Annotated in this window: 57 protein-coding genes and 2 pseudogenes (1 of these 59 only partly in view); 40 read left to right on the top strand and 19 right to left on the bottom strand. The window is 59.8% G+C overall.

The features are described 5' to 3' along the window. Positions 1-2,276, bottom strand: the 5' portion of a protein-coding gene (locus MO767_RS27650) for an aminotransferase (RefSeq protein WP_282483120.1). It extends 637 nt beyond the left edge of the window; only the first 2,276 of its 2,913 coding nucleotides appear in the window; its start codon is at positions 2,274-2,276; the stop codon falls past the left edge of the window. Positions 2,277-2,473: 197 nt separating this feature from the next. On the opposite strand from MO767_RS27650, the gene rfbC reads away from it, so the two are divergent. From rfbC to MO767_RS27630, 4 genes are all read left to right on the top strand, one after another. Next, a complete protein-coding gene (gene rfbC / locus MO767_RS27645) occupies positions 2,474-3,019 on the top strand; it encodes a dTDP-4-dehydrorhamnose 3,5-epimerase (RefSeq protein ID WP_282483119.1) in 546 nt (181 codons plus the stop codon). 106 nt (positions 3,020-3,125) lie between these two features. Continuing rightward, on the top strand, positions 3,126-4,934 hold the full coding sequence (locus tag MO767_RS27640; RefSeq protein WP_282483118.1) for an ATP-binding protein: 1,809 nt from the start codon (positions 3,126-3,128) through the stop codon (positions 4,932-4,934). Further along, the gene (locus MO767_RS27635) at positions 4,931-6,322 is read left to right on the top strand and encodes a sigma-54 dependent transcriptional regulator (RefSeq protein WP_282483117.1); all 1,392 of its coding nucleotides are present in this window, start codon (positions 4,931-4,933) and stop codon (positions 6,320-6,322) included. The genes MO767_RS27640 and MO767_RS27635 overlap by 4 nt, the downstream gene beginning before the upstream one ends. Before the next feature lie 40 nt (positions 6,323-6,362). Beyond that, positions 6,363-6,818 carry a thioesterase domain-containing protein gene (locus tag MO767_RS27630; protein ID WP_282483116.1) on the top strand — a complete coding sequence of 152 codons (456 nt, stop codon included), beginning with the start codon at positions 6,363-6,365 and terminating at the stop codon, positions 6,816-6,818. Between the two features lie 12 nt (positions 6,819-6,830). Here the strand turns inward: MO767_RS27630 and cysQ are convergent, their stop codons facing one another. Then, positions 6,831-7,658: a 3'(2'),5'-bisphosphate nucleotidase CysQ gene (gene cysQ, locus MO767_RS27625; RefSeq protein ID WP_282483115.1), complete on the bottom strand. Its 828-nt coding sequence runs from the start codon at positions 7,656-7,658 to the stop codon at positions 6,831-6,833. Then, positions 7,655-8,221: an ADP compounds hydrolase NudE gene (gene nudE / locus MO767_RS27620; RefSeq protein ID WP_033058385.1), complete on the bottom strand. Its 567-nt coding sequence runs from the start codon at positions 8,219-8,221 to the stop codon at positions 7,655-7,657. The genes cysQ and nudE overlap by 4 nt, the downstream gene beginning before the upstream one ends. Before the next feature lie 89 nt (positions 8,222-8,310). Here nudE and yrfG point away from each other — a divergent pair, with 89 nt between their 5' ends. Beyond that, entirely contained in the window at positions 8,311-8,973 is a 663-nt protein-coding gene (yrfG, locus tag MO767_RS27615) for a GMP/IMP nucleotidase (RefSeq protein ID WP_282483114.1), read from the top strand. A gap of 120 nt (positions 8,974-9,093) precedes the next feature. Here yrfG and lysM read toward each other — a convergent pair whose 3' ends face one another. Continuing rightward, entirely contained in the window at positions 9,094-9,543 is a 450-nt protein-coding gene (gene lysM / locus MO767_RS27610; RefSeq protein ID WP_282483113.1) for a peptidoglycan-binding protein LysM, read from the bottom strand. A gap of 136 nt (positions 9,544-9,679) precedes the next feature. Here lysM and MO767_RS27605 point away from each other — a divergent pair, with 136 nt between their 5' ends. The 4 genes from MO767_RS27605 (at position 9,680) to MO767_RS27590 (ending at position 14,559) form a co-directional block, all read left to right on the top strand. Next, positions 9,680-10,567, top strand: a complete 888-nt coding sequence (locus MO767_RS27605; protein WP_282483112.1) for a LysR family transcriptional regulator — start codon at positions 9,680-9,682, stop codon at positions 10,565-10,567. 94 nt (positions 10,568-10,661) lie between these two features. Further along, on the top strand, positions 10,662-11,501 hold the full coding sequence (fdhD, locus tag MO767_RS27600; RefSeq protein WP_282483111.1) for a formate dehydrogenase accessory sulfurtransferase FdhD: 840 nt from the start codon (positions 10,662-10,664) through the stop codon (positions 11,499-11,501). Next, positions 11,498-13,846 (top strand): FdhF/YdeP family oxidoreductase, encoded by a 2,349-nt coding sequence (locus MO767_RS27595; protein ID WP_282483110.1) that lies wholly within the window; start codon positions 11,498-11,500, stop codon positions 13,844-13,846. The genes fdhD and MO767_RS27595 overlap by 4 nt, the downstream gene beginning before the upstream one ends. 221 nt (positions 13,847-14,067) lie before the next feature. Beyond that, positions 14,068-14,559: a glycine zipper domain-containing protein gene (locus MO767_RS27590; RefSeq protein WP_282483109.1), complete on the top strand. Its 492-nt coding sequence runs from the start codon at positions 14,068-14,070 to the stop codon at positions 14,557-14,559. A 71-nt stretch (positions 14,560-14,630) separates the two neighbouring features. Here the strand turns inward: MO767_RS27590 and MO767_RS27585 are convergent, their stop codons facing one another. The 4 genes from MO767_RS27585 to MO767_RS27570 form a co-directional block, all read right to left on the bottom strand. Then, a complete protein-coding gene (locus MO767_RS27585) occupies positions 14,631-15,050 on the bottom strand; it encodes a thioesterase family protein (RefSeq protein ID WP_282483108.1) in 420 nt (139 codons plus the stop codon). 30 nt (positions 15,051-15,080) lie between these two features. Beyond that, positions 15,081-16,307 carry a 3-hydroxyacyl-CoA dehydrogenase gene (locus tag MO767_RS27580; protein WP_282483107.1) on the bottom strand — a complete coding sequence of 409 codons (1,227 nt, stop codon included), beginning with the start codon at positions 16,305-16,307 and terminating at the stop codon, positions 15,081-15,083. 102 nt (positions 16,308-16,409) lie between these two features. Continuing rightward, complete coding sequence (locus MO767_RS27575) at positions 16,410-18,344, bottom strand: ATP-dependent DNA helicase RecQ (protein WP_282483106.1); 1,935 nt, start codon at positions 18,342-18,344, stop codon at positions 16,410-16,412. A 129-nt stretch (positions 18,345-18,473) separates the two neighbouring features. Next, positions 18,474-18,977 carry a polysaccharide deacetylase gene (locus MO767_RS27570; RefSeq protein ID WP_282483105.1) on the bottom strand — a complete coding sequence of 168 codons (504 nt, stop codon included), beginning with the start codon at positions 18,975-18,977 and terminating at the stop codon, positions 18,474-18,476. A gap of 308 nt (positions 18,978-19,285) precedes the next feature. Here MO767_RS27570 and MO767_RS27565 point away from each other — a divergent pair, with 308 nt between their 5' ends. From MO767_RS27565 to MO767_RS27545, 5 genes and pseudogenes are all read left to right on the top strand, one after another. Continuing rightward, positions 19,286-19,549, top strand: a complete 264-nt coding sequence (locus tag MO767_RS27565; protein ID WP_282483104.1) for a hypothetical protein — start codon at positions 19,286-19,288, stop codon at positions 19,547-19,549. A gap of 101 nt (positions 19,550-19,650) precedes the next feature. Next, the gene (locus MO767_RS27560; RefSeq protein WP_282483103.1) at positions 19,651-20,778 is read left to right on the top strand and encodes a hypothetical protein; all 1,128 of its coding nucleotides are present in this window, start codon (positions 19,651-19,653) and stop codon (positions 20,776-20,778) included. Between the two features lie 383 nt (positions 20,779-21,161). Then, positions 21,162-21,458 (top strand): hypothetical protein, encoded by a 297-nt coding sequence (locus tag MO767_RS27555; protein ID WP_123367054.1) that lies wholly within the window; start codon positions 21,162-21,164, stop codon positions 21,456-21,458. Between the two features lie 111 nt (positions 21,459-21,569). Beyond that, positions 21,570-21,725: pseudogene (locus MO767_RS27550) on the top strand (YhfG family protein); the annotation flags it as partial. An 88-nt stretch (positions 21,726-21,813) separates the two neighbouring features. Continuing rightward, positions 21,814-22,290 carry a hypothetical protein gene (locus MO767_RS27545; RefSeq protein WP_282483128.1) on the top strand — a complete coding sequence of 159 codons (477 nt, stop codon included), beginning with the start codon at positions 21,814-21,816 and terminating at the stop codon, positions 22,288-22,290. Positions 22,291-22,417: 127 nt separating this feature from the next. On the opposite strand, the gene MO767_RS27540 is transcribed toward MO767_RS27545, so the two are convergent. Further along, positions 22,418-23,959 (bottom strand): phosphoenolpyruvate carboxykinase, encoded by a 1,542-nt coding sequence (locus MO767_RS27540; protein ID WP_201184215.1) that lies wholly within the window; start codon positions 23,957-23,959, stop codon positions 22,418-22,420. Between the two features lie 182 nt (positions 23,960-24,141). Then, complete coding sequence (hslO, locus tag MO767_RS27535; protein WP_282483102.1) at positions 24,142-25,044, bottom strand: Hsp33 family molecular chaperone HslO; 903 nt, start codon at positions 25,042-25,044, stop codon at positions 24,142-24,144. 104 nt (positions 25,045-25,148) lie between these two features. Between hslO and MO767_RS27530 the strand changes: the two are divergent. After that, positions 25,149-25,358: pseudogene (locus MO767_RS27530) on the top strand (phosphoesterase); the annotation flags it as partial. A gap of 68 nt (positions 25,359-25,426) precedes the next feature. On the opposite strand, the gene MO767_RS27525 reads toward MO767_RS27530, so the two are convergent. Next, positions 25,427-25,834 (bottom strand): S4 domain-containing protein, encoded by a 408-nt coding sequence (locus MO767_RS27525; RefSeq protein WP_282483101.1) that lies wholly within the window; start codon positions 25,832-25,834, stop codon positions 25,427-25,429. Between the two features lie 116 nt (positions 25,835-25,950). Here MO767_RS27525 and MO767_RS27520 point away from each other — a divergent pair, with 116 nt between their 5' ends. Genes MO767_RS27520 through rimK form a run of 3 tightly spaced genes read left to right on the top strand, consistent with a single transcriptional unit; the run spans position 25,951 to position 28,129 of the window. Beyond that, on the top strand, positions 25,951-26,730 hold the full coding sequence (locus MO767_RS27520; RefSeq protein ID WP_282483100.1) for an EAL domain-containing protein: 780 nt from the start codon (positions 25,951-25,953) through the stop codon (positions 26,728-26,730). A gap of 35 nt (positions 26,731-26,765) precedes the next feature. Next, positions 26,766-27,227 carry an ATP-dependent zinc protease gene (locus MO767_RS27515; protein ID WP_176471525.1) on the top strand — a complete coding sequence of 154 codons (462 nt, stop codon included), beginning with the start codon at positions 26,766-26,768 and terminating at the stop codon, positions 27,225-27,227. Next, positions 27,224-28,129 carry a 30S ribosomal protein S6--L-glutamate ligase gene (gene rimK / locus MO767_RS27510; RefSeq protein ID WP_129439418.1) on the top strand — a complete coding sequence of 302 codons (906 nt, stop codon included), beginning with the start codon at positions 27,224-27,226 and terminating at the stop codon, positions 28,127-28,129. The genes MO767_RS27515 and rimK overlap by 4 nt, the downstream gene beginning before the upstream one ends. 95 nt (positions 28,130-28,224) lie before the next feature. Here the strand turns inward: rimK and MO767_RS27505 are convergent, their stop codons facing one another. Continuing rightward, positions 28,225-29,538: an ATP-binding protein gene (locus MO767_RS27505; RefSeq protein WP_008149285.1), complete on the bottom strand. Its 1,314-nt coding sequence runs from the start codon at positions 29,536-29,538 to the stop codon at positions 28,225-28,227. A gap of 115 nt (positions 29,539-29,653) precedes the next feature. Further along, positions 29,654-30,394 carry a two-component system response regulator OmpR gene (gene ompR / locus MO767_RS27500; protein WP_129439422.1) on the bottom strand — a complete coding sequence of 247 codons (741 nt, stop codon included), beginning with the start codon at positions 30,392-30,394 and terminating at the stop codon, positions 29,654-29,656. 361 nt (positions 30,395-30,755) lie between these two features. On the opposite strand from ompR, the gene MO767_RS27495 reads away from it, so the two are divergent. From MO767_RS27495 to tauD, 7 genes are all read left to right on the top strand, one after another. After that, complete coding sequence (locus MO767_RS27495; protein WP_282483099.1) at positions 30,756-33,080, top strand: Tex family protein; 2,325 nt, start codon at positions 30,756-30,758, stop codon at positions 33,078-33,080. Next, on the top strand, positions 33,080-33,463 hold the full coding sequence (locus MO767_RS27490; protein ID WP_282483098.1) for a PaaI family thioesterase: 384 nt from the start codon (positions 33,080-33,082) through the stop codon (positions 33,461-33,463). Before MO767_RS27495 ends, MO767_RS27490 begins: the two co-directional genes overlap by 1 nt. A gap of 169 nt (positions 33,464-33,632) precedes the next feature. Continuing rightward, positions 33,633-35,216 carry a glutamate--cysteine ligase gene (gene gshA, locus MO767_RS27485; RefSeq protein ID WP_282483097.1) on the top strand — a complete coding sequence of 528 codons (1,584 nt, stop codon included), beginning with the start codon at positions 33,633-33,635 and terminating at the stop codon, positions 35,214-35,216. A 255-nt stretch (positions 35,217-35,471) separates the two neighbouring features. Next, the gene (gene tauA / locus MO767_RS27480; RefSeq protein ID WP_282483096.1) at positions 35,472-36,449 is read left to right on the top strand and encodes a taurine ABC transporter substrate-binding protein; all 978 of its coding nucleotides are present in this window, start codon (positions 35,472-35,474) and stop codon (positions 36,447-36,449) included. Between the two features lie 15 nt (positions 36,450-36,464). Further along, positions 36,465-37,259, top strand: a complete 795-nt coding sequence (gene tauB / locus MO767_RS27475) for a taurine ABC transporter ATP-binding subunit (RefSeq protein ID WP_282483095.1) — start codon at positions 36,465-36,467, stop codon at positions 37,257-37,259. Further along, positions 37,256-38,089 (top strand): taurine ABC transporter permease TauC, encoded by an 834-nt coding sequence (gene tauC, locus MO767_RS27470; protein WP_282483094.1) that lies wholly within the window; start codon positions 37,256-37,258, stop codon positions 38,087-38,089. Before tauB ends, tauC begins: the two co-directional genes overlap by 4 nt. A gap of 50 nt (positions 38,090-38,139) precedes the next feature. Beyond that, positions 38,140-38,982 carry a taurine dioxygenase gene (tauD, locus tag MO767_RS27465; RefSeq protein WP_282483093.1) on the top strand — a complete coding sequence of 281 codons (843 nt, stop codon included), beginning with the start codon at positions 38,140-38,142 and terminating at the stop codon, positions 38,980-38,982. A gap of 137 nt (positions 38,983-39,119) precedes the next feature. On the opposite strand, the gene mgrA is transcribed toward tauD, so the two are convergent. Next, the gene (mgrA, locus tag MO767_RS27460) at positions 39,120-40,157 is read right to left on the bottom strand and encodes an L-glyceraldehyde 3-phosphate reductase (protein WP_282483092.1); all 1,038 of its coding nucleotides are present in this window, start codon (positions 40,155-40,157) and stop codon (positions 39,120-39,122) included. 117 nt (positions 40,158-40,274) lie between these two features. On the opposite strand from mgrA, the gene MO767_RS27455 reads away from it, so the two are divergent. Continuing rightward, the gene (locus MO767_RS27455) at positions 40,275-40,424 is read left to right on the top strand and encodes an SDR family oxidoreductase (RefSeq protein WP_282483127.1); all 150 of its coding nucleotides are present in this window, start codon (positions 40,275-40,277) and stop codon (positions 40,422-40,424) included. An 80-nt stretch (positions 40,425-40,504) separates the two neighbouring features. Further along, a complete protein-coding gene (locus MO767_RS27450) occupies positions 40,505-40,765 on the top strand; it encodes a hypothetical protein (protein WP_046045488.1) in 261 nt (86 codons plus the stop codon). 8 nt (positions 40,766-40,773) lie between these two features. On the opposite strand, the gene betT is transcribed toward MO767_RS27450, so the two are convergent. Together betT and epsC are read right to left on the bottom strand one after the other, a co-directional pair. Continuing rightward, entirely contained in the window at positions 40,774-42,729 is a 1,956-nt protein-coding gene (gene betT / locus MO767_RS27445; protein ID WP_282483126.1) for a choline transporter BetT, read from the bottom strand. A 441-nt stretch (positions 42,730-43,170) separates the two neighbouring features. Beyond that, entirely contained in the window at positions 43,171-44,097 is a 927-nt protein-coding gene (gene epsC / locus MO767_RS27440; RefSeq protein WP_282483091.1) for a serine O-acetyltransferase EpsC, read from the bottom strand. A 192-nt stretch (positions 44,098-44,289) separates the two neighbouring features. On the opposite strand from epsC, the gene MO767_RS27435 reads away from it, so the two are divergent. The 5 genes from MO767_RS27435 (at position 44,290) to MO767_RS27415 (ending at position 48,997) form a co-directional block, all read left to right on the top strand. Continuing rightward, positions 44,290-45,282 (top strand): D-cysteine desulfhydrase, encoded by a 993-nt coding sequence (locus tag MO767_RS27435; protein WP_282483090.1) that lies wholly within the window; start codon positions 44,290-44,292, stop codon positions 45,280-45,282. Between the two features lie 224 nt (positions 45,283-45,506). Next, positions 45,507-46,307 carry a cystine ABC transporter substrate-binding protein gene (gene tcyJ / locus MO767_RS27430; RefSeq protein WP_129439443.1) on the top strand — a complete coding sequence of 267 codons (801 nt, stop codon included), beginning with the start codon at positions 45,507-45,509 and terminating at the stop codon, positions 46,305-46,307. Then, positions 46,307-46,972, top strand: a complete 666-nt coding sequence (gene tcyL / locus MO767_RS27425; protein WP_033058489.1) for a cystine ABC transporter permease — start codon at positions 46,307-46,309, stop codon at positions 46,970-46,972. Before tcyJ ends, tcyL begins: the two co-directional genes overlap by 1 nt. Before the next feature lie 4 nt (positions 46,973-46,976). Then, complete coding sequence (gene tcyN / locus MO767_RS27420) at positions 46,977-47,732, top strand: L-cystine ABC transporter ATP-binding protein TcyN (protein ID WP_282483089.1); 756 nt, start codon at positions 46,977-46,979, stop codon at positions 47,730-47,732. Between the two features lie 500 nt (positions 47,733-48,232). After that, positions 48,233-48,997, top strand: coding sequence for a hypothetical protein (locus tag MO767_RS27415; protein ID WP_282483088.1), 765 nt, complete (start codon positions 48,233-48,235; stop codon positions 48,995-48,997). 148 nt (positions 48,998-49,145) lie between these two features. Here MO767_RS27415 and MO767_RS27410 read toward each other — a convergent pair whose 3' ends face one another. Genes MO767_RS27410 through MO767_RS27400 form a run of 3 tightly spaced genes read right to left on the bottom strand, consistent with a single transcriptional unit; the run spans position 49,146 to position 50,788 of the window. Continuing rightward, entirely contained in the window at positions 49,146-49,403 is a 258-nt protein-coding gene (locus tag MO767_RS27410; protein ID WP_282483087.1) for a cytochrome C oxidase subunit IV family protein, read from the bottom strand. 10 nt (positions 49,404-49,413) lie between these two features. Continuing rightward, on the bottom strand, positions 49,414-50,001 hold the full coding sequence (locus tag MO767_RS27405; protein ID WP_282483086.1) for a cytochrome c oxidase subunit 3 family protein: 588 nt from the start codon (positions 49,999-50,001) through the stop codon (positions 49,414-49,416). Next, positions 49,985-50,788 (bottom strand): CbbQ/NirQ/NorQ/GpvN family protein, encoded by an 804-nt coding sequence (locus tag MO767_RS27400; RefSeq protein ID WP_046046542.1) that lies wholly within the window; start codon positions 50,786-50,788, stop codon positions 49,985-49,987. The genes MO767_RS27405 and MO767_RS27400 overlap by 17 nt, the downstream gene beginning before the upstream one ends. A gap of 319 nt (positions 50,789-51,107) precedes the next feature. On the opposite strand from MO767_RS27400, the gene nirS reads away from it, so the two are divergent. The 8 genes from nirS to MO767_RS27360 are packed head-to-tail and all read left to right on the top strand — an operon-like array spanning position 51,108 to position 56,416. Beyond that, a complete protein-coding gene (gene nirS / locus MO767_RS27395) occupies positions 51,108-52,676 on the top strand; it encodes a nitrite reductase (protein WP_282483125.1) in 1,569 nt (522 codons plus the stop codon). Between the two features lie 24 nt (positions 52,677-52,700). Continuing rightward, complete coding sequence (locus MO767_RS27390) at positions 52,701-53,015, top strand: c-type cytochrome (RefSeq protein ID WP_056739447.1); 315 nt, start codon at positions 52,701-52,703, stop codon at positions 53,013-53,015. Positions 53,016-53,034: 19 nt separating this feature from the next. Beyond that, the gene (locus MO767_RS27385; RefSeq protein ID WP_282483085.1) at positions 53,035-53,358 is read left to right on the top strand and encodes a cytochrome c; all 324 of its coding nucleotides are present in this window, start codon (positions 53,035-53,037) and stop codon (positions 53,356-53,358) included. After that, positions 53,355-54,533, top strand: coding sequence for a cytochrome D1 domain-containing protein (locus MO767_RS27380; RefSeq protein WP_282483084.1), 1,179 nt, complete (start codon positions 53,355-53,357; stop codon positions 54,531-54,533). Before MO767_RS27385 ends, MO767_RS27380 begins: the two co-directional genes overlap by 4 nt. A 1-nt stretch (position 54,534) precedes the next feature. Continuing rightward, a complete protein-coding gene (locus MO767_RS27375; protein ID WP_222586750.1) occupies positions 54,535-54,993 on the top strand; it encodes an Lrp/AsnC family transcriptional regulator in 459 nt (152 codons plus the stop codon). Beyond that, positions 54,990-55,505, top strand: a complete 516-nt coding sequence (locus MO767_RS27370) for an AsnC family protein (protein ID WP_282483083.1) — start codon at positions 54,990-54,992, stop codon at positions 55,503-55,505. Before MO767_RS27375 ends, MO767_RS27370 begins: the two co-directional genes overlap by 4 nt. Then, a complete protein-coding gene (locus MO767_RS27365; RefSeq protein WP_282483082.1) occupies positions 55,498-55,941 on the top strand; it encodes an AsnC family transcriptional regulator in 444 nt (147 codons plus the stop codon). The genes MO767_RS27370 and MO767_RS27365 overlap by 8 nt, the downstream gene beginning before the upstream one ends. After that, positions 55,916-56,416: a nitrite reductase gene (locus MO767_RS27360; RefSeq protein WP_282483081.1), complete on the top strand. Its 501-nt coding sequence runs from the start codon at positions 55,916-55,918 to the stop codon at positions 56,414-56,416. Before MO767_RS27365 ends, MO767_RS27360 begins: the two co-directional genes overlap by 26 nt. The last annotated feature ends 122 nt before the right edge of the window (positions 56,417-56,538 follow it).

Genomic DNA, 56,538 nt, shown 5'->3' with positions numbered 1-56,538 from the left:
GAGATACCGCCGGCATTGCCGTACACCGGTTCGCAGATAAAACCGGCCAGCTGACGTTTCTGCTCGGCAATTTTCGCCAGGTTGTGTTCGACGCTGCGCACGTAGTCCGGCGCGCTATCCGGTCCACGGAATTCGCCGCGATAGGTGTTCGGCGCGGTGACCGGGTGCACCCAGTCCGGACGGCTGCTCAAAGCCTTCGGGTTGTCGGCAATCGAGGTCGACACCGCGTCCGCGCCCACTGTCCAGCCGTGATAGGCCTCTAGCACGCTGAGCATGTCGCGACCGCCGCTGTAGGCCCATGCCAGGCGGATTGCCAGGTCGTTGGCCTCGCTGCCGCTGTTGACCAGGAACACCCGATCCATGGAATCCGGCGACAACTTCAGCAAGCGCTCGGAAAACTCGGCAACCGCTGCGTAGTTAAAACGAGAGTTGGTGTTGAGCAGCGACCACTGCCGACTGGCGACCGCGGCCATGCGCGGGTGACCATGGCCGAGCACCGCAACGTTGTTGAGCATGTCGAGGTAGGAACGGCCCTGCATGTCGATCAGGTGATTGCGCCAGCCACGTTCGATGCGCGGTGGATCGACGTAATAATGCTTCTGGGTACGGGCGAAACTGGCGTCACGGCGTGCCAGCAACGTCTGCGAATCGAGTTCCTCTTCGGCGTCACAGGCCAGCCCCAGCAGCACCGCCGGTGACGGGCACAACGCTTGCCAGGCCGTGGCACGAGACGGCGTACAAAACAAGGGTGCATTGAACGAAGCGCCTCGGCACAACTGCACGATCAGTGGCCCGCTGACCGAACCCAGCACCTGGCCTTTGACCAGCGCTGCACCCGTGTGCAGCGACGGCGTCACGCCCCACAACCGCACACTCAGTTGCGGGCCGTCCAATTGCAGCACGCCTGCCGCCGGCTGATGCACCACCCCGGCAAACGGCGACTCGACCGCCGTGCCGTGGGGCACTCGCAACTCGACGTGCAATGGGCAAGTGTCCGGCTCAGCGGCGCTGTCCGGGCGGGTGCGGGACAAGCGATATTGCCCATAACGACTGGCCGCCAGACCGTGAGCCGCGGCAGCTTCGGTCAGCAAACGCTGATCGATCCCCTCCTGCTCCCAGTTGCCGGCCTCAAAATGCGGACTGAGCACGCCCAGATCGATCAACGCAAACTCACGCCCCACCAGGCTCGGCAACAGCGGCGCGAAGCCTTCGCTGCCGATGCTCGGCAGGTTCTGGCCGACCGAGGTCAGGATCGCCGCTTCCATCAGCGCCAACGGCACCGATGTAGCGACGCGGAAAATCTCCCACTCGTGGGTGAGGTTGTCGCGGCTGTATTCGTTGCCAGGATCAATGTTGACCTGTTGCTCGCCGCTGAGCACCAACACCGCCGCACGGGCGACGATCAGTGGCCAGAGCGCCAGTAGCTCTTCATGCGTGAGCGGATTGACAGCGTGATAGGCCTGGACCGCCGGCAAAATGTAGAACGGATCGCCATCGGCGTGGTGCAGCAGCGCCGCGCAGGTCACCGACAGATCAGTAATGCGCCAGGTACGAACCAGGTCGCCGAAATCGATCACACCTTGCAATTGCCACTGGCGTTGCGAATCTCGCTGCCACACCACATTGTCGTCAGTGATATCCATGTGAATCGCCTGCACTGGCAGCTTATCCACAAGCGGCTGCAAATGACGCTCGGCCCGTTCAGCCGCATCGGCGATCAGCCGGCGTTGCTGGTCGTCGTTGATGACCGGCAGCAAATGCGCGATCAACGCGTTGGCGTGGCGGGCGTCCCATTGAAGGGTGCGCTCGAGGCCTGGATGGTCGAAACCGGCCAGCGCCAGGTCCATTTCACCGCAGAGCCGACCGAAGCCGGCCACCACTGAACCGGGCAGATGATCCAGGTGTGTGAGCGACTGGCCTTCGATGTAATCGAGCAGGCGCACATGCACCGGTTGGCCGCCGACTTCCAGGGAGAGAATATCTGCACCGTTTTTGGCGGGAATCACTCGTGGCACATGCACATCAGGGTGTTCACCCAAATGCTTGAGCCCGGCGTGCTGGGCGTGCAGCTCCTGCGCCGAGTAGTCGCCACGGCAGATTTTCAGGACAAAACGCCCTTGGTCGCTGTCGACCCGATAGTTAAGATCCTGCTGGCTGCCGAGGGCCTGCAACCTTCCACTCAGCCCGTAATGTCCCTTCAGCAGCTCAAGCGCTTGCTCCGCAGACACTTGCGGGCTGGGCAAACTGGCGCGATGAATCAACGTGGCGAGTGGCATACAACGACCCCTGAAATTTTATTAGTCGCTTATATCGCCACTGCTTGGGGCGATACGCAACCCCCTTTGCTAGCCTGAGACCCACCTGAGGCTCGACAGAATCAGTGAACGGATCAGGAAATAACACACGCCACTCGCCCCGGCCGTCACTTTGCGCAAGAATGACGCCCATCAACGCCTATTGCTGGAGAAAGACCATGAATGTAGTCACCACCGACCTGCCCGGTGTACTGATCGTCGAACCCAAGGTATTTGGTGACGAGCGTGGCTTCTTCTACGAAAGCTTCAATGCCAAGGCTTTCAAAGAAGCGACTGGCCTGGAGACGAACTTCGTTCAAGACAACCACTCGCGCTCGCAAAAAGGCGTCTTGCGCGGCCTGCATTACCAGCTGGAAAACACTCAGGGCAAACTGGTTCGCGTCACAGCCGGTGAAGTACTCGACGTGGCTGTGGACATTCGCCGCAGCTCGCCACATTTCGGCAAATGGGTGGCCGTGCGTCTGTCTGCCGAGAACCATCGTCAAATGTGGGTCCCGGAGGGTTTCGCCCACGGTTTCGTGGTGCTGAGCGAGTTCGCCGAATTCCTCTACAAAACCACCGACTACTACACCCCGTCCGCCGAACGCAGCATTCGCTGGGACGACCCGGACCTGGCCATCGATTGGCAACTGGACGAAGCACCGCAACTGTCCGGCAAAGATCAGGCCGCCGCGTTCTTCAAGGACGCTGACGTCTTTTCCTGAAACACCGTCTGAATCTTCACCGCGCAAGCGTGCCTGACCCACGGCGCGCAGACTGCGCCCGCAAGCCTAGGCATAATGCGCCTGTACCCACAGGCGCTCGATGCTCATGACTCCGACCCTTCCCCGCAGACCCCGCTGGCGCAGCCTGGCCCTGCTCGCGCTGTGCCTGGCGCCGTTGCTGTGGCCGCTGCAGCATCTGGCCGAGCGTTACTACCGCAGCGAACTGGCCGGGCAGAACCGTCAGACCCTCGACCTTTACGTCGCCAACCTGCTGGGTACCCTGCACCGCTATGAGGTGTTGCCGCAAATCCTCGGCGATCTGCCGGCCCTGCGAGCCGTCCTCGGCGCGCCCGACGATGGCGTCACCCAGGGCAACGCCAATCGCTTGTTGAAAAATATCAGCGCCCAGACCGGCGCCGAAGTCATGTACCTGATGGACACTACGGGCAAGACTCTGGCCGCGTCCAATTGGGACAAACACGACAGTTTCGTCGGGCGTAACTTTTCCTTCCGGCCGTATTTCAGCGAAGCCATGGCCGGGCGACTTGGGCGTTTTTTCGGTTTGGGCACGACATCGGCCAAGCGCGGTTATTTCTTCGCCGCCGCCGTGAATAACGGCGAAAAGATCATCGGCGTGCTGGTGGTCAAGGTTGACCTGGACCACACCGAAAGTCTCTGGGGCAAAACCCCGGAACAACTGCTGCTGACCGACCATAACGGCGTGGTCATTCTCACGTCGCGGCCCGAGTGGCGATTCCGCTCGACCCGCCCGTTGGGCGAAGAAGAACGCAAGGCTATTACTGCGATTCAACCTTATCCGACCCGTGATCCCAAACCATTGCGGCTCAACCCCAACGCCTGGCTGACACAAACCCAGGCCATTGCAGAAACCGGTTGGAACGTCAGCATCCTCGCCCCACGCACTTTGATCGATCGCCCGGTACGCACGGTCGTCGCCATCGGCGGCGCGGCGTTGTTGGTGTTGATGTTGCTGCTGGGGCTGATGATACAGCGCCGCCGCCATTACCTTGATCGAATCGCCTTTGAAGCCAAGGCCCGTCGCGAGCTGGAAGGCCGGGTAGCCGAGCGGACCAGCGACCTCGAAGGCCTCAACCGTCGACTGAAACAGGAAGTGCTGGAACGCGAGCAGGCCCAGCAAGAGCTGGTTCGCGCTCAGGATGATCTGGTGCAGGCCGGCAAATTGTCGGCCCTTGGCACCATGTCGGCGAGCATCAGCCACGAATTGAATCAACCGCTGGCGGCGATCCGCAGCTATGCAGAAAACGCCGAGGTGCTGCTCGATCATCAGCGCACCGACGATGCGCGCGGCAACCTCAAGTTGATCAGCGAACTGACCGGGCGCATGGCCTCGATCATCGCTCACCTGCGCGCCTTCGCCCGGCGCGATCGCCACGCCCCGGAAAGCGTCGCCCTGCAACCGGCGCTGGACGATGCGCTGGCGCTGCTGGCCAAGCGTCGACGCAGCATGGAAGTCGAGCTGATCCGCGACTTGCCGGCCGCCACGCTGTGGGTCGAGGCCGGGGAAACCCGTCTGCGTCAGGTGCTCGGCAATCTGCTGGCCAACGCCCTGGACGCCCTGACGGAAAAAGGCCCGCCGCGTAAGCTCTGGTTGAGTGCCCAATCCACTGCCGACGGCGTCAATCTGTACATTCGCGACAATGGCCCCGGGTTCTGCCTGGAGGCACTTGGACGCGCCAGCGAGCCCTTCTACACCACCAAGACCCGCACTCAGGGGCTTGGGTTAGGGCTGGCGATTTGCGAAACCCTGATGCGCGCCTTCGGTGGTGAACTGTCGTTCGCCAACCACAAGGAAGGTGGCGCCCTGATTACCCTGAAGTTGCGTGCAGGCGCACCGGGTGTAAGCCTGCAACCGTCCGAGGACCGAAGTGCATGACCATCGACAACCGCATCCAGGTCGTGCTGATCGACGACGATCCGCACCTGCGTCAGGCCCTGAGCCAGACCCTGGACCTCGCCGGCCTGAAAATCCTGCCGCTCGCTGAAGCCAAAGGCCTGGCCGCGCAACTGGAGCGCGACTGGCCCGGCGTGGTGGTCAGTGACATCCGGATGCCGGGCATGGACGGTCTCGAACTGCTGACTGAACTGCATGCCCAGGACTCGGAACTGCCAGTGCTGCTGATTACCGGTCACGGCGATGTGCCGCTGGCGGTGCAAGCCATGCGCGCCGGGGCTTATGACTTTCTGGAAAAGCCCTTTGCCAGCGACGCTTTGCTCGACAGCGTGCGCCGCGCCCTCGCCCTGCGCCGGCTGGTGCTGGACAACCGCAGCCTGCGTCTGGCCCTGAGCGATCGCAATGAGCTGAGCACCCGCCTGGTCGGGCAATCAGCGCCGATGCTGCGTCTGCGCGAGCAGATCGGTGCATTGGCGGCGACCAAGGCCGATGTACTGATCCTTGGCGAAACCGGCGCCGGTAAAGAAGTTGTCGCACGTGCATTGCACGATCTGTCGAGTCGTCGTAACGGTCCGTTCGTGGCGATCAATGCCGGCGCCCTGGCCGAGTCGGTAGTCGAAAGCGAGCTGTTCGGTCACGAGCCAGGCGCCTTTACCGGCGCGCAAAAGCGCCGCATCGGCAAGTTCGAATTCGCCAATGGCGGCACGTTATTTCTTGATGAAATCGAAAGCATGAGCCTGGATGTGCAGGTGAAATTGCTGCGTTTGCTGCAAGAGCGGGTCGTCGAGCGCTTGGGCGGCAATCAGCTGATCCCGTTGGACATCCGCATCATCGCTGCGACCAAGGAAGACCTGCGTCAATCCGCCGATCAGGGCCGCTTCCGTGCCGACTTGTATTACCGCCTGAACGTCGCACCGCTGCGTATTCCGCCGCTGCGCGAGCGCGGCGAAGATGCGCTGATGCTGTTCCAGCATTTCGCCGATGAAGCCAGCGCTCGCCATGGCCTACCGCCCCACGAGTTGCAACCGGGACAACGCGCCCTGCTGCTGCGCCACACCTGGCCGGGCAACGTGCGGGAATTACAGAACGCCGCCGAACGCTTTGCCCTGGGCCTGGAACTGGCCCTGGACAATAACCCAGCGGATGGCGCTGTCGGCATGACGGTCGAAGTGGTCAGCGGCGGTCTCAGCGAACAAGTGGAAAACTTCGAGAAGAGCTTGATCGCCGCCGAACTGGCGCGTTCTCACAGCTCGGTGCGCAGCCTAGCCGAAGCCCTTGGCATCCCACGCAAGACCTTGCACGACAAACTGCGCAAGCACGGGCTGAACTTCGCCGATGGTGGCAGCAGCCACACCGACGAACTCGATTGAGCTACCGTCAATTCATCATCTTCAAAAAAGAGATCCGTGCATGAGCCGCGACAGCCGTCATCTGGAATCAGTCCTCCATCGCGACATTCCCCTGACGCGGGATATGGGCCTAAAAGTGCTCGATTGGCACGACCAGCAACTGCGCCTTCACTTGCCGCTGGAGGCCAACGTCAATCATAAAAGCACCATGTTCGGCGGCAGCCTGTATTGCGGCGCCGTACTGGCCGGTTGGGGCTGGCTGCATTTGCGTTTGCGGGAAGAAGGGGTTGAAGGCGGACACATCGTGATTCAGGAAGGGCAGATCAGCTATCCGCTGCCGGTAACCATTGACGCGACAGCGATTTGTCATGCGCCGAGTGCAGCGGTGTGGAAGAAGTTTTTGGCGATGTATAAGCGGTATGGGAGAGCGCGGTTGACACTGCATTCGCGCATCGTCAACGCCGACAGTGATGAGGATGCGGTGACGTTTACCGGGCAGTACGTCCTGCACCGCTAAAGCAAAAGATCTTTACGCCCGCGCCAACGCCAGCAGCTTCTCCCGCCACACAGCCTTCGCCGGCAGTGCCAGGAAAAACTCATTCAACAACGACTCCCGCGCCGGATAACAAAACGGCGCGCCGCTCAAATCCAGCACCTCACCGCCCGCTCCTTCCAGCACGCCTTGTGCCGCCGCCGTGTCCCACTGCGAAGTCGGCGCCAACCGCGGATAACAATCCGCCGCCCCCTCCGCCAACAAACAGAACTTCAGTGAACTGCCGATATTGGCCAGTTGCAGTTCACCCAGACTGTCGCTCAACCCGGCCAGCAGACGCTCCTGCTCAGGACTTGAATGCCGACGACTGGCAACCACGGTAAACGCTTCACCCTCAGCAGGAACCTCGCGAACCTGAATCGGCAAAGGTTGCGCGTCTTTATCGCCACGCCACGCGCCCAAACCCGCACCACCGACGTAGAAACGCCCGTTGGTCGGCATCGACACCACGCCAAACACCACTCGCCCCTGCTCGATCAGCGCAATGTTGACGGTAAATTCTTCGCTACCGGAAATGAACTCCTTGGTCCCGTCCAGTGGGTCCACCAGCCACCAACGCTGCCACCCGGCGCGCACGCTCTGGGGAATGTTGGCGTCTTCTTCCGACAGCACCGGAATGCTCGGGTCCAGCGCTGTCAGCCCGGCCAGGATCAGATGGTGAGCGGCCATGTCGGCGGCCGTCACCGGAGAATCATCGGATTTTGCAGTCACGGCAACGTTGGCACGCCAGAACGGCAGAATCGCTTCACCGGCTTTCAGCGCCAGTTCAACAACAGACGCCATCAACGGATGGGGGAAAATCATGGCTGGAACACTCCACGCTGAGTCAGCAGATCACGGGCCAGATACAGTGCTGCCAATGCACGGCCCTCAGTGAATCGCGGGTTCTGGGCCAGGGCCGACAACTCACGCAGGTTGATTTTGTCCACGCCCATCGGCTCGGGCTCATCACCTTCAAGGCTTTCTTCGTACAGATCAGTGGCCAACACCACCTGGATCTTCTGGCTCATGTAACCGGGCGACAACGACAACTCAGTCAAATGCTCCAGTTGCCGCGCGCCGTACCCGGCCTCTTCCTTGAGCTCCCGCTCGGCCGCCGCCAGCACGTCCTCGCCCGGCTCGATCAAGCCTTTGGGCAAGGACAGCTCGTATTCATCGGTGCCGCCGCAATACTCTTCAACCAGCACCGCGTGGTCCGCATCCAGCATCGCCACGATCATCACCGCGCCATAACCGGCGCCCTTGCCCACCAGTCGCTCATACGTGCGTTCCACGCCATTGGAAAAGCGCAACTTCAGCTCTTCGACGCAGAACAAGCGGCTAGTGGCGACGATCTCGCGGGCGAGGATGGTGGGTTTCTGGCGCATGAGCGGCTCCTTGGCGATAGCGCGTTACTATACCCGGCCTATCCTGATTGTTTACGTCGGATATCTTTTTTACCGCTGGAGAAGTTTTTATGTCCCTGCTGCCCTGGCGCGACATCGACACCGTTCTGCTGGATATGGACGGCACGCTGCTGGACCTGCACTACGACAACCATTTCTGGATGGAGCACCTGCCCCAGCGCTACGCCGAGTTGCACGGGGTGAGTCGGGCCATGGCCGAGATGGAGTTGCAACCGTTGTTCGAACGCAACGCCGGCCAGTTGCAGTGGTATTGCCTGGATTTCTGGAGCGCCGAGCTCAAACTGCCGGTGCGCGAACTGAAACTGGAAACCGCGCATCTGATCGCCTTGCGACCGGACGCGGACACCTTTCTGGCCGCCATCAAACAGGCCGGCAAGCGCGTGGTGCTGATCACCAATGCACACCGCGATTCGCTGTCACTAAAACTGGAAAGAATCGAACTGGCGCCATACTTCGAGCGGTTGATCAGCTCACATGATTACGGTTTCCCCAAGGAGAATCCGCAGTTCTGGGAGGCGTTGCAGGCGGACATCGATTTCGACCCGGCGCGCAGTCTGTTTATCGACGATACATTGCCGATCCTGCGCAGCGCGCGGAATTTTGGGGTGGCGCATCTGTTGGCCGTGCGTGAGCCGGACAGCCGTAAAGGTCCGAAGGACACGGCGGAGTTTGCGGCGGTTGGGGATTATCGGGAGTTGATTGCCGGGCTCTAGAACCTGACGCGGTCATTGTGGCGAGGGGGCTTGCCCCCGTTCGGCTGCGAAGCAGTCGTAAAGATTTTTGGGCCGCGGCGCGACCCAACGGGGGCAAGCCCCCTCGCCACAGGTCTTGGGTTACTCAGGAATCCGCAACGACTGCCCCGGATAAATCTTGTTCGGATCCTTCAGCATCGGTTTGTTCGCCTCAAAGATCTTTTGATACTTGTTGGCATCACCATACACACGCTTGGAAATGGCGCTGAGGGTGTCGCCCTTCTCGACCGTCACAAATTTCGCGGGTGTAGCCACCGGTCCGGTCACAGTGATCTGGTCATCAACACCGCTGATTCCAGCCACGTTACCGAGCGCAAGAAGGATTTTTTCCTTCTCTTCCTGACTGGCCGCTTCACCTGTGGCGATGACTTTATCGCCTTCTACCTTCACTTGAATTTTGGAAGTGTCGATTCCCGTCAGCGCATCCTTCACGTGCTTGGTCAACGCTTCACTATTGGCTTCGGCCTTGTCCGGCGTCAGCGCATCGAGGATTTTTTCACCGGCTTCTTTTAAAAAACTGAAAAGGCTCATCGTGTGCTCTCCTTGGGGTTAGGTGTCCAGACGCAAAAGCCTAGACCAAGGTTGCAAGACACGGTTCCAACCCGACCAATGACGCCGCTTCCCCCCAAGCGCTAGAATCCGAACCTTCCCGCGCCCTGGAGCGAAGATGGACATCAAGCAACTGAAATTCCTCATCGCCCTCGACGAAACCCGGCATTTCGGCCAGGCCGCTGCGCGTTGTCACATCACCCAGCCGACCCTGTCCATGCGCCTGCGCAGCCTCGAAGAAGAACTCGAGTTGCCGCTGGTCAATCGCGGTCAGCGCTTTGAAAGTTTTACCGCGCCGGGTGAACGGGTGCTGGCGTGGGCGCGCACCGTGCTGGCGGCCTACGACGGCTTGCAGGCCGAGGCGGCTGCCTGTCGTGGCAATCTGGTCGGTACGTTGCGTCTGGGCGTGGTGCCGCTGTCGAGTTTCGATCCGCTGCCGCTGATGCAACGCTTGCACACCGAACACCCGAACCTGCGCTTCGAACTCTCGGCCCTGAGTTCTGAACAGATCCTCGAACAACTGGCAAACAATCACCTGGACCTCGGTGTTTCGTACCTAGAGCGGCTGGATGGCGAACGCTTCGATTCCCTGGCATTCAGCGAAACCCGCATGGGCCTGCTCTACGATCAGCGCTTCTTCAGTTTCGGCGAGGCGCCGCTGAGCTGGGAATCGCTGATCGAACTGCCGTTGGGCATGCTCACCAGCGGCATGCATTTTCGGCAGTCCATCGACCACAACTTCCACAGTCGCGGGCTGACGCCACAGCCGTTGCTGCAAACCGATGCCGTCCACCAATTGTTACAAGCAGTGCACGGTGGATTCTGCTGCGCCGTAATGCCGCTGGACGGAGGCCTGGAAAAACTCACTGATCATTTGCGCCTGCAACCCATCGAAAATGCTCAAACCCTCGCCCGGCTGGGGCTGATCATGCGTCGCAGCGCCCCGCGTTCGGCGCTCGCGGAAGCCTGTTTCGCGATTCTTCAGCAATCGCTACGGAGCTCTTGATCGACGCCATCTATCAGAAGATCAGAATTAGCGATTAGACGCGACAAGTTGACGCGCCTAGGCTTAAAGCAGCCTAAACCGTCGGTGATACCTCATGAACGCCAAGCGCCCTGCCTGCGCGGCGCCAGCCCTCGAAACGCCAGCGCCCGCCGCAAGCCAGACATACAGTTACTGCGACCTTCAAGACACCGAATCAGCCAGCACCGCGCTGGCCGAAGAAGTCGCGTTGGCGATCAGCTATAACGGCATCAGCCAGGCTGTGATGCTGGTGACGCCGACGGATCTGGAAGACTTCATCGTCGGATTCAGCCTCGGCAGCGGCATCATCGAAGACGCCTGCGACATCTATGACCTGCAACTCAGCGGCTCGGGTTCAGCGCAATACGCGCAAGTGACCATCGCCAACCGCGCCTTCTGGAACCTCAAGCAACAGCGTCGGCAAATGGCTGGCACCAGTGGTTGCGGACTCTGTGGTGTGGAAGCGGTGGAGCAGGCATTGCCAGACCTCAAGGTCCTGCCCGGCGCACCCTTGCCGCCCGCCGAATGGCTCGATGGTTTGCGTCAGCGCATCGGGGCGTTTCAGCCTCTTGGCCAGTACTCCGGCGCGGTGCACGCCGCCGTGTTTATGAACAGTCAGGGCCAATTGCTGCTTGGCCGAGAAGACATCGGCCGACACAACGCCCTCGATAAGCTGATTGGCGGACTGATCCGTCAGAAAATCCCGACCACCGGCGGGCTGGCGATTGTCACCAGCCGTTGCAGTCTCGAATTGATCCAGAAAGTGTTGCGCGCAGGTATCCAGACCCTGGTCAGCCTGTCGTCGCCCACGGGCCTTGCCGTGCAATGGGCCCGCCGCCACAACCTCAATCTCATCCACCTGCCGCAGAAAAGTGCGCCGCGGGTCTACAGCCCCGCGACGGAGAACCAAGCGTGAGTCAACATCGTCAAGCCGACCAGAAACCCGTTCCGCGTTATAAGCCCTACAAAGGCCCGGCCGGTGGCTGGGGCGCGCTGGCCAGCGTTGCCCGGGCCTGGTTGACCAGCGACAACGCGCTGAAAAACCTGCGCATGATGCTTAAAACCAACAAAAACGGCGGGTTCGACTGCCCCGGTTGCGCCTGGGGCGATTCCAATGAAGCCGGCATGGTGGCGTTCTGCGAGAACGGCGCCAAAGCGGTGAACTGGGAAGCGACCAAACGCCGTGTCGACGGTGCGTTCTTTGCCAAACACCGCGTCAGCTCGTTGCTGGAACAGAGCGACTATTGGCTGGAATATCAGGGCCGTCTGACCGATCCACTGCGCTACGACGCCGAGACCGATCGCTACAAACCCATCAGCTGGGAAGCGGCCTTCGCGCTGATCGGCAAACACCTGCAAGGGCTGTCGAGCCCGGATCAGGCCGAGTTCTACACCTCGGGCCGCGCCAGCAACGAAGCGGCGTACCTGTATCAATTGTTCGTGCGCGCCTACGGCACCAATAACTTCCCCGATTGCTCGAACATGTGCCACGAGGCCAGCGGTGTGGCCATGGCGCAAAGTGTCGGCGTCGGCAAAGGCACCGTCACCTTCGACGACTTCGAACACGCCGACGCGATTTTTGTCTGGGGTCAGAACCCTGGCACCAACCACCCACGGATGCTCGAACCGCTACGCGAGGCGGTGAAACGCGGCGCTCAAGTGGTGTGCATCAACCCTTTGAAGGAGCGCGGTCTGGAACGCTTCCAGCACCCGCAACACCCGATCGAAATGCTCACCAACGGCGACAAGCCGACCAACACCGCGTACTTCCGTCCGGCATTGGGCGGCGACATGGCGATCATGCGCGGCATGGCCAAGTTCCTGCTGCAGTGGGAGCGTGAGGCACAGAAGGCGGGTGAGCCTGCCGTATTCGACCACGACTTCCTCAATGAACACAGTGTCAACGTGCTGGAATACCTGGGCATCGTCGACGACACATCGTGGGAGCAGATCGTCCAACAATCCGGACTGACGCTGGTTGAAATCGAGCAAGCGGCGCGGATGTACGCCAAAGGCAAGAACGTGATCATGTGCTGGGCGATGGGCATCACACAGCATCGCCATTCGGTGCCGACCATCCAGGAAATTGCCAACCTGATGTTGCTGCGCGGCAACATCGGCCGGCCGGGTGCCGGCCTGTGCCCGGTGCGCGGCCACAGTAACGTGCAGGGCGACCGGACCATGGGCATCAACGAGCGTCCGCCAGCGGCGTTCCTCGACTCCCTGGAGCGCCGCTTTCAGTTCAAGGCGCCGCGCGAAAATGGCCACAACGTGGTCGAGGCGATTCATGCCATGGCCGACGGCCGTGCGAAAGTGTTCATCGGGCTGGGCGGCAACTTCGCCCAAGCCACTCCGGACAGCACGCGCACCTTCCAGGCCCTGGCCAACTGCGACCTGACGGTGCAAATCAGCACCAAGCTCAACCGCAGCCATTTGGCTCACGGTAAAGACGCGTTGATCCTGCCGTGCCTGGGCCGCACCGACATCGACATCCAGACCGAAGGCCCGCAAGCGGTGTCCGTCGAAGACTCGTTCAGCATGGTTCACGCCTCCAACGGCCAGTTGCAGCCGCTGTCGAACCAGATGCGCTCGGAGCCATCGATCATTGCCGGCATCGCCGCCGCGACCCTGGGCAGCAAACCGGTGGACTGGAACTGGCTGGTGGCCGATTACGACCGCATCCGCGACCTGATCGCCGACACCATTGTGGGCTTTCGCGACTTCAACGAGAAGCTCAAGAACCCGGGAGGTTTCTACCTGGGCAACAGCGCCCGCGCGCGACGCTGGAACACGCCGTCGGGTCGTGCCAATTTCCGTGCGAACATCCTGCCTAAAGATCTGGTGCACGAACGCACTCGCGCCACCGGTGTATTGCCGGACCTGATCATGCAGTCAATGCGTTCCCACGATCAGTACAACACCACGATTTATGGGCTTGATGACCGCTATCGCGGCGTGAAAGGTCAGCGTGATGTGTTGTTCGTCAACGAAGCCGACATCATTCGCCTGGGGTTCAAGCCGGGGCAGAAGGCTGACATCGTTTCGATCTGGGATGATGGCCGTGAGCGTCGGGTAAAGGGCTTTACGCTGCTGGCGTTTGATATCCCTGCCGGGCAAGCGGCGGCTTACTACCCGGAAGTGAATCCGCTGGTGCCGCTGGAAAGCATCGGAGACGGCAGCCATACGCCGACATCGAAGTTTGTAGCGATCCGGTTGGAAGCGGCGAGTGCGACCCAGCTCATCATGGCCAAGTCGGCCTGACCCTGATCATTGCGTACACTTTCCTTTCGCCCACAAAAAAGGCCGTTTTGCATGAAAACGGCCTATCCGAAGTAGGTAAAGACCGGCGAAAAACACTTAAGTTCCGGCTAAAAAACAGTAACTTATAGAAATGTGCTCAAGTCGTGTTACTCGTCGGATTTCGATTGTCACAACCATGACACAGCCTCAGGATCGCGCCGTCATCCCCTTGAGGTTCCTCTATGAAGTTCTCCTCGATTCTCTTGTTGTCCCTTAGCCTGACTAGTGGCATCGCTTCTGCTGGCGGCACCGCTGAAGCAGGTGTGGGCGGCGCATTGGGCGGGGTTCTGGGCTCAGTCGTCGGTCAGTCACTAGGCGGCAATACAGGTTCCACCATCGGCGCGGCCCTGGGTGGCGCGGGTGGTAGCGCCGTTGGCGCAGACAGACACAGCCGTGGCCAAGCCGCCATTGGCGGTGCGTTGGGCGCAGCAGGCGGTAACGTGGTCGGCCGCAGCATGGGCGGCACCTCCGGCAGCCTGATCGGCTCCGCAGCAGGCGGCGGCGCCGGTGGCGCGCTGGGTAACTACATGGGCAACAGTAGCAATGACGATAATGATGATCGTCGTTCCTATCGTGGTGACCATGATGATGATCGTCGCTACTACCGTGACGGCCATCCGGGGCGCGGTCATGCCTATGGCCACCGCAAGCATCACCATCGCTATCGCGACTGAGGCTTGAATCGCCTCGTTAACCGGTAGATCGAAAAGATCGCAGCCCTCGGGCTGCGATTTTTTTTTGCCCGTCAAACCACTAACCGCTGCAGCGCCCCGCGCAACCCGGCAGGAATCGCCACCGGCTGATTAGTGGCCCGATCCACAAACACATGCACGAACCGCCCCGCTGCGCAGGCTTCGTCTTCCCCGGCCTTGAACACCGCCAGTTCGTATTGCACCGAACTGCTGCCCAACTTGCCCACCCGCAAACCGATTTCTATCCGGTCAGGGAAGGCAATGGAAGCGAAGTAATCGCAGGCCGAACTCACCACAAAGCCCACCACTTCGCCGTCATGGATATCCAGACCGCCGACTTCGATCAGGTAGGTGTTCACTGCCGTGTCGAAGAAGCTGTAGTAGGTGACGTTGTTGACGTGACCATAGGCGTCGTTGTCGTGCCAGCGGGTGGTGATGGGTTGGAAGTGGGGGTAGTCGGTGCGTTGATTCATGCGCAGTTCTCGTCTCGAAGTGGATGAAGTTTACCGGTCCGCAAACCCTTTACCCATCGCCTCCAACTCGCCAATCAAGCGCGCCGGCTTCCAGTGATCACCTTGGCGTGTCTCAAGCGCTATCAACCGCTGGTGAATATCCGCCAACCCTTGCTGATCCGCCCAGGCCATCGGCCCACCCTTGTCCGCCGGGAAGCCGTAGCCATTGAGGTACACCAGATCGATGTCGTGCGCCGATTCGGCAATCCCTTCCTGAAGAATCTTCGCACCCTCGTTGACCAGTGCCAGCAAGCAGCGCTCCAGAATCTCCTCAGGCCCGATCTCGCGACGCTGGAAGCCCAGGCCTTCGCCGACCTTCAACACCAGCGCATCGACTTCAACATCGTGCTCAGCCTGGCGACTGCCCGGCTCATAGTGATAATACCCATTGCCACTTTTCTGGCCGAAACGACCCAATTCGCACAGACGATTGTCTATCTGAACCTCAGGCGCATCTTGCCCTATGCCGGCCAACTGCCGGGCACGCCACTCCAGATCGATGCCGACCACGTCGTACATGCGGAACGGCCCCATGGCAAAGCCAAAACCTTGCAGTACCGCATCGACCTGATAGGGATAAGCGCCTTCGAGCAGCATCTTGCGCGCTTCGAGCACATACGGATGCAGCATGCGGTTGCCGATGAAACCATGGCAGTTGCCCGACACCACACTGACCTTCCCCATGCGCTTGCCCAGTGCCAGAGCAGCCTCAAGCACCACCGGCAAAGTCTGGGCACCGCGAACGATTTCCAGCAGTTTCATGATGTGCGCCGGGCTGAAGAAGTGCAGGCCCAGGACCTGTTGCGGACGGCGAGTGGTCGCGGCGATGGCGTCGATATCCAGCGCCGAGGTATTGCTGGCCAGAATCGCTTCAGGTTTGAGCAGACCGTCCAGTTCACGAAATATTTTCTGCTTGAGTTCGAGGTTTTCGTACACCGCTTCGATCACCAGATCGACATCGCAGATCGCCGCGTAGTCAGCAGCCGCCGTTACCCGTGCTATGCGTGCGTCCGCTTCGGCCTGATCGATCCGTCCCTGACGCACGTTGTGGGCGTAGGTGTCCGCCACGGTAGCCAGCGCCTGTTCAAGCATCTGTGGATTGTTATCGACCCACTGCACCTGGACGCCGGCGTTGGCCAGACACATGACAATGCCACGGCCCATGGTGCCTGCGCCAATGACGGCGGCGCGCTGAATATTGAACGGTGTCTGGCTCATAGTTGTTCTCTTGTTGGCGATCCAAAGACAGTCCTCACCATAGTCAGCCACCGCGTATTTTTGAAATTTATTCCTGTGATGAGCAACATTCAGCGGATGGATCTACGCCGGCAAATGCGCCTCGGCCCACGTCCGGACTTCGGCATACGGATAATCCTCCAGCGCCGCGAACCCCGGAATCGACCGTGCCTTGAGCTTGGTGAACAGCGGCACGCTGATCCCGCACAAAAACCGCGTCACGCGTTCCGCCGACGGAGCGTTGCCGGTGTGCTGCTCATGCCTGTGGATAAAATCAGCGCACAACGCCTCGAAGTTTTTATCCACAAGCGCCGGTAATTCCGGTGGCGCCGGCAGTCGCGCCACTTCCCCGTGACACACCGAACAATGCCCGCACTGCTGCGGCGCATTTTCATCGCCGAAGTACTCGGCCAGGCGATAACCCAGGCAATGGTCTGTGGCAAACAGATCCAGCATGGCGTGAATCCGCGCGATCTCGGTGCGCTCGTGCCGGGTGAAGTAGGCGTGTAGCTCGGCGCTCAGGGCCTGGCTGTTGAAGTCCGTTTGCAGCAGGCTGTAGACCTCGGTCATTTGCTTGCTTTCGAGCTCGACCCAGCCCTTTTCCTGGAAATAATCCAGCGCCTTCACCACGCGATTACGCTCGGCCTGATGCTGCTCATACAGCGCATCGAAATTCACCGTGGCCCAGGTCCGTGCGCGGTTCGAGGTCTGGATGATCGCCGCGACGAAGTCCTTGCGCTCACCCTCGAAGCGGGCCAGCAAAGCCTCGGGTTCCTGCAAGTACTTGAAGCGGTATTCGGCGTAATAGGCGTAACGCGGCGCAATGATTCCGCGCAGCTCCAACTGCACCAGCAAGGTCTTGAGCGGCAATTGGCGGATGTTGCTTTGGTCCGCCAACGGCCCCAACAGAAACTCCCACTGCCCCTCGGGCGCGGCGGCTTGCAACTCGTCGAGCACATAGCGGATGCCGTCCAGCTCCGGCGTATCACCGTAGACGAAGTTTTCCAGCACATTGAGGCTGTCGCGGTTGGCCAATACCAGACAGTCGGACGGCTGCCCGTCACGCCCGGCGCGGCCGATTTCCTGGCTGTAGTTTTCGATGGATTTGGGCAGGTCGAAATGCACCACGTTGCGGATGTCGCTCTTGTCGATGCCCATGCCGAACGCGATGGTGGCAACGATGCAATTAGACTGCCCGCCCATGAACCGGCGCTGAATTGCTTCGCGTTGTTCGTGAGGCAGACCGGCGTGATAGGCCTGCGCCTGAATGCCGTTGCGGGACAGATGTTGGGCAATGTGCTCGGCGGTTTTCTGCAGGGTGACGTAGACAATGCTCGGCTGGTCGGGACGCTGGCTCATCCATTCGACAAGGCGTCGGCGCTTGTCCTGACCGCGCACCGGTTCCACTAGCAGATTGAGGTTCGGCCGATAGAAACCGGTGGTTACCACGTCTTCGGGGGCGATGGCGAACTTGGCCTCCATGTCAGCGATCACCTTGGGTGTCGCGGTGGCGGTCAGCAGCAGCGCCTGAGGGATGTTGAACTGGCGCTGATAGTCGGGGAGTTTGAGGTAGTCGGGGCGAAAGTTGTGGCCCCACTCGGAAATACAGTGCGCCTCATCCACCACCAACAGCGAGATCGGCACCTGCTGCAAGAAATTGCGGAAACGCTCGTTCTTCAGGCGCTCCACAGAGATCATCAAAATCTTCAGTTCGCCAGACTTGGCCCGAGCCATCACGTCGCTGGCGTCATCGCGGCTTTGGGCCGAATCGATACTGCCCGCCGCAATACCGTGGCGCTGCAGGAACGCCAGTTGATCCTGCATCAACGCCAACAGCGGCGAGACCACCAGCGTCAGGTGCGGTAGCAGCAAGGCCGGCAATTGATAACAAAGGGACTTGCCCGAGCCGGTGGGGAAAATCGCCGCCGCCGAGCGCCCAGCCAACACCGCGCTGACCGCCGCTTCCTGGCCGGGCCGAAACTGTGGGTAACCGAAAACCTGTTCCAGGGTGTTGTGCATAAGCTGTCACTCCGTTGACCGCTGCGAAGCCCAAAGCCTAGCCGGCAAATGCAGCGAGTCGAGAAAAGGTCGGGGACCAAAACGATACGGGATGATACAGCTTCGAACGATCGTCAGCAGACGATGAGGCTATGGCACCAACACCGCCACTCGCAGTTGCTCATTCAACGCCTGCTCATGAAACACCCGGCTCTTGCTCGCCCATGCCGCATGGGCCGGGCTGATTTCGCCGGTGAACGCCGCTGCCAACTGACGCAAATCAGCGACGCTTCGCGCGCGGGGGCAGAAGGGTTCGCCGTCGCAGTTCTGGCTGGCGCTGCGGTAGGTGATCAGTAGCCGGTCCCACAGCCCTTCACGCACTTGCCTGACCGATTTGAGCTTCACATCCTGCACGCCCAGTCGTTGTTTCAGGCTCTGTTCGTCCAGCGCTTCGCTGGCCAGCAATGCCTTGCCGAACATCAGCACTTCAGCGCGCAAAGCGGTGTCCATGCTCACCTGACTGGTCAGCGCATCCGGCCAACCGGTGCGATCCATATTGGCCAGGGCCATCGAGTTACCGGCGTCATCAGCACCTGCTGCGCGACAAATCCCGGCCCACAGCAACAAAATCGAGGCCGTACGTAGCCATTTCATACCTAATTCCCTTTAAGCGTTGGACGGACGTTTCGAAACGTCCTACTGATTCTGGCGCGCACCATACAGAGGTTTGATGCATTACGCCTGACAAACCCGTAGGAAATTTGCCGTCTAAGGATTTAGGCGTAAAAAACCTCGGGAAACGCGTAGGTTCGGTCCGAAAAGGCAGGTAAAACCCCTACAAGACCTGTCCATTGCTGCCGTATTGCCGCGCTGCGTCGCCACCTTCATAGTTTGCAGCGCGGCTGAAAACAGGGTGTCGACCTGCCGGCGAGACTGCCCGACTTCCTACAGGACTGACCTAAATGCAAGACCGCTATCGCCCACTCAAAACCAGCTACAGCGAAACGCCCGTCCTCGTCATCGACACCGCGGCCAGCACGGGTGCCGTCCTCGACGCAGCGCACCAACGCCTGCGCGCAGCCAGCGATTTACTTGAAACGCTTTATTGCCTGTGCTTCAAACAGGCTGATGTTAAAGACATCCCTCATATAGTGAATGCGCTTTATTTATTAACGCAGGATGGCTGCGAGCTTCTAGAAGTTGCCAAACAAAGAATAGAACACTAGAACTTAAAACTAACGCTACAAACCCGGCAACAACTAACCGCTTCATTATTAAAACAACTCAAACTAGTCTGCAAGCTCTTAAATCAAACAAGAGCACAACAATGACTACATTAACTATTTTCTTTTGCGGTACCGGCTCGACCAAATTTGACAACCAAAACCCAACTTACTGGAACGGTGAATTGGTTTCGACGCTGGCCTCCCATCATGCCGGCCGGGAGTTCGCTGAATGGATCGTGATCGATGGTCCGGGCACCAGCAACCTGCAAGCTGATGAACTGTTTACCCAATCCAAGGACTATGGCCTCAGCGGAACATTGTTCGGCAAGGGTTGGGAAGAGAACGTAAAGCACGCCATCAACATCATCAAAGGACAGTGTGACTGGCAGCGTGAAAAACTGACCGAGACCGAATACAACCGCCTGAAGGCTGCAGGTATTCCCATCGAAGACGTGATCGTCGAAGGCTCCTGGCTGTGGCGTAAATATAACTACGGCGACCGTAGTGTGACCCAGCAGAAGTTGCAAGAACAAATCATTAAAACATTTCGCAAGGACGGCGTTATTCCAACCAAGGTCAACTTGATAGGCTGGAGCCGCGGCGGCATTAGTTGCCATATGCTGGCCAATGCCATGTTCAAGGACAGTGCACTGAAAAACATCCCGGTGAATATCTTTGCGCTTGATCCGGTACCGGGCATCGGCAACTTCCAGGAAGACAAAGTAAAACTGAATGCCAACGTAAAAGAATACGTCGGCTTCTACGCCCGAGACGAGCGCTCCAAAGGCTTCAGCTGTGTCATCCCGCAAACGGCCACCGGCACCCGAACCCACATTTATCCCATGCCCGGCCGCCATGGCACGCTGGTTGGCAACGCCGCCGCAGATGGTGTCAGCGGCCCTAAAGCGCTGGCCGAGCCCGGCCTGATCGTCCGCCACTTTGCCGAAGTGTGCCTCAAGCGCTGGGGTGTGCCGCTAAACAAAACCCTCAACCTGACCCCCGCCGACCTGCAGAACCACCACAACACCATGGTCAGCGCCGCCGCGAAATACAAAGCGATGGAAAAGTGCTCGTACACCTACTTCACCGAGCTGGACCAGGGCGAGCGCTACGTTTCGCTGGGTAGTAATGGGGTCAGGTTCTCGGCGGTGAAAGGCACGATCTATGCGCCGGCGACGGGGTTGACCACTAGCCTGCTGGATGTGGCGGCGTATCAGCATATTCGTTGAGGTGGTGGGGCGTGGGATGGCGAAAAAGCAGGAGAAATTTTGTCGCGAAAATTCCTATAGAAACGACCTAGCCAAGGTTCGGCCCGATCCTACAAGCGGGGACTCTTTGTCGTCTATCGCCACCCGGCTGCTCACACCTATAGTCGGGCTGGCGCTGCCAAATCAGCGACTCGGGCTTGGTCACTCGATGGAATACATAAACGCGTCCGTTGTATGCTGCCGGCACCTCAAGTGTCTGCACGCTATATGGTGGCTGTGTTTGGGACGCCTTATGGCGTGCCGGTCTTATGTATTCCTCCGGCTGACCAACCCGAACACAGTCCGCCTCCATCGCTTGGTCACGATGGTAGTGGTTTCATCTGATGCATTTGAGAATACATAAAATGAATAAATTGAACCCGTTCCCCGATCGCTACCGCCCCCTCCAAACCAACCTCACCGATTCCCCGCCCCTGATCATCGACACAGAGGCCAACCCCCAGGACATCCTCGAAGCCGCGCTCCAGCGCATCCGAGCCTCCGGCGACCTACTCAAAACCCTACATTGCCAATGCTTCAAAAACGGTGACGTTGAAGACATCCCGCATATCACCCACGCCCTCTACCTGTTGACTCAGGACGGCTGCGACCTACTGAAAGTCGCCCAACAACGCATGATGGGCTGGAAAGCACCAACCTGACGTTGAGCACCAGCAGGCAAGCCGCGCCCTTGTGGGAGCTGGCTTGCCTGCGATGAACACGATGCATAATTCCAGCCCAGAACAGGCCATCTGGCAGCACGGAAAATCGTGATGAGCGAAATAACCTTCAAACAAAAACAAGCACACTATGAAAAAATCCGCTGCTCAAACTACTTGGCGAGCCTGCATCTCGCAGGATTCGACACTTCAGCAGCAGATCTCGACCAACCACTTCCGACACGAGAAGAAGCGCTCACCAAATATCGACAAGACGAGCCGTCAAAATTTGCTCCCGCCCTTCCCCCCAAACCTGACGACAAATAAGATCCGTTCAAGCCCAACCGGACGCACCCGAATGAACCTCGCCCCCAACTTCCCCAACGACCACGCGATGCACTTGCTTATGCAGTTACTGCACGAAGAGCTCGGTCTGCCTGAACGCAAAACGATCAGCCTCATCACCTCGATCAATTTCGACCTGGGCTGCGACGACGCCGATGCCCGCGGGGGTAACGATGGGATGGGAGCGTATCTGTCAGTGATGCAGGTATTGGGGCTGGAGCAAGACTTGAACAAGGTTGGCGAATCCGATGAGATTGGACGTCGATTACAGGACGCCCAGTTAAGTCGAACCCCCAGCCCAAAAGCAGAAAATCCCATGCGCGAACAAAGCACCATTACCTCCAAGGTAAGCAAACCATCCGGCTCTCAGACAGGTAGTGTTATTCGTGAGTCGGGTTACAGCGGGATCGATCTTGGCGACGTCCCACTGAATACCGACGCATTTTCCGCCTTATTTACGAAAAATAAGAAGCCTGAGCCCAGTACATAACAAGTTGGGCAGATGGTGGCGCGTGCACGGGGCTAACACGACATCTCCCCTTATACAAATAAAGTACCAAGCCACAAATAAGAAAGCCGCCCCGAAGGGCGGCTTTTTCATTCGCTAAATCCAAGCCTTACAGCTTAGGCCCAGCAGCCTTGATCGCGTCGCTCACTTCAAACTTCTTGAAGTTCTCAACAAACAACCCAGCCAGTGCTTTAGCGGCTTCATCATAAGCAGCCTTGTCAGCCCAGGTATTACGTGGGTTCAACAGGCCAGTTTCAACGCCCGGTACGGCCAGTGGCACGTCGAGGTTGATGGTGTCCAGGTGCTCGGTTTCAACGCCGATCAACGCGCCGCTCTGGATCGCTGCGATCACGCCGCGCGTGGTCGGGATGTTGAAGCGTTTGCCGACGCCGTAGCCACCGCCGGTCCAGCCGGTGTTGACCAGGTAGACCTTGGAGCCGAAGCCGCGGATGCGCTTGATCAGCAGTTCTGCGTATTCGCCAGCCGGACGCGGGAAGAACGGTGCGCCGAAGCAGGTGGAGAAGGTCGACTTGATGCCGCTGCCGGAACCCATTTCAGTCGAGCCCACCAGTGCGGTGTAGCCGGACAGGAAGTGGTAGGCCGCTTGTTCTTCGCTGAGGATCGACACTGGCGGCAGTACGCCGGTCAGGTCGCAGGTCAGGAAGATCACAGCGTTAGGCTCGCCACCGAGGTTTTTCTCGGAACGCTTGGCGACGTGCTCCAGCGGGTAGGCGGCGCGGCTGTTCTGGGTCAGGCTGACATCAGCATAATCGGCATGCTTGGCGTCATCGATAACGACGTTTTCCAGGACTGCGCCGTGCTTGATGGCTTTCCAGATGACCGGCTCGTTCTTCTCGGACAGGTCAATGCACTTGGCGTAGCAGCCGCCTTCGATGTTGAAGACAACGCCTTCGCCCCAGCCGTGCTCGTCGTCACCGATCAGGTAACGGCTTTCATCGGCGGACAGGGTGGTTTTGCCGGTGCCGGACAGACCGAAGAACAGGGTCACGTCGCCCGCTTCGCCGATGTTGGCGGCGCAGTGCATTGGCAGTACGTCGGCAGCCGGCAGCAGGTAGTTCTGCACCGAGAACATGGCTTTCTTCATTTCACCGGCGTAACGCATGCCGGCGATCAGCACTTTCTTCTGAGCGAAGTTGAGGATCACGCAACCGTCGGAGTTGGTGCCATCACGCTCTGGCACGCATTCGAAGTTGGCAACGTTGAGCACTTGCCACTCATCACGGCCAGCCGGGTTGTACTTTTCCGGGTTGATGAACAGGCAACGGCCAAACAGGTTCTGCCAGGCAGTCTGGGTGGTCATCTTCACGGCCAGGTAGTGGTCTTCGGACGCACCTACATGCACGTGGGAAACGAAATGCTCTTGTGCGTTGTTGAACGCTTCAACGCGGTCCCACAGGGCATCGAACTTGTCGGCCGGGAACTTGCGGTTGATCGGGCCCCAGGCGATGGAAGCCGAAGTGGACGGCTCGTCAACGATGAAACGATCGACTGGCGAGCGGCCGGTACGGTGACCGGTGCGAACAGTCAGCGCGCCGGTATCGGCAAGCTCGCCCTCACCGCGACTCAGAGCTTCTTTTACCAGATCATCAACACTCAGATCCGTGTACACGGCGTTATTGGCTTGCGTCATGAGATTCCCCGTCGGCCAGTGGCCGAGTGTGCTCCAAACGTTTTGTAGTAGAAAGTCGTGCACTACTACCGCGACAAAAAGTGGGCCGGATTATGCCAGAAAAGCCCAAAAATAGTAGGGCCCTCCCGTCGTAACGGCGTTATTCCGGCACAAACCAGTGAATTTACCTGCGCTGAACCGTTTTAGTGACGGGTATCTGACGGCGTATCGACACCCGCTCCAGCGAACAATTGAGCGATATCGGCAGCGTCGAACAGGTAGCGCTCGTTGCAAAACTGACAGTCAATCTCAATATTGCCACCGTGTTCGATCACGAGTGACTGGGCATCTTCCAGACCCAAACTGACCAGCGCATTGGCAGAACGTTCGCGAGAGCAGCTGCAACGGAAGCGCAGTCTCTGCACATCGAACAGTCGAACCTGCTCTTCGTGGTAGAGGCGATGGAGAATGGTTTCGTTGTCCAGGCTCAGCAATTCATCGGCGGTCAGGGTGCTGCCCAGCGCGGTGATGTGCTGCCAGCTGGCGGCGCGTTCTTCTTCGTCTTTCAAACGGTCAGCGGGCAGCTGCTGCAGCAACAGGCCACGGGCGCGACGGCCATCGGCGTACAACCAGAAACGCGTACCGACTTGTTGGGACATCACGAAGTAGTTAGTGAAGCACTCCGACAGGGTTTCGCCATCGAGGTCGACGATGCCCTGGTAACGCTGGCCCTGGGTCGGGTCGACGGTCAGCGCCAATACGCCGTTGGGCATCAGGTCGGCGAGGGTCGCATCGGGGGCGATCTGGTCGGCCTCGTATCGGGCCAGGCCACGGATTTCGCGCTCGCTGGAGCACTCGATCATCAGCAACGGGATCGGGCCTTCGGAACGAGCCTGGAGAATCAGCAAGCCATCGAACTTCAAGGTGCCAACCAACAACGATGCCGCCGCCATCAGCTCGCCGAGCAGTTGTGCAACCGGCTCCGGGTACGGGTGTTTAGCGAGGACTTCGGCGTAGCTACGCTCCAACGCAACCAGTTCGCCGCGGGTGTCGCTGTCATCGAAGATGAAGCGTTGGGTGTAGTCGGTATCCGGTAAATCGGTCATAGGTCTGGGTATCTGAAGTAATGACAAAATGATTTCAAACAGTGAGAAATTGCGCCTCTGCGGCACCATTTTGGTGCGCGATGTTCAGCCGTGAGGGGCATTTTATGAACAATCCGGGTTTGTTCCAAGCAAGGTGGAACACCGCCGGTTGGCTTTAGGCAATTCTTTGCTCTCGCGCTGCTGGCCTTCTGGTTATGGCCTACGGGCAGAGGCTGCGTGTGATTTTCGACGAGTGGCTGGCGTTTAACCCGATATGGCTACACGTTTGGGCAATTGCAAGTCTGCGTCCCGTCGATGCGATGGTTGGGGTGATTGCCGGCCAGGCGAGTGCTGCGCACTTGCTCGCGAAGGCTGCCTCACAAACAACACAGCAACATTTGTCTTACTCGTCGTTGCTGCTTCCACGAAACTTGAACAAATCCCGTCGCTGCTTCTTGCTCGGTTTGCCATCGGTGCTAACGCCCAGTGAACCGGCCTTACGCATGGCCGCAGCGGCCTCGCGCTTGGCGATGCTGGCTTCGGTTTCAGCGTAGAGCGCCTGAGCCTCCGGTGCGCCACGGCGTACGATCGACAGCGCCTGAACCACCACCGTGCGCTCCTCGAACCCTACGCGAATTTGAAACTCGTCACCGACCCTCGGTTCCTTGCCCGGCTTGCAACGCTCGCCCCGACAATGCACCTTGCCGCTTTCAATCGCCGCCTTGGCCAAGGCGCGTGTTTTATAAAAACGCGCAGCCCACAACCACTTATCGAGACGGACCTTGTCGTCCTCTTCCTGTTTTTGTGCCACTTGAATTCCTCTCTCAGCCAATAGTCGGAACTGTACTACCGTTTCTGTCGGGCGCAATAACTCGGCCCTCCAGCTAGAATGCGTTCTTGGCCGGATCACCGGCATGGAGTGATCGAGTGACTACATTTCCGTCTTCATTGACCTCGCCTCTGGGCGGGTGCCAGGGTTGTCAGCAAAGCGAGCCACTGGGCTTCGATTTTACCTTCGCCTACCAGCCGATCGTTGATTTGCGAGACCAGTCGATTTTTGCCCACGAAGCATTGGTACGGGGCCTCGCCGGTGAAGGTGCGCTGTCGGTGCTCAATCAGATCACCGAGGACAACCGCTACCGTTTCGACCAGCTCTGCCGGATGCGAGCCATTGAAGGGGCGGCAAATCTAGGGATGCAGACACACCTGTCGATCAACTTCATGCCCAACGCCGTGTACCGCCCGGAACTGTGTATTCGCAGCACGCTGGAAGCCGCGAAAAAACACAACTTCCCCATCGACCGGTTGATTTTCGAAACCCTGGAAAGCCAGCACGTAGATAACTATCGCCATTTGACCAATATTCTGCGTGAATACCGCGAATTCGGCTTCAAGACCGCCATCGACGATTTCGGCGCGGGCTACTCGGGGCTCAATCTGCTCGCTGATTTCCAACCGGACCTGATCAAACTCGACATGGCACTGATCCGCGATGTCGACCGTGATCGTGTTCGTCAGGCTATCGTTCGAGGGATTGTCACAATCTGTGCGGAGCTGAACGTTACAGTCATTGCCGAAGGGATCGAAAGCGCCGGAGAACGGGACTTCCTGGCGGACTGTGGAATTTTTCTGATGCAAGGTTACTGGTTCGCCAAACCTGCATTCAAAGCGTTGGCTCAGGTAACGCCTGGGGCCTGGACGCATTAATCGCTGGTTTATTCCTATTGAAGACATTTGACCATTTGACCGTTGTCGGTCTGCGCGAGTGGGTGGCGCTCCCTGATTTGGGAGTCGCGGGCCTGCGGGCAAAAATCGACACCGGCGCCAGCACCTCCAGCCTGCATGCCACCGATATCGAACCGTTCGAGCGCGACGGGGAACAGTGGGTGCGCTTTACTGCTCACTTGGGCACGGTGGTGCAACTGCGCCACCGACGCTGCGAAGCACCGCTGGTGACGATGAAGACCATCAAAAGCTCCAACGGCCACGCGCAGATGCGTTACGTGGTCAGCACCACCCTGGCCCTCGGTGATCGGGTCTGGCGGGTCGAGTTCACCCTCGCCTGCCGCAAGTCCATGCGTTATCGCCTGTTACTCGGTTCCAAAGCCTTGATCGACGGCCAGTTGGTGGTCAATCCGGGCATTAAGTATGTACAAGACAAGCCGGTGTTCCCGGTATCTACCTCTTCCACAGGTGTTGCATGAAGATCGCTGTGCTGTCGCGGAACCCGCGTCTGTATTCCACTCGTCGTCTGGTCGAAGCCGGTACCGAACGTGGCCATGAAATGGTGGTGATCGACACCCTGCGCGCCTACATGAACATCGCCAGCCACAAGCCGCAGATCCACTACCGCGGCAAGCCGCTGGAGGGTTTCGATGCGGTGATCCCGCGGATCGGTGCATCGGTGACGTTTTATGGTTGCGCGGTGTTGCGCCAGTTCGAAATGATGGGCGTTTTTCCACTCAATGAATCGGTGGCCATCGCCCGCTCGCGGGACAAACTGCGGTCCCTGCAATTGCTGTCACGCCGGGGGATTGGTTTGCCGGTCACCGGTTTTGCGCACTCCCCGGACGACATTCCCGACTTGATCGAGATGGTCAACGGCGCGCCACTGGTGATCAAGGTGCTGGAAGGCACTCAGGGCATCGGCGTGGTGATGTGTGAAACGGCGACGGCGGCGGAGTCGGTGATCGAGGCGTTCATGGGCCTGAAGCAGAACATCATGGTTCAGGAATACATCAAGGAAGCCGGCGGGGCGGACATTCGCTGCTTCGTGGTGGGCGACAAAGTGATCGCGGCGATGAAGCGTCAGGCCAAGCCTGGGGAGTTTCGCTCCAACCTGCATCGGGGTGGCACTGCCAGCCTGATCAAGATCACGCCGGAAGAACGCATGACGGCATTGCGTGCGGCGAAGGTCATGGGGTTGGCGGTGGCGGGCGTGGACATCCTGCGTTCCAATCACGGGCCGCTGGTGATGGAAGTGAATTCGTCACCGGGGTTGGAAGGGATTGAAACCACCACCAACAAGAACGTGGCGGGGATCATCATTGAGCATCTGGAGAAGAATGGTGGGCCGAACATGACGCGTACCAAAGGGAAAGGCTAAAAGCGAAAAGATCGCAGCCTTCGGCAGCGCCTACAGGGGATCGCATTTTCCTGTAGGAGCTGTCGAGCGAAGCGAGGCTGCGATCTTTTCAGCCGTTAAACCGCATCCCGCGGCAACATCAACCCAAGCGGCAAACGCACCCGCGCTTCCAGCCCGCCACCAGAACGGTTACGCAGCTCAACATTCCCGCCATGCATCGAAGCAATCCGCTTCACGATCGCCAAGCCCAACCCGGTCCCCTTCCCGCCACGGGCACGGTCACCCCGAGTAAATGGATTGAAGATCGCTTCCAGCTCGGACGGATCAATCCCCGCCCCACGGTCCATGACACTCAGCACCACATACGGCGCGCTGGTGTCCCCGGACACATAAGCCGCCACCTCAACCCCGCTGCCCGCGTGATGCAAGGCGTTGCCAATCAGGTTGTTCAGCAGCCGCTTCATCGACACCCGGCGCAACGGAAACGGCTGAATCGGCTCCAGGCGCAGTCGCACTTTCTCTTCGTTCTGGTTGTACGGCGCCGCGACTTCGCGCACCAGATCGCTCAGGTCCACCTCTTCCACCGACTCGTCGCGACCATCGCGAATGAACGCCAGGAACTGATCGAGAATCGCGTCCATGTCTTCGATATCGCGGACCATGTCGTCGGTCAGGTCGCTGTGGTCGCCCATCAGCTCCAGAGACAACCGCAAACGGGTCAGCGGCGTGCGCAAGTCGTGAGACACCCCGGCGAGCATCAGTTCGCGCTCGCGGCCGGCCTGTTCGACGTCTTCGGCCATCTGGTTGAAGGCGCGATAGACCTCGGTCATTTCACTCGGCGTGTCGCTGATCGGCAGGCGCACACTGCGGCCCTGGCCGAGTTGCCTCGCGGCATACACCAGACGTTTCAATGGTTGATTGAGCTGGCTGACGAAGATCCACGCCGAGGCAGTGGACAGCAGACCGATAGCGAGGAACCAGCCGAGCACATTCCAGATTTTCTGGCCGCGCAACGGATGCGGGTAAAGCGGCACTTTCAGCCAGCCATCACCCAGGCTTGGCGCCCGAACCCACAGGGCCGGCGGCGAGTGCATGCGTAATCGGACTTCAGTGTCGGCCCCCAGCTCCGCTTGCATCTGCCGCTGATAGATCTCGCTGTAAGGCCAGTGTTGCTCACCTTCCGGCACGCCAGCACCCACTACCCGGATCAGGGTCGCGGCATCGGCAATCTTCGTGCGGTTTTCTTCATCGGCCGCCCAATAGGCGCGTAGCGTCAGGGCGACGCCGTGGCTGTATTGGCGGTCCACCAGCACGTCTTCGTTCATCAACAGATAAACCAGGGTCAGCGCCTTGGAAAACAGCACGACGATAAGCACCAGCCAAAGGGTGCGGGAGAAGAAACTCTGGGGGAACCAAACGGGGGTTTTCATGGATAACCGCTACACACTTGCAGGAGCGAGCGATGCTCGCATATTGCGGATCGCGAGTCTGCGAACAAGGTCATCTGACCCGATGCCCGCAAGACCCGCTCCTACAAATCACCGATCACTTGGTGGCGGCGCCATCCGGAACGAACACGTAACCCACGCCCCAGACTGTCTGGATGTAACGCGGCTTGGACGGATCGGGCTCGATCATCCGGCGCAGACGAGAAATCTGTACGTCGATGGAGCGCTCCAGGGCGTCCCACTCGCGACCACGGGCCAGATTCATCAGCTTGTCGCGGGTCAGTGGCTGACGGGCGTTCATGACCAACGCCTTGAGCACCGCAAACTCACCGGTGGTGAGCATGTGCACTTCGTCGCCGCGTTTGAGCTCGCGGGTGGCCAGGGACAGTTCGTAGTCACCGAAGGTCACGCTTTCGTCTTCGCTGCCCGGTGCGCCCGGCACAGGAGTCGATTGACGACGCAGGACCGCTTTGACACGAGCCATCAGCTCGTCCGGGTTGAATGGCTTGGCCAGGTAATCGTCGGCGCCCAGTTCGAGGCCCTTGATGCGGCTCAGCTCATCGCCCTTGGCGGTCAGCATGATGATCGGAATCTGGTTGTTCGAGGTGCGCAGGCGACGGCAAGCGGTCAAGCCGTCTTCGCCGGGCAGCATCAGGTCGAGGACGACCAGGTTGAACACTTCACGCGCCAGCAGGCGATCCATTTGTTCAGTGTTCGGTACGGCGCGGGCGCGGTAGCCCTTGCTGACGAAAAAACGTTCCAGCAGGCTGCTCAGCCCTGGATCGTCGTCAACAATAAGAATTTTTTCGCCTTCAGCAATGTTTGCAGTGCTGCTCATTAGATGCTCCTTTGATCTCGGCGCGCATTATGGCGTAGCTGCCGTTATACGCACCGTGTGCATTGTTAGCAGATTTTTCCTTCATCGCCAGAAATCCGGTCTTTATGCCTACAGCCTGCGATGCCCCCGAATGACAGAACGCTGGTTATAATGCGCGGCCTTTTGTGTCAGGCAACGTCTGATCATTACTGTAGGTGGCCGTTTTTTATTTTCATGGCACGGGCAGTAATTGTTCGATTTCACGGGTCAACGGGATACCTGTTGATCCAGGTAGCGGCGCAGGCCAGGCCGCTCAACCAGACTCGCCGAGCCCTTATCTCTGCGCCTGCGAGCCTGCTTTCACAATTTGTCAGGTGGTTTTATGGACAGCATCAACAGCCGCATCGCCGAGGAACTCGGTGTACGCCCACAACAGGTCGAAGCGGCCGTCGCGCTACTCGATGAAGGCTCTACCGTTCCCTTCATCGCCCGCTACCGGAAAGAAGTGACCGGGAGCCTCGATGACATCCAGCTACGTCATCTGGAAGAGCGCCTGCGCTACCTGCGAGAACTCGACGAACGGCGTATCAGCATCCTTGCCAGCATCCAGGAGCAAGGCAAGCTGACCCCGCAACTTGAACGCGACATTAAACTCGCCGACACCAAAACCCGCCTCGAAGACTTGTACCTGCCGTACAAGCAGAAGCGCCGCACCAAGGGCCAGATCGCCCTGGAAGCCGGCCTCGGCGAGCTGGCCGACGGCCTGTTCAACGACCCGACCCTGACACCAGACGCCGAAGCCGCGCGCTTCGTCGATGCCGAAAAAGGCGTCGCCGATGTGAAGGCGGCTCTCGAAGGCGCCAAATACATCCTGATGGAACGCTTCGCCGAAAACGCCGGCCTGCTGGACAAATTGCGCAGCTACCTCAAGCAGGAAGCCACCCTCAGCGCCCGCGTGATCGCCGGCAAAGAAGAGGAAGGCGCCAAGTTCCGCGACTACTTCGAACACGATGAACCGCTGAAAAGCATGCCGTCGCACCGCGCGCTGGCGATTTTCCGTGGCCGCAACGAAGGCATTCTGAGTTCGGCGCTGAAAGTCGGCGATGAACTGCCGGGCGCCATGCACCCATGCGAAGGCATGATCGGCCAGCAATTCGGCATCCAGAACCAGAACCGCGCCGCCGACAAATGGCTGGGCGAAGTGGTGCGCTGGACCTGGAAGGTCAAGCTCTACACCCACCTCGAAACCGATCTGCTGGGCGAACTGCGCGATGGCGCAGAAACCGAAGCGATCAACGTGTTCGCCCACAACCTGCACGACTTGCTGCTATCAGCGCCGGCTGGCCCGCGCGCCACACTGGGTCTCGACCCGGGCCTGCGCACCGGTTGCAAGGTGGCCGTGGTCGATTCCACCGGCAAGCTGCTGGATCACGCCACGGTTTACCCGCACGTGCCGCACAACAAATGGGACCAGACCATCGCGATTCTGGCTGCCCTGTGCGCCAAGCATGCAGTGGACCTGATCGCCATCGGCAACGGCACCGCCAGCCGTGAAACCGACAAGCTGGCCGCTGAACTGATCAAAAAATACCCAGCCATGAAGATGACCAAAGTCATGGTCTCCGAGGCCGGTGCATCGGTTTACTCGGCGTCGGAACTGGCGTCCAAGGAATTCCCGGACCTCGACGTGTCGATCCGTGGCGCGGTGTCGATCGCTCGTCGCCTGCAGGATCCACTGGCTGAGCTGGTGAAGATCGACCCGAAATCCATCGGCGTCGGCCAATACCAGCACGACGTGTCGCAGCTGAAACTGGCGCGCGGCCTGGACGCTGTGGTCGAAGACTGTGTGAACGCCGTCGGCGTCGACGTCAACACCGCTTCCGTGGCGCTGCTGGCCCGCATCTCCGGCCTCAACGCGACGCTGGCGCAGAACATCGTCAGCCACCGCGACGAACACGGCGCGTTCAAAACCCGTGCGGCGTTGAAGAAAGTCGCTCGTCTGGGCGAGAAAACCTTCGAACAGGCCGCTGGCTTCCTGCGCGTCATGAACGGCGACAACCCGCTGGATTCGTCCGCGGTTCACCCGGAAGCCTATCCGCTGGTCCAGCGCATCGCCGCTGAGACCGACCGCGACATTCGCTCGCTGATCGGCGACGCCAGCTTCCTCAAGCGTCTTGATCCGAAAAAGTACACCGACGAAACCTTCGGTCTGCCAACGGTCACCGACATTCTGCAAGAGCTGGAAAAACCTGGCCGCGATCCGCGTCCCGAGTTCAAGACCGCCGAGTTCCAGGAAGGCGTCGAAGACCTCAAGGACCTGCAGCTGGGCATGATCCTCGAAGGCGTGGTGACCAACGTGACCAACTTCGGTGCTTTCGTCGACATCGGCGTGCATCAGGACGGTTTGGTGCACATCTCTGCGCTTTCGGAGAAGTTCATCAAGGATCCGCGTGAAGCGGTGAAGGCCGGTGACGTGGTGAAAGTGAAGGTCATGGAAGTCGACATCCCGCGCAAACGCGTTGGCCTGTCGATGCGCATGAGCGACACGCCGGGCGAGAAAATCGACGGTGCCCGTGGTGCACGTCCGGGTTCGGCGCCACGCCAGTCCCAGAACACCGCACCGCGTAAGGAAACCACGGCGGCGGCTCCGGCCAACAACGCCATGGCGTCGCTGTTCGCCAACGCCAAGCAGTTGAAGAAACGCTGATGGACATCCCGGCCGGGCTGACCGAAAGCGCTTTTTTCAAGTTGCTGGGGTGTCACTTGCACAGTCTGGAGACCGGGGTGGCGCAAGTCGCCCTCGGGCTTGCACCAGAGCTGCGCAATCGCGGCGGCAAGCTGCACGGCGGGGCCTTGTTCAGTCTGGTGGACATTGCCATGGGGCTGGCCTGTTCCAGCACCCATGGTTTTGACCAGCAGAGCGCTACCATCGAATGCAAGATCAATTACATTCGCGCCGTCGCAGACGGTGAAGTGATGTGCACCGCGCGGGTGATCCACCCGGGCCGCCGCACGCTGGTGGTCGAAGCTGACGTGATGCAAGGCGACAAACTCGTCGCAAAAGCACAAGGCACGTTCGCTGTCCTGTAGCTACCCGTCATCGATTTGAGTTAATTTCGGCGCTGTGACCGCAGCGTCGGAGTTTCCTATGGGATTGCGGCGATCCAAAACCAGGCGACAACGCCAGTTTTAACTTCACCCTTGTAGACCGTCTTGCCCACCCCCATATTGGGGCGACTGACGCGTGAAGGAATCCAACTTGAGCGAACTTCTCAACCGCCGCCTGGCTCTGCTCGGCGAGCGCGCTAACCTCTCTCTGCTCGAACAGTGCCTTCACGGCATCGAACGTGAATGCCTGCGCGTGACCGGCGAAGGTCGCCTGGCGCAAACGCCGCACCCGGAAGCATTGGGTTCCGCGCTGACCAACGAACAAATCACCACCGACTATTCCGAGTCGCTGTTGGAGTTCATCACGCCCGCCCTGCCCGACCCGGCGGACACTCTGGCGAGCCTGGACAAGATCCACCGTTTTGCCTACAGCAAGCTCGGCAACGAGTACCTGTGGAGTCCATCGATGCCGTGCCCGTTGCCGGCCGAGGAAGACATCCCGATCGCCTATTACGGCACCTCCAACATCGGTCAGCTCAAGTACGTCTACCGCAAGGGCCTGGCCCTGCGCTATGGCAAGACCATGCAGTGCATCGCCGGGATTCACTACAACTTTTCCCTGCCGGAAAAGCTCTGGCCGCTGCTTAAAGAGGCTGAAGGCTTTGTCGGCACCGACCGCGACTATCAGTCGTCGGCCTACATCGCCCTGATCCGTAACTTCCGTCGCTACAGCTGGCTGCTGATGTACCTGTTCGGTGCCTCGCCTGCGCTGGACGCCGGTTTCCTGCGTGGTCGCTCGCACCAGTTGGAACAACTGGACCCGGACACCTTGTACCTGCCGTACGCCACCAGCCTGCGCATGAGTGACCTGGGTTACCAGAGCAACGCCCAGGCCGGTCTGACGCCGTGCTACAACGATCTGGCCAGCTACACCGACAGCCTGCGCAAAGCGGTCGCAACGCCTTACGCGCCGTACGTCGAAATCGGCACGCATCAGGACGGAGAGTGGGTTCAGCTCAACACCAACATCCTGCAGATCGAAAACGAGTACTACTCCAACATCCGCCCGAAACGTGTGACCTACACCGGTGAACGGCCGATCCAGGCGCTGGTGGCCCGTGGCATTCAGTACGTTGAAGTGCGTTGCCTGGACATCAACCCGTTTCTGCCAATGGGCATCGATCTACCGGAGTCGCGGTTCCTCGACGCATTCCTGTTGTACTGCGCGCTGAACGACAGCCCGCTGCTGACGAATACCTCGTGCGGCAACGCGACCTCGAACTTCCTCAGCGTGGTCAAGGAAGGTCGCCGTCCGGGCCTGCAACTGCAACGCGACGGTCATCCGGTGGACCTGAGAGAGTGGGCCAGCGAGTTGCTGGAGAAGATTGCACCCCTGGCGGCGATGCTGGATCAGAGTCATGGCGGCGATGCACATAGCGAGGCATTGGATGCGCAGCTGGCCAAGGTCAAGGACCCGTCCCTGACGCCATCGGCTCAGGTGCTGGCAGCGATGGCTGAGCACAAAGAGAGCTTCAGCCAGTTCTCCCTGCGTCAGAGCCAGGCTCATGCGGAGTTTTTCCGCAGCGAGCCGTTGAATGGCGATGATCAAGCCAAGTTTGAAGACCGGGCGCGTTCGTCGCTGGCCGAGCAGATTGAGCTGGAGCAGAACGAAGTCGGCGATTTCGATGTGTTTGTCGGGTCGTATCAGGCGAGTATTTTGGCAATCAGCAACTAAGCAGCGCCTGTCAAAAGATCGCAACCTTCGGCAGCTCCTACGGGACGGTGCCAAGGTTGCGATTTTTTTTGCCCGCACCACGCAATTTCGAATTCGCACGCTACCTTTGTAGGAGCTGCCGCAGGCTGCGATCTTTTGATCCTTTAGAATATTCCGCTCATAAGCTCATTCGAAAAAGTTATTTATTTTCGGATTCTTATATCATTTAGTCTCCTTTTCACGCCGACTCTCGGTCGCCTGACAAGGAGCTTCTCAATGAAATTGACTTTCCCCCTTCGCCTGCTGGCGGCCGCGTCTCTGGCTGCGGTGAGTTTCTTTGCCCAGGCGGCTGACGTCACCGTCGCCTACCAGACCACCGTAGACCCGGCCAAAGTCGCCCAAGCCGACGGCGCGTACGAAAAAGCCACCAACGCCAAAATCGACTGGCGCAAATTCGACAACGGCGCCGATATCATCGCCGCCATCGCTTCCGGCGACGTGCAGATCGGTTACCTCGGTTCCAGCCCTCTGACCGCAGCAATCACCCGCAAAGTCCCGGTAGAAACCTTTCTCATCGCCACGCAGATCGGCGCCGCTGAAGCCCTGGTTGCCCGCGATGGTTCCGGGATCAAAACCCCGCAGGACCTGATCGGCAAGAAAATCGCCGTGCCGTTCGTTTCCACCGGCCACTACAGCCTGCTGGCCGCGCTGAAGCACTGGAACATCGACCCGTCGAAAGTCACCGTCCTCAACCTTGCCCCCCCAGCCATCATTGCCGCGTGGAAACGCGGTGATATCGACGCCACTTACGTGTGGGACCCAGCCCTCGGTGTCGCCAAGGAAAACGGCAAAGTGCTGATCACCTCCGGTGAACTGGCCAAGTTCGGCGCGCCGACCTTCGATGCCTGGATCGTGCGTAAAGACTTCGCCGAGAAGCACCCGGAAATCGTCACCGCGTTCGCCAAAGTGACCCTGGATGCCTACGCCGAGTACCGCAAAGACCCAAAAGCCTGGCTCGCCAATCAATCCAATGTCGACAAACTGGTGAAACTCTCCGGCGCCAAGGCCAGCGACATTCCATTGCTGCTGCAAGGCAACGTCTTCCCACTGGCGGCTGATCAGGTGATCACCCTCGGCGCACCGACCACCAAGGCCATCACCGACACCGCCACGTTCCTGAAAGAACAAGGCAAGGTTGAAGCCGTGCTGCCGGATTACGCCCCGTATGTCAGCGCCAAATACATCACCAACTGATCGGAGTTAACCGCGATGGCTTTGCTTCAGCTGGAGCGCATCAGCGCACAGTACCCAGGCAGCCCGGAACCGGTACTGGCGGAGATTTCCCTGAGTCTTGGGCCCCAGCAGTTGCTGGTCGCCCTCGGCCCGTCCGGCAGTGGCAAGACCTCGCTGTTGAACCTGATTGCCGGTTTCGTCGAGCCTAGCGCCGGGCGCATCACCCTCGATGGCGTGCCGGTCAAAGGCCCGAGCGCCGAACGCGGCGTGGTGTTCCAGGACGATGCCCTGCTGCCCTGGCAGGACGTGCTGGCCAACGTCGGTTTCGGTCTGGAACTGGCCGGCATTGCGCGGGAAAAACGTGAACTGCGCGCCCGGGAAATGCTCGCCTTGGTGGACCTTTCCGGCTTCGAAAACCGTCGAATCTGGCAGCTTTCGGGCGGCCAGAAGCAACGAGTCGGCCTGGCCCGAGCCCTCGCTGCTGATCCGCGCGTTTTGCTGATGGACGAACCCTTCGGCGCCCTCGATGCCTTCACCCGCGAACAGATGCAGGAGTTGCTGCTGCAAGTCTGGCAGCGCACCGCAAAACCGGTATTTCTGATTACCCACGACATCGAAGAAGCGGTGTTTCTCGCCACGGGTCTGATTCTGCTGGCGCCGAATCCTGGGCAAATCGTCGAACGCCTGAGCCTGGATTTCGGTCAGCGTTATGCCGCTGGGGAGTCGGCTCGATCAATCAAATCCGACCCGCGCTTTATCGAAACCCGCGAACACGTGCTCGCCAAAGTGTTCTCCCAACGCAGCGCCGCCCAGCGGCAGGAGACCGTATGAGCAGCTATGAGATTCCGGCCGTCACGGTCAAACCGCACTCGACGGTGATTCCTGTTCGTCGCAGCCTTAGTACTCGCTGGATCAGTCTGCTGACGCTCGTCGCACTCGTGGTCATTTGGTGGGCCGTCACCGCCACTGGAATGATCGAACCGCTGTTCCTGCCGCCACCCTTTGCCGTGCTGCAAAAAGGCTGGCTGCTGGTGACCACCGGCTACATGGATTCAACGTTATGGCAGCACCTTGGCGCGAGCCTCAGCCGAATCGGTCTGGGCCTGGGCTTCGCGGTGCTGACCGCCGTGCCCGTTGGAATCGCCATCGGCCACAACCGCATCGCCCGCGGCATTCTCGATCCGCTGATCGAGTTCTACCGCCCTATCCCGCCGCTGGCTTATTTGCCGCTGATCGTGATCTGGTGCGGCATCGGTGAGCTGTCGAAAGTCTTGCTGATCTACCTCGCGATCTTCGCCCCGATCGCCATCGCTACGGCGACCGGCGTGCGCACGGTTGACCCGGCCAAATTGCGCGCGGCGCAGTCGTTAGGCGCGACCCGGGCGCAGTTGATTCGCCATGTGATTCTGCCGAGCGCGTTGCCGGACATTTTGACCGGTGTGCGGATTGGCCTGGGTGTGGGTTGGTCGACGCTGGTCGCCGCCGAATTGATCGCCGCCACCAGCGGTTTGGGCTTCATGGTGCAGTCGGCCGCGCAGTTCCTGGTCACCGATGTGGTGGTGCTGGGGATTCTGGTGATCGCGCTGATCGCCTTCGCCATGGAGATGGGCTTGCGCGCCTTGCAACGCAAACTGGTGCCGTGGCATGGCCAGGCTCACTAAATAGCCCGCTCCCACAAAAAGCTCGGCGCCCCGGATTGAAGAGAAAGACCATGAGCAACCTGACCATCGTCCCCTTAAGCTACGCCCTCGGCGCACACATCAGCGGCGTCGACATCAGCCAACCGCTGAACCTGGAACAGCGCGACGCCATCGAGCAGGCGCTGCTCAAACATCAAGTGTTGTTCTTTCGCGATCAGCCGATCACACCGCAGCAACAGGCCGGTTTCGCCGCCAATTTCGGCGACCTGCACATTCACCCGATTTACCCGAACGTGCCGGAACAGCCAGAAGTGCTGATCCTCGACACCGCCGTCACTGACGTGCGCGACAACGCCATCTGGCATACCGACGTGACCTTCTTGCCGACGCCGGCCATGGGCGCGGTACTCAGCGCCAAGTTGTTGCCGGAGTTTGGTGGCGACACGTTGTGGGCCAGCGGTATTGCGGCGTATGAAGCGTTGTCCGCGCCGATGAAAACCTTGCTCGAAGGGCTGACGGCTACCCACGATTTCACCCGCTCGTTCCCGCTGGAGCGCTATGGCAACACGCCGCAAGCCTTGGCCCAGTGGGAGGAAGCGCGCAGAAAAAATCCGCCGCTGTCACACCCGGTGATTCGCACTCATCCGGTGAGCGGACGCCGGTCGTTGTTCGTCAATGAAGGCTTCACGTCGAAGATCAATGAACTGTCGGAAACCGAAAGCGAGGTGATTCTGAAGTTTCTGTTTGCCCACGCGACACGGCCGGAATTTACAATCCGCTGGCGCTGGCAGAAGGACGACGTGGCGTTTTGGGATAACCGCGTGACACAGCATTACGCCGTGGATGATTACCGGCCGGCTCGGCGGGTGATGCAGCGGGCGACGGTGTTGGGGGATGTGCCGTTTTTTCGGTAACCCCATGACTTCTTCATTGACTGGTCTGGCCCCATCGCGAGCAAGCTCGCTCCCACATTTGGAATGCGCTCCCCTGTGGGAGCGAGCTCGCTCGCGATGGCGATCCAACAGGCGCCGGAAAATCCGGCACCGAACACTTACTCCGCCGTCGAAGGCTTCTCCCAAAGATTAACCCCGCCCTCCTGGGCAAACCGGTCGATCTCCGCCAGCTCTTCAGCGCTAAAGCTCAAATTTTTCAACGCCCCGACGTTCTCGATAATCTGCTCGGGCCGGCTCGCACCGATCAGCGCCGACGTCACGCGCGGATCGCGTAACGTCCACGCCAATGCCAGCTGCGCCAGACTCTGACCGCGACGCTTGGCGATCTCATTCAGCGCACGCACATGAGCGATGTTGGCTTCGGACAGGTGCGCCGCCTGCAGCGAACCACCTCCCGGACGATTGACCCGCGCGTCCGCCGGCACACCATTGAGGTACTTATCGGTCAACAACCCCTGAGCCAACGGCGTAAACGCAATCACGCCCGTACCGAGTTCGTCCGTCGTATCCAACAGGTCTTTTTCCACCCATCGATTGAGCAGGTTGTAAGCCGGTTGGTGAATCAGCAACGGGACTTTCCACTCCTTCAGCAGCGCGGCCATTTCACGGGTTTTAACCCCCGAGTAGGAAGAGATACCGATGTACAACGCCTTACCCTGCTGTACCGCGGTGGCCAGTGCGCTGGCGGTTTCTTCCAGCGGCGTGTCCGGGTCGAAGCGGTGGGAGTAGAAGATGTCCACGTAGTCCAGGCCCAGGCGCTGCAGGCTCTGATCAAGGCTGGCCAGCACGTATTTGCGCGAACCGCCGCCCTGGCCATAAGGGCCGGCCCACATGTCCCAACCGGCCTTGCTGGAGATAATCAGCTCGTCGCGATACTGCTTGAAGTCTTCACGCAGCAAACGACCGAAATTGATCTCGGCGCTGCCATACGGAGGGCCGTAGTTGTTGGCCAGGTCGAAATGGTTGATGCCAAGATCAAACGCGGTACGCAGCAATGAACGCTGGGTGTCGATCGGCGTGCTGTCGCCGAAGTTGTGCCACAGGCCCAGAGACAATGCCGGCAGCACCAGCCCGCTGCGACCGACGCGGCGGTAAGGGATTGAGTCGTAGCGGTTTTCGGCAGCGGTGTAGGTCATCGAATCCTCTCTTGTCTGTCTTGAAGTTGGTATCGACTGCTTCGCAAGTTGCCCAGCATACGCCCAGACAAACGCCGATAAACCTCGGACCCGAGAAAATGCTGAAACGTTTCACAGATTTCATCTTTGCCGTCAGCTGATCGTTCCCATGCTCTGCGTCGCCTGGCGCAGCCAGAAGATATTTCCCGCGTCGTGCCCTTCCTGGTCGGCCCGGATTCGGGTTGGGTCAACGGGCAAATCCTGCGGGTTAATGGTGGGTTGGTTTAACTATGCTCAAACTGATACCGAGGTGACCCCAATCGCGAGCAGGCTATACAGACAGCACACATCTAAAGGACGGATACACCATGCACACCACAATCATCATCACCTTCGGCCTGATCCTCCTGGCGCTGATGCTGTTCATCGGCGAGAAAATCGGCTTCAGCCGCCAGACCCTGGCCTTCAGCTTTGTCGTGCTGTGGCTGGCGCTGACGTTGATTAACGGCGCGGTCGGCATGGTCAATGCCGGCCAGCCGTTCAGCACGGAACTGGTGGTCGGCAGCGCCGTGTTCGGTGTACCGGTGGCGGCGCTGGTGTTGTTCATGGTGTTGACCACCGAGACGTGAGTGTTCGATCAACGCACCAAATGCAAGAACTGCATGTGCCGTTCGTACTGATCGAGGATGTCGTTGATGATCTGCTCCTTGGTGTAACCCACCAGATCGTAGTCCTGACTGCCCTCTGCAAGATGCACTTCAGCCCGGTAATAACGACGGTTGTTGAGCTCCTTGGAACCCATGCCGCCACGGGCGAAGGACGGCGTGAAGTAGCCGCGCATCTGCGCCTGGTAAATGAACGGATGCTCCTCGCCATGACCGATTTCCAGGCTGACGTTGTCGTTGGTCGGGTCCGGCTGAGTGACCACTTTCAAGCCCTTCTCGACGAAGACCGCTGAGACTTCTTCAATTGCCGGGCGCACCGTCGTATCGAGGAAGCGATAGACCTCATCCCGTGACGGGAAATGCACGGCCTGGCTCAGGCGTTGACGCCAGCCGCCACGCCGCGATCCGGACACCGGTGCCAGCGAATGCAGTTGCGCGATCTGTTTCTGCGACTCCAGGTAGAACGCCTTGTGCAGCCCCCACATCATCAGCAGCAAGATCATCGAGAACGGCAACGAGGTCAGCACCACCGCTGACTTCAGCGCATCGATGCTGCCGGAGAACAGTAGCGCACTGGTCACCAACGCGGTCATCGCGCCCCAGAACACCCGAAGCCATTTCGGCCCGTCTTCATCCGGGTTGCCGCCCTTGGCGGACAGTGTCGACAGCACCACAGTGCCGGAGTCGGCAGACGTCACGAAGAACACGAAGCTGATGAACACCGTGACCGCGATGACGGTTTTGCTCCACGGGTAGGTTTCCAGCAGCAGGTAGAGAGTCATCGATGGGTTATCGATGGCCGACATGCCGAGTGCGCTCATGCCGTGATTGAGGACTTGATCGATGGCGCTGTTGCCAAAGATCGACATCCACGCGAGGGTGAAGCCGAGCGGGATCAGCAGCACGCCGAAGACGAATTCGCGGATGGTCCGGCCACGGGAAATCCGTGCGATGAACAGGCCCACGAACGGCGACCATGCAATCCACCAGGCCCAGTAGAACACCGTCCAACCGCCCAGCCAGTCACTGGGTTTGTCATAGGCGTACAGGTCGAAACTCTTCATCGGCAACGCACCGAGGTAGTCGCCGATGTTCTGGATCAAGGTGTTGAGCAAATGCTGAGTCGGGCCGGCGAATAACACGAACAGCAGCAGCGCGCAGGCCAGCAGCATGTTGATGTCGGACATCACCCGCACACCTTTATCGACGCCAGACACCGCCACGATGATCGCCGCGCCCATCATCAGCGTGATCAGGCCGACCTGAATCCACTGGGTGTGAGCGATGCCGAACAGATAGTCCAGACCCGAGTTGAGGTGCAACACGCCAAAGCCCATGTCGGCACCAAGGCCGAACACCGTGGCGATGATGCCGAAGCCGTCCACCGCGTAACCGATGGGGCCGTTGATGCGCTTGCCGATCAGCGGATAGAGCGCCGAACGCAGGGCCAGCGGCAGGTTGTGACGGTAGGCAAAATAAGCCAGCGCCATGCCGACGAAAGCGAACACACCCCAGCCGTGCAGGCCCCAGTGCAGAAACAGAATCTGCATCGCCTGACGCGCTGCATCCGCCGTGCCGGCCTCGCCTTGCGGCGGTTGCGCCAAATGGGTCAGTGGTTCGGACACGCAAAAGAAGAACAGCGTGATGCTGATGCCGGCAGCGAACAGCATGCCGGCCCAGGACAGATAACTGAATTCGGGTTCGTCGTGGTCGGCACCGAGCTTGATCTTGCCGTAGCCGGACAAGGCGGTGACCACCACGAAGACCAGATACAGGGTCATCGCGAGCATGTAGTACCAGCCGACCGTGTTGGCCGCCCAGTTTTGCGCTTCCAGAAGCCAGGCGCCGGCCTGTTCAGGCATGGCGATGACGATGATGCCGAACAGCAAAATGAACGTCGCCGAGAAGTAAAACACCGGCGGATTCATGCGGACCTGACCGCTGGCGGGGGTGGGCGATGCACTCATGAAAGGTGCACCTCGAGGGGATGAAACAGGGCAATCAATAACGGACTCGGCAAAGGCAAGCCTCCTGTTGTGAGCGGGCAGCAAACCGGCGGTTTAACTTGAATGAGCGTTCAAGTTAAACATGAATAGGGTGCTAAGGACTAATCGCAAGGCTCGGCGGCACTATTCGTACGCTAGCTCAAGGAAGGGTATGACGCGGGGTTTGGAGGATTCGTTCAGTGGGAAATTAGCTAAATGCCATTATCCCGGCTCGGTTTGAAATCCAATCGCGAGCAAGCTCGCTCCCACAGGGGACCTGCGTCGAACACAATGTGCACACAACAGAAAAACCATGTGGGAGCGAGCTTGCTCCGGGCGGCGTTCCGACGATGAGGGCAGTCCGGTCAGTAGAGATTTCCGGGCTTACTTCTGCGCCCCGTCATCATGCTGCAGATTCGCCTGAGTCAGGTTGCTCCCCGCCGGCACGCTGCGGGTCAGCCAGACATTGCCGCCAATGGTCGAGCCCTTGCCGATGGTGATCCGCCCCAGAATCGTCGCACCGGCATAGATCACCACGTCATCCTCGACAATCGGATGTCGCGGTTGCCCCTTCTGCAACTGGCCGTCTTCATCCGCCGGGAAGCGCTTGGCGCCCAAAGTCACGGCCTGATAAATCCGCACACGCTCGCCGATGATCGCGGTCTCGCCGATCACCACACCCGTCCCGTGATCGATGAAGAAACTGCGACCAATCTGCGCACCAGGATGAATGTCGATGCCGGTGGCCGAGTGGGCGATTTCCGCGCTGATTCGCGCCAGCAGCGGCAACCCGGATCGGTACAAATGATGGGCCAGGCGATGGTGAATCACCGCCAGAATCCCCGGATAGCACAACAACACTTCATCGACGCTGCGAGCCGCCGGATCGCCGTGATAGGCCGCCAGCACGTCGGTGTCGAGCAGACTGCGCAGCTCCGGCAATGCGAGGGCGAAGTCCTGAATGATCTGAATCGTTTTGGCCTCGACTTCAGTGTCGGCCTGGGCACTGTGGCAAGAGGCGTAGCGCAATTCGAGTCGCGCCTGAGCCAGCAACGCGTTCAATGCAACGTCCAGCGTGTGGCCGACGTAGAAGTCTTCACTTTCCTCGCGCAAATCCACCGGTCCCAGGCGCATCGGGAACAACGCGCCACAGAGGGCTTCGAGAATCTCAGCCATGGCCGCTCGGGAAGGCAACTCGCGACCGCCCTGTTCGGTGCTGGCGCGGCCATTTTGTAAGCGCCACTGGTCACGCGCCGTGCGCAGTTGGCTGACGATGGTCTGCAGTTGCCAATGACTGGAACGCTCGCTCACGGTAAAAACTCCTTACGGGCGGCCGGACTGTCTGGCCGCGTCAACGGCGATTACTTTACGGCATGGCCTGGAAGCCGAATTAAGAACCGATTGCGCTGTACTCAGCACTTTTTGGCATAAGGCGATTGGCAGTTGCCCCGCTAAATAGGCGTGCCTATAGTCCTGTCATCTCCCTCCGCCAGTACGGACCCCATGATCAAACAACAGCTTTCCCGCTTTAACCGCCTCGACCTGCTCGGTCATCCTACCGCCCTGGAAAAACTCGAACGCCTGTCGGCCTGGCTGGGCCGCGATGTGTACGTCAAGCGTGATGACCTGACACCGCTGGCGATGGGCGGCAACAAGCTGCGCAAGCTCGAATACCTGGCGGCCGATGCACTGGCACAAGGCGCCGACACCTTGATCACCGCTGGCGCGCTTCAGTCCAATCATGTGCGCCAGACTGCCGCCATTGCGGCCAAGCTTGGCCTGGGCTGCGTAGCCCTGCTGGAAAACCCCCTGGGTACCGACGACGCCAACTATGTCGGTAACGGCAATCGACTGTTGCTGGACCTGTTCGACGCCAAGGTCGAGCTGGTGGAAAACCTCGACAACGCCGACGAACAACTGCAAGCCTTGTCCGATCGTCTACGCAACAACGGCAAGAAGCCGTATCTGGTGCCGATTGGTGGCTCCAACGCATTGGGCGCTTTGGGTTATGTGCGCGCCGGGCTGGAATTGGCCGAGCAGATCAAGGACACCGGGCTGACATTCGCCGCCGTGGTTCTGGCTTCGGGCAGCGCCGGGACCCATAGCGGTCTGGCGTTGGCGTTGAGTGAAGCACTGCCGGATTTGCCAGTGATTGGTGTCACGGTTTCTCGCAGCGACGAAGACCAGCGCCCGAAAGTCCAGGGCCTCGCCGAACGCACTGCCGAGCTGCTGGGCGTGAGCCTGCCAGCGAGTTTCAAGGTCGAGTTGTGGGACGAATATTTCGGCCCACGCTACGGTGAACCGAATGCCGGGACGTTGGCCGCCGTGAAGCTGGTGGCGAGTCAGGAAGGTTTGCTGCTGGACCCGGTTTATACCGGCAAGGCCATGGCGGGTTTGCTCGATGGCATCGGCCGCCAGCGCTTCAATGACGGCCCTATCATCTTCCTGCACACCGGCGGGGCGCCGGCACTGTTTGCCTACAAAGACTTTTTGTAGCCGAAGGCTGCGATCTTTTCCAAGGGCACCATATATTCAAAAAAAGAATAACAGGCTGAGTATTTAATATTTTTCTATCTAAAGGCATCATCATATAGTCACGCCGCAGGCGAATTTGCAGCGAGACGCATACGATGCTTTAGGGCAGGATATTGCAGTCGTTCAAATCCCGATTTTGCCAACATTCCTAAAAGCGTCTTCATAAGAAAACACAGGGGCTTGTCATGAATTTTTCCGCACTACGTCGAAACCTGCTGGTTGGTTCGCTGGGCCTGGCGCTGAGCGCCGGTCTGCTGGGGCAAGCGGTTGCCGGTGAGCAGCTGCAAAAAATCAAAGACGCTGGCGTGATCAACGTTGGCCTGGAAGGCACTTACCCACCGTTCAGTTTCGTCGACGCCGACGGCAAGCTGGCCGGCTTCGAAGTCGAGTTCTCCGAAGCCCTGGCCAAAGAGCTGGGCGTGAAGGTCAAACTGCAACCGACCAAATGGGACGGCATCCTCGCGGCGCTGGAATCCAAACGTCTGGACGCGGTGATCAACCAGGTAACCATCTCCGAAGAGCGCAAGAAGAAGTATGACTTCTCCGAGCCGTACACCGTTTCCGGGATTCAGGCGCTGGTGCTGACCAAGAAGGCTGCGGAGCTGAACATCAAGTCTGCCGCCGATCTGGCCGGCAAAAAAGTCGGTGTAGGCCTGGGCACCAACTACGAGCAGTGGCTCAAGGACAATCAGCCAAAAGCCATCATCAAGACCTATGACGATGATCCGACCAAGTTCCAGGATCTGCGCGTCGGCCGCATCGACGCCATTCTGATCGACCGCCTCGCCGCGCTGGAATACGCCAAGAAGGCGAAGGACACCACCGCCGCCGGCGAAGCGTTCTCCCGCCAGGAAGCCGGTATCGCTCTGCGCAAAGGCGAGCCTGAATTGCTGGCAGCAGTGAACAAAGCCATCGACAAGCTGCGTGCCGACGGTACGCTGAAAAAGCTTTCGGAAAAATACTTCAGCGCTGACGTCACTAAATAATGGAAGAAGCTTTCCAACTCGCGCTGGATTCCGCGCCCTTCCTGCTGAAGGGCGCGTACTACACGGTCATTCTGAGCCTGGGCGGGATGTTCTTCGGCCTGGTGATGGGGTTTGGTCTGGCGTTGATGCGCCTGTCCCGCTTCAAACTGGTGAGCTGGATCGCCCGCATCTACGTGTCGTTCTTTCGCGGCACGCCGTTGCTGGTGCAACTGTTCGTGATCTATTACGGCTTGCCGCAATTGGGCATCGAACTTGATCCGCTGCCGGCGGCCCTGATCGGCTTCTCGCTGAACATGGCGGCCTATGCCTGCGAAATCCTGCGTGCCGCGATCAGCTCCATCGAGCGCGGTCAGTGGGAAGCCGCCGCGAGTATCGGCATGACCCGCGCGCAGACCCTGCGCCGGGCCATCCTGCCGCAAGCGATGCGCACGGCTCTGCCACCGCTGGGCAACAGCTTCATTTCGCTTGTGAAGGACACCGCGCTGGCAGCCACTATTCAGGTGCCGGAACTGTTCCGTCAGGCGCAGCTGATTACCGCCCGTACTTTTGAAATTTTCACCATGTATCTGGCCGCCGCGCTGATCTACTGGATTCTGGCCACGGTGCTTTCGCACCTGCAGAACCAGTTGGAAGCACGGGTCAATCGGCACGACCTGGAGTCCTGACCCAATGATTGTCGTGGAAAAACTGACAAAGCAGTTCAAGGGTCAAGTGGTGCTCAACGGCATCGATCTGCAAGTGAAGGAAGGCGAGGTGGTCGCGATCATCGGGCCTAGCGGCTCGGGTAAAACCACGTTCCTGCGTTGCCTGAATTTTCTGGAAGAGCCCACCAGCGGCCGGATCAAGGTCGGTGACATCGAGATCGATGGCAGCCGCCCGCTGAGCCAGCAGCAAGGCCTGGTGCGACGTTTGCGCCAGCACGTGGGTTTCGTGTTCCAGAACTTCAATCTGTTTCCTCATCGCACCGCCCTGGAAAACGTCATCGAAGGCCCGATCATCGTCAAGAAGATCCCGCACGCCGAAGCCGTTGCCCTGGGTAAAAAGCTGTTAGCCAGGGTCGGCCTGGCGGGCAAGGAAGACGCGTACCCGCGTCGCCTTTCCGGTGGTCAGCAACAGCGTGTGGCGATTGCCCGCGCGCTGGCGATGGAGCCGGAAGTGATTCTGTTCGACGAACCCACCTCAGCCCTCGACCCGGAACTGGTGGGTGAAGTGCTGGCGACCATTCGCAGCCTCGCCGAAGAGCGACGCACCATGGTCATCGTCACCCACGAAATGGGCTTTGCCCGGGACGTGGCGAACCGCGTGGTGTTTTTCGACAAAGGTGTGATCGTCGAACAAGGCGAAGCCAAGGCGCTGTTTGCCAATCCGAAAGAAGAGCGGACGAAGCAGTTCCTCAGCAAGTTCCTGAATAACGATCATCACTGAAACATTGCTTCACTACTTGTTAACTTCCAGGGACGGAAGTGACAACTAGCCCTACTAAAAAATCCCTCGCCACGTTCTCTTCGTTTATTCACTCACCTGAACAATAGATAATTTTCTATCGCTGCGTGCGGTACATATATATGTCCTGCAACAGAATAACCTCGCCTAAAATTCGCCAAACCCAGCGCCCTCACCGAACCGGTCTTCGCCGTCAGCAACGCACTGAAAGCCCATAAAACAGGGTAAAGGTCGACAGAGCGGTGCAGCTTATTAACTTCAATGCGTAGGATTTTTCTGAATAACGCTAGATTCCAAGCTTAACTAGCAAACTCTATTGACACCTATTCAAGCGCACTCTTATCTAGTCTCCAACAGGCGTTAAACTTCAAACTCATTCATTATTTAACCTCATAAATAGCGAATAACTTTGTTGCTCGGTAATTCACGTCTTTCGAACTTTCAGAAACGGACTTTCGCTGCAAGGCTTCAAGGAGAACCCCATGACAAGCACTTCGAACAAACCCGAACTTGCGGCCCCGACCCTGGCGCAATCTCACAAGACCTGCATCAATATCACCTCGGCGGCGCACCTGCTGATCGATGTGGCGCCCTACCCCGGCATGGACGAAGGCGACCTGATCGAACTGTTCTGGGACAACTGCTACGTGGCCTCCAGAGTGCTGACTGCCGACGATGTCGGCCAACCGGTCCAATTGCGCGTGCCCCAGAGCTTCATCGCCAATGGCACTTCGCGCGTTCACTACCGGATCATGCAGATCGGGCAAGGGCCAACCCTTTCGGCCACCAGACGAGTGCAGGTCAAACTCGACTGCCCCGGCGGCCAACCGTCGGCGCTGTGCGGCGATGAAAACCAGAGTCTGGAGCCCGTGAACATCCCTGAGACCATTCGCCGTCAGGGGGTCAATCCGAACCAGATCAAGCGCGGCGTTCCGTTGACCATCGAGCCTTACCTGAACATGGCCGCCGACGACGAAATCACCCTGCGCTGGGGCGATGCACGCATGGATCTGCCACGACTCAAGGCCGGCGATGTCGGCCAGCCGATCCAGGTCTGGGTACCGCCGGCGATCATTCTCGAAGCCGGCGAAGACCTGCGGCTGGAAGTGACTTACTGCATCCTCGACCGGGTGGGTAACAACTCCCGCTGGGCACCACCGCGCAGGCTGAAGATTGGTTGCGCCAATCCCTATTTGAGGTCCCGACCGAAAGAAATGCTCATGGCCGCCGAACCCCGCAAACGCTGAGATCCCTTGTAGCAGCTGGCGAAGCCTGCGTTCGGCTGCGCAGCAGTCGTGAAATCAGACACTGCGGTCAGTCAGTTACACCGTGCATTCAGGGTTTACGGCTGCTGCGCAGCCGAACGCAGGCTTCGCCAGCTGCTACAGGGATCGTTTACCGGAACAAAATCAGCGTCAGCCCCACAACAGTCGCCAACACCAGCGCCCAGCTCAACATCAATCGGCGCCACAGTCGTGGTGCGTGGCGCATCTCCATGAAGCCGTCGGTGATCAACCACGCCTTGCCCACTGCCACCAGCAAAATGGCAATCGACAGCAGCGATGTCGCGCCAACGTGTGCCAGCACCACGGTGCACACGCTTAACGTGGCGAGCGCTGCCCAACAGACGAGCAAAATCCTGGAAACAGACATGAGAACCTCGTCAACTCAGCACGTAGACCAGCGGAAACAACATGACCCAGATCAGATCGACCATGTGCCAATAGAGCACGCCGGATTCAAACCCGCTGCGCGTGTTGGCGTCGTACAGGCCACGGCGACAGCGCTCGGCCAGCCATCCGAGAATGACCATGCCGAGCACTACGTGGAGAAAATGAAAACCGGTAAGGATCCAGTACAGGGTGAAAAAGGTGTTGTGCTCCATGCCCAGCCCCGAGGCGAGCAAGTGTCGGTATTCCGTGAGTTTCAGCCCCACGTAGACACTGGCGGCGAGCAACGCCATCAGCAGGAAGACGGCGCCGTGACGGGACCGTGAGCGCCTGACTTGCTCCTGTGCCAGCGCGGCGAACAGGCCCGCGGTGAGCAGGCTCAGGGTCATCGCCAGCCCGGTTGAGGTGTTCAGCAACAGACGGCTTTCACTGAACATCTGCGGCTTGAGCGCCTGGGTCACGGAGAACGCCAGGATCAGGATGGCGAACACCGACAGCTCGGCCAGAATGAAAAACCACATCGCCAGATCGCCCGGCAAGTGGCGTTGCGAAACGCCCGTGGACTCAGCCGAAGTGAACATCAACCACGTCCATCAGCGCGGCAACGGTCAGCGGATCATCGCTGAGCGGCTCGGCCAGGCAGGCCATGCACGCCTCACGGGGGCTCATGCCGGAGCGGATCATGCGCGCGGTGAAAATCAGCAGTCGCGTTGAGGCGACCTCCTCCAGATCATGTTGGTCGAGCCGGCGCAGTGCCTGCCCCAGCCGCACCACTTGCGCCGCCAGTGCGCTGTCCACCTGAGCCTCGCGGGCAACGATGCGTTCCTCATCGGCCACCGGCGGATAACCGAAACGCATCGCCACGAAGCGTTGGCGGGTGCTGGGTTTCATGCCTTTGAGCAGGTTCTGGTAACCGGGATTGTAAGACACCACGAGCATGAAGGACGGCGGCGCCTTCAACACTTCGCCGGTGCGTTCCAGAAACAGCTCGCGACGATCATCGGCCAGTGGATGCAACACCACCACGGTGTCCTGACGCGCCTCGACCACTTCGTCGAGGTAACAGATGCCGCCTTCACGCACCGCGCGGGTCAGTGGCCCGTCCTGCCACCAGGTGCCCTGGGCACCGATCAGGTGACGGCCGATCAGGTCGGCCGCGCTCAGATCGTCATGGCAAGCCACGGTGTACAGCGGCAGTTTCAGCCGATGGGCCATGTGCTGGACGAAACGGGTTTTGCCGCAGCCCGTCGGGCCTTTGATCAGCACCGGCATGCCGTGTCGCCAGGCTTGTTCGAACAGCGCCTCCTCATTATTCAGCGGTTGGTAGAAGGGTTCGATCGGGTGTTCGCAAGACTGGGTACGGTCCATGGGCTGCCTGTTCCAAAAGCGGATTCAAGGAACACGCTACGGGCCCCTGCGACAACCTGGCAAGTGAGATGGCCGACAAACTTGATCGTCGTCAAGCCAACATTGGCCTGCTCGGGCATAGCCTTGCACGGCACTAAGAACCTGCGTTCTGCGCTGCCGTTTCAGCACATCGCAAAGGTCTTGCCTGAGGAGAAATGGAATGCTGATCAGCAATAGAAAAACGTTTGCCCTGACCCTGACCACGCTGTGTTCGGCACTGGCCCTGGCGGTGAGTCATGCCGCCAGCGCTGAAGAGCCCGCCGCCGCGGCCACCCCGCCCATGGTCAAAACCGCTGGCGCTCCCGACATGAGCCAGGCCGAGTTCGACTCGTCCAAGGAAATCTACTTCCAGCGCTGCGCAGGCTGCCACGGTGTGCTGCGCAAAGGGGCCACGGGCAAACCGTTGACACAGGACATCACCCAGAGTCGCGGACAACCGTATCTGGAAGCCTTGATTACCTACGGTTCTCCGGCGGGCATGCCGAACTGGGGGACCTCCAATGCGCTGACCAAGGATCAGATCACCTCAATGGCCAAGTTCATTCAGCACGCGCCGCCGACTCCGCCGGAATGGGGCATGGCCGAGACGCTGAAAACCTGGAAGGTGCTGGTCAAACCCGAGGACCGTCCGAAGAAGCAGCTGAGCAAACTCAACCTGCCCAACCTGTTTTCGGTGACGCTGCGCGATGACGGCAAGATCGCCCTGATCGACGGTGACAGCAAGAAGATCGTCAAACTCATCGAGACCGGTTACGCGGTGCACATCTCGCGGATCTCTGCCTCAGGTCGCTACCTGCTGGTGATTGGTCGAGACGCGCGGATCGACATGATCGACCTGTGGCCGGTCGAGCCAACCAAGGTCGCCGAAGTCAAAGTGGGCATCGAGGCGCGCTCGGTCGAGACCTCCAAGTTCAAGGGCTACGAGGACAAGTACACCATCGCCGGTTCTTATTGGCCGCCGCAATTCACCATCATGGATGGCGAAACCCTGGAGCCGAAACAGATCGTCTCGACCCGTGGCATGACCGTCGACAAGCAGGAATACCACCCGGAACCCCGGGTTGCGGCGATCATCGCCTCCCACGAATGGCCGGAGTTCATCGTCAACGTCAAGGAAACCGGCAAGGTGATGCTGGTCAATTACCAGGACATCAAAAACCTCACTGTCACTTACATCGATGCCGCGCCCTTCCTGCATGACGGCGGTTGGGACAGCACTCATCGCTACTTCATGACCGCCGCCAACAACTCCAACAAGGTCGCCGTGATCGACTCCAAGGAGCGCAAGTTGACTGCGCTGGTGGACGTCGGCAAAACCCCTCACCCGGGTCGCGGCGCCAACTTCACCCACCCGACCTACGGACCGGTCTGGGCCACCAGCCACCTGGGCGATGACGGCATCTCGCTGATCGGCACCGACCCGACCAAACACCCGCAATACGCCTGGAAGCAGGTCGCCTCACTCAAGGGCCAGGGCGGCGGATCGCTCTTTATCAAAACCCACCCCAACTCCCGTCACCTGTACGTCGACACCACCCTTAACCCGGACGCCAAGCTCAGCCAGTCGGTCGCGGTGTTCGACATCGACAAACTCGATGCCGGCTACACCGTGCTGCCCATCGCCGAATACGCCGGCATCAAACAAGGCGCGATGCGCGTCGTGCAACCGGAATTCAACAAGGCCGGCGATGAAGTCTGGTTCTCCGTGTGGAGCGGCCAGGCAGACGAGTCGGCGCTGGTGGTGATCGACGACAAAACACTGAAGCTCAAGTCAGTCATCAAGGACAAACGACTGATCACACCCACCGGGAAGTTCAATGTCTACAACACCCAACACGACATCTATTGAGCTCCATCAATGCAAGGAAACACCATGAAAAATACTCTGTTCTCACTGTTCGCCCTGACCGCTGCGCTGAGCGTGCAGCCGGCCATGGCCCAAGACGCGCTGGAGCTGTTCAAGAGCAAACCCTGCGCAGCCTGTCATTCCATCGACACCAAGATTGTCGGCCCGGCGCTCAAGGATGTGGCGGCCAAGAACGCTGGCGTACCCGGGGCCGTGGACACCCTGGCTGGCCACATCAAGAACGGTACACAAGGCAATTGGGGCCCGATGCCCATGCCGGCCAACCCGGTCACTGAAGAAGAAGCAAAAATTCTCGCGACCTGGGTACTGACACTCAAATAACTGCCTGGAGGGCGTCAAGATGGTTTATCGACACGCTGTGATTCTGGCGGCCCTCCTCCTCATTTGCGCAACTGCGGTTGCGGCGCCGGACGCCCAGCGTCAGGCGCAACTCGAACACCTGCTGACCCAGGACTGCGGCGCCTGCCATGGGCTGCACCTCACCGGTGGGCTGGGTCCCGAACTGACCCGCGCAGCGCTGGCCGGCAAGTCACGTGACAGCCTGATTGCCACCGTCTCCCAAGGCCGGCCCGGCACCGCGATGCCCGGTTGGGCTCCGTTGCTCAGCCCCGGCGACATCCGTTGGCTGGTCGATCTTCTTCTCCAGGGATATCCCGCACCATGATCCGTTCAATCCTGCTGTCAGCGGCGACCGGGCTGTTGTTGTCCGCTTGCGTTCAACCACCGTTGCGCGGCACTGGCGATCTGGGCGTGGTCGTGGAGCGCGCCACCGGTAGCGTTCAAATCATCGAAAGCGACACCCACACCGCGCTGGCTCGACTCGAAGGTTTCGGCGACCTGTCCCATGCCTCCGTGGTGTTCTCGCGTGACCAGCGCTATGCCTATGTGTTCGGGCGCGACGGCGGGTTGAGCAAAATCGATTTGCTGAACCGGCGTATTGACCATCGTGTGATCCAGGGTGGCAACAGCATTGGCGGCGCCATCAGCCAGGACGGCAAATTGATCGCGGTGTCCAACTACGTGCCCGGCGGGGTCAAGGTGTTCAATGCCGACACCCTGCAACAGGTGGCCGATATTCCGGCCACGCCGCTCGCCGATGGCAGCAAGCGCTCCCGGGTGGTTGGCCTGGTCGACGCGCCGGGGCAACGTTTTGTGTTCAGCCTGTTCGATACCGGCGAGATCTGGACCGCCGATTTCAGTCAGGGCGGCACACCGCAGATCAGCCGTTTCACCGGCATCGGTGAGCAACCCTACGACGCCCTGATTACCCCCGATGGGCGCTATTACATGGCCGGCCTGTTTGGTGAAGACGGTATGGCCCAACTCGACCTCTGGCATCCAGAGCGCGGTGTGCAGCGAGTACTCGGCGACTACGGACGCGGCCAGGCGAAACTCCCGGTCTACAAGATGCCGCACCTGGAAGGCTGGGCCGTCGCCGACAACCAGGCCTTCGTGCCCGCCGTCGGCCGTCATCAGGTATTGGTGATGGATTCACGTACCTGGCAGCAGACCGCTGTGATTCCGGTGGCCGGTCAACCGGTGTTCGTCACGTCGCGCCCGGACGGTCGGCAGCTATGGGTCAACTTCGCCTACCCGGACAACGACCGGGTTCAGGTCATCGACACCGAAACCCATGCTGTGGTCGCCGATCTGCACCCGGGGCCAGCGGTGCTGCACATGGAATTCACCGCACGCGGCGACCAGCTGTGGCTGTCGTCACGCGACGGCGATCAGGTTCAAATCTGGGATCCGTACAGCCTGAAGCTGCTGAGCACCCTGCCCGCCAGTGCGCCGAGCGGCATCTTCTTCAGCAGTCGCGCGCAGAAAATGGGGTACTGAAATGAACCTTGAACTGCTCAGCCGCCAACTCATCGAACGCTTCCAGCACGGCATGCCGCTGTGCGCGGCACCCTATAAGGAAATGGCGCGGATCCTCGGTTGCCGCGAATCGCAAGTGATGGACTGCCTGCAAGAAATGGATCAGGCCGGCACCCTTTCCCGGATCGGCCCGGTGTTCGAACACAGCCGCGCCGGTGCCAGCACCCTCGCCGCCCTCGCCGTCCCGACCGAACGTCTGCAACAGGTGGCCGATCGCGTCAGTCAGTACCCCGAGGTCAATCACAATTACGCACGGGAGCATTTCTACAACCTGTGGTTTGTGCTGACCGGCCCTGATCGCCAACACATCGACCGTGTGCTCAAGGAACTTGAGAACGACACCGGTCTCATGCCGCTGGACCTGCCGATGCTGACCGCTTACCGCATCGACCTGGGCTTTGACCTTGGAGACAACCCATGAAACCTGGATTGAGCCCCCAACAAGCGCTGGCGTTGCGTCGGCACCTGGAAGCCGGTTTGCCGCTGGTACCGCGCCCTTATCAGGCCCTTGCCGAGCGGATAAAGACTGACGAAACCCAGGTGCTCGAACAAATGCGTCAGTGGAGCGAGCAAGGGCTGTTTCGCCGTATCGGCCTGGTGCTGCACCATCGCGCGCTGGGTTTTACCGCCAACGCCATGCTGGTGCTGGATATTCCCGACGCGCTGATCGACGAAGTCGGCCAGCGCCTGGGGCGAGCGCCCGGCATTAACCTCTGCTATCAACGACCCCGGCGTTTGCCGCAATGGCGCTACAACCTGTTTTGCATGGTGCACGGGCGTCAACGTAACCAGGTGGAGGCGCAGATCCACGCATTGCTTGAAGAGCATCTGCTGAGCGACCTGCCCCATCAATTGCTGTTCAGCACGTACGTCTTCAAGCAGTGCGGCGGCCGCTTTGCGCCGTCGCGAACAGGAGCACCGACCCATGGATGACCTCGACCGTCGCCTGATCAACCGCTTGCAACTGGGCCTGCCGCTGGTGCGCCACCCCTGGCGGGTATTGGCCGCCGAACTGGAGACCAGCAGCACTGAACTACTCGGCCGGGTGCATACCCTGCTCGTTGACGGAATGCTCACGCGCTTCGGCCCGATGTTCGACATCGAACGCCTGGGCGGCGCCTTCACCCTCGCCGCACTGGCGGTGCCGGAAGAACGTTTTGAAGAGGTTGCCGAGCAACTGCAGGGCCTGCCTGAAGTGGCGCACAACTACCGACGCGAGCACGCCTGGAACATGTGGTTCGTGCTCGCCTGCGCAACTGAACATGACCTGACCGAGACCCTTCTTCGCATAGAAACCCTGACCGGCCTGCCGCTGCTCAACCTGCCCAAAGAGGAGACCTACCATGTCGGTCTGTATTTCCCGGCCTGAAGATACCCTCGTCCAGCGTCTGATCGTGTTGACCCAGGCCGGTCTGCCGCTGCTGGACGACCCGTGGGCGTGGCTCGCCGAACAGCTGGGGCTGAACATCGAAGCCACCCTGGATCTGCTCAAACGCTTGCAGGCCGAGGGCGCGATTCGGCGTATCGCTGCCGTGCCCAATCACTACCGGCTGGGCTATCGCCATAACGGCATGACGGTCTGGGATGTGCGCGACACCGACATGCCGCGCCTGGGCGCGCTGATCGGCGCGCAACCCTTTGTCAGCCACTGCTATCGCCGTCCGCGCCGAACCGAATGGCGCTACAACCTGTTCGCCATGGTTCATGGCCGCAGCAGCGATGAAATCAACAGCTACCGCGAGCACCTGCGCTACTTGCTGGGCGACGCCTGTGCGGCCGAAGAAATGCTGGTGAGCAGCCGCATCCTGAAAAAAACCGGCTTGCGCCTGCCTCCGGTCAGTTAGCAACGCATACCTTGTAGCAGCTGTCGAGCTTGCGAGGCTGCGTTCGGCTCGGGCCGCGATCGGACGAAGCAGTCGTGAAATCAGGCGATACGGTGTTTCAGATAAACCTCGCACACAGGTTT

Source organism: Pseudomonas sp. UYIF39, assembly GCF_029963765.1.
Lineage (GTDB): Bacteria > Pseudomonadota > Gammaproteobacteria > Pseudomonadales > Pseudomonadaceae > Aquipseudomonas.
This window is presented reverse-complemented; position numbering and strand designations above follow the sequence as displayed.

Bases quoted from the DNA above. Each gene is read 5' to 3' on its own strand.
- MO767_RS27360 (WP_282483081.1), top strand. From the start codon at position 55,916: ATGTCGGTCTGTATTTCCCGGCCTGAAGATACCCTCGTCCAGCGTCTG.
- hslO (WP_282483102.1), bottom strand. From the start codon at position 25,044: ATGACCGATTTACCGGATACCGACTACACCCAACGCTTCATCTTCGAT.
- MO767_RS27410 (WP_282483087.1), bottom strand. From the start codon at position 49,403: ATGTCTGTTTCCAGGATTTTGCTCGTCTGTTGGGCAGCGCTCGCCACG.
- MO767_RS27365 (WP_282483082.1), top strand. From the start codon at position 55,498: ATGGATGACCTCGACCGTCGCCTGATCAACCGCTTGCAACTGGGCCTG.
- tcyJ (WP_129439443.1), top strand. From the start codon at position 45,507: ATGAATTTTTCCGCACTACGTCGAAACCTGCTGGTTGGTTCGCTGGGC.
- MO767_RS27555 (WP_123367054.1), top strand. From the start codon at position 21,162: ATGAATAAATTGAACCCGTTCCCCGATCGCTACCGCCCCCTCCAAACC.
- MO767_RS27385 (WP_282483085.1), top strand. From the start codon at position 53,035: ATGGTTTATCGACACGCTGTGATTCTGGCGGCCCTCCTCCTCATTTGC.
- MO767_RS27370 (WP_282483083.1), top strand. From the start codon at position 54,990: ATGAAACCTGGATTGAGCCCCCAACAAGCGCTGGCGTTGCGTCGGCAC.
- tauC (WP_282483094.1), top strand. From the start codon at position 37,256: ATGAGCAGCTATGAGATTCCGGCCGTCACGGTCAAACCGCACTCGACG.
- MO767_RS27580 (WP_282483107.1), bottom strand. From the start codon at position 16,307: ATGAGCCAGACACCGTTCAATATTCAGCGCGCCGCCGTCATTGGCGCA.
- yrfG (WP_282483114.1), top strand. From the start codon at position 8,311: ATGTCCCTGCTGCCCTGGCGCGACATCGACACCGTTCTGCTGGATATG.
- MO767_RS27435 (WP_282483090.1), top strand. From the start codon at position 44,290: ATGATCAAACAACAGCTTTCCCGCTTTAACCGCCTCGACCTGCTCGGT.
- MO767_RS27545 (WP_282483128.1), top strand. From the start codon at position 21,814: ATGAACCTCGCCCCCAACTTCCCCAACGACCACGCGATGCACTTGCTT.
- MO767_RS27585 (WP_282483108.1), bottom strand. From the start codon at position 15,050: ATGAATCAACGCACCGACTACCCCCACTTCCAACCCATCACCACCCGC.
- betT (WP_282483126.1), bottom strand. From the start codon at position 42,729: ATGAATCCGCCGGTGTTTTACTTCTCGGCGACGTTCATTTTGCTGTTC.
- MO767_RS27570 (WP_282483105.1), bottom strand. From the start codon at position 18,977: ATGAAATGGCTACGTACGGCCTCGATTTTGTTGCTGTGGGCCGGGATT.
- MO767_RS27565 (WP_282483104.1), top strand. From the start codon at position 19,286: ATGCAAGACCGCTATCGCCCACTCAAAACCAGCTACAGCGAAACGCCC.
- MO767_RS27495 (WP_282483099.1), top strand. From the start codon at position 30,756: ATGGACAGCATCAACAGCCGCATCGCCGAGGAACTCGGTGTACGCCCA.
- MO767_RS27405 (WP_282483086.1), bottom strand. From the start codon at position 50,001: ATGTTCACTTCGGCTGAGTCCACGGGCGTTTCGCAACGCCACTTGCCG.
- ompR (WP_129439422.1), bottom strand. From the start codon at position 30,394: ATGAGCAGCACTGCAAACATTGCTGAAGGCGAAAAAATTCTTATTGTT.
- MO767_RS27505 (WP_008149285.1), bottom strand. From the start codon at position 29,538: ATGAAAACCCCCGTTTGGTTCCCCCAGAGTTTCTTCTCCCGCACCCTT.
- MO767_RS27490 (WP_282483098.1), top strand. From the start codon at position 33,080: ATGGACATCCCGGCCGGGCTGACCGAAAGCGCTTTTTTCAAGTTGCTG.
- MO767_RS27640 (WP_282483118.1), top strand. From the start codon at position 3,126: ATGACTCCGACCCTTCCCCGCAGACCCCGCTGGCGCAGCCTGGCCCTG.
- rfbC (WP_282483119.1), top strand. From the start codon at position 2,474: ATGAATGTAGTCACCACCGACCTGCCCGGTGTACTGATCGTCGAACCC.
- MO767_RS27375 (WP_222586750.1), top strand. From the start codon at position 54,535: ATGAACCTTGAACTGCTCAGCCGCCAACTCATCGAACGCTTCCAGCAC.
- lysM (WP_282483113.1), bottom strand. From the start codon at position 9,543: ATGAGCCTTTTCAGTTTTTTAAAAGAAGCCGGTGAAAAAATCCTCGAT.
- tauD (WP_282483093.1), top strand. From the start codon at position 38,140: ATGAGCAACCTGACCATCGTCCCCTTAAGCTACGCCCTCGGCGCACAC.
- MO767_RS27450 (WP_046045488.1), top strand. From the start codon at position 40,505: ATGCACACCACAATCATCATCACCTTCGGCCTGATCCTCCTGGCGCTG.
- rimK (WP_129439418.1), top strand. From the start codon at position 27,224: ATGAAGATCGCTGTGCTGTCGCGGAACCCGCGTCTGTATTCCACTCGT.
- MO767_RS27415 (WP_282483088.1), top strand. From the start codon at position 48,233: ATGACAAGCACTTCGAACAAACCCGAACTTGCGGCCCCGACCCTGGCG.
- MO767_RS27635 (WP_282483117.1), top strand. From the start codon at position 4,931: ATGACCATCGACAACCGCATCCAGGTCGTGCTGATCGACGACGATCCG.
- MO767_RS27630 (WP_282483116.1), top strand. From the start codon at position 6,363: ATGAGCCGCGACAGCCGTCATCTGGAATCAGTCCTCCATCGCGACATT.
- MO767_RS27380 (WP_282483084.1), top strand. From the start codon at position 53,355: ATGATCCGTTCAATCCTGCTGTCAGCGGCGACCGGGCTGTTGTTGTCC.
- MO767_RS27590 (WP_282483109.1), top strand. From the start codon at position 14,068: ATGAAGTTCTCCTCGATTCTCTTGTTGTCCCTTAGCCTGACTAGTGGC.
- nudE (WP_033058385.1), bottom strand. From the start codon at position 8,221: ATGCGCCAGAAACCCACCATCCTCGCCCGCGAGATCGTCGCCACTAGC.
- MO767_RS27605 (WP_282483112.1), top strand. From the start codon at position 9,680: ATGGACATCAAGCAACTGAAATTCCTCATCGCCCTCGACGAAACCCGG.
- MO767_RS27400 (WP_046046542.1), bottom strand. From the start codon at position 50,788: ATGGACCGTACCCAGTCTTGCGAACACCCGATCGAACCCTTCTACCAA.
- MO767_RS27390 (WP_056739447.1), top strand. From the start codon at position 52,701: ATGAAAAATACTCTGTTCTCACTGTTCGCCCTGACCGCTGCGCTGAGC.
- tauB (WP_282483095.1), top strand. From the start codon at position 36,465: ATGGCTTTGCTTCAGCTGGAGCGCATCAGCGCACAGTACCCAGGCAGC.
- MO767_RS27540 (WP_201184215.1), bottom strand. From the start codon at position 23,959: ATGACGCAAGCCAATAACGCCGTGTACACGGATCTGAGTGTTGATGAT.
- tcyN (WP_282483089.1), top strand. From the start codon at position 46,977: ATGATTGTCGTGGAAAAACTGACAAAGCAGTTCAAGGGTCAAGTGGTG.
- MO767_RS27560 (WP_282483103.1), top strand. From the start codon at position 19,651: ATGACTACATTAACTATTTTCTTTTGCGGTACCGGCTCGACCAAATTT.
- mgrA (WP_282483092.1), bottom strand. From the start codon at position 40,157: ATGACCTACACCGCTGCCGAAAACCGCTACGACTCAATCCCTTACCGC.
- tauA (WP_282483096.1), top strand. From the start codon at position 35,472: ATGAAATTGACTTTCCCCCTTCGCCTGCTGGCGGCCGCGTCTCTGGCT.
- cysQ (WP_282483115.1), bottom strand. From the start codon at position 7,658: ATGATTTTCCCCCATCCGTTGATGGCGTCTGTTGTTGAACTGGCGCTG.
- tcyL (WP_033058489.1), top strand. From the start codon at position 46,307: ATGGAAGAAGCTTTCCAACTCGCGCTGGATTCCGCGCCCTTCCTGCTG.
- fdhD (WP_282483111.1), top strand. From the start codon at position 10,662: ATGAACGCCAAGCGCCCTGCCTGCGCGGCGCCAGCCCTCGAAACGCCA.
- MO767_RS27575 (WP_282483106.1), bottom strand. From the start codon at position 18,344: ATGCACAACACCCTGGAACAGGTTTTCGGTTACCCACAGTTTCGGCCC.
- nirS (WP_282483125.1), top strand. From the start codon at position 51,108: ATGGTCAAAACCGCTGGCGCTCCCGACATGAGCCAGGCCGAGTTCGAC.